This is a genomic window from Pontibacterium sinense (assembly GCF_015209595.1).
Lineage (GTDB): Bacteria > Pseudomonadota > Gammaproteobacteria > Pseudomonadales > Balneatricaceae > Pontibacterium > Pontibacterium sinense.
Genome location: NZ_JADEYS010000008.1, coordinates 115,344 through 173,014, shown reverse-complemented (window position 1 = coordinate 173,014; position 57,671 = coordinate 115,344). Strand labels below are relative to the sequence as shown.

The following is a 57,671-nucleotide window of genomic DNA, read 5'->3' as shown; positions in this document are numbered from 1 at the left end:
CCGATCTATTTTCGGGTTCTGAACCTCTGTATGGCGCTCTTGCTGATGTATGTGGCGGCAGATATCGCGTATCACCACGTCTACTTGAAGATCATTTAGCCACAAGAACAACAACCGCTTTCAGCCTTAGCCCTTCCCACCCCTACAACTAAAGTGGAATAATGCGTTGTATAACTAACAACCAATAAAACAAGCAAGGCCGATTGCTATGACAGAAACGACTAGAGGTCGACTGACGACCCGCACGATCGCGATGCCCGCGGATACCAACCCGGCAGGGGATATTTTTGGTGGCTGGGTGTTGTCACAAATGGATATGGCCGCCGGTATCTGTGCCGGTCAGCGCGCCCAGTGCCGTGTTGTTACCGTATCGCTGGATACTATGAGCTTCATTCGCCCGGTTAAAGTGGGTGATATTCTGGGGGTGTATACCGATATAGAGTCAGTGGGTCGCACCTCAATCAACGTACATGTAGAAGCCTGGGTACGCCGCGGCCGTATCGGTCACCGCGAGAAAGTGACAGAAGCGACCTTTAAGTTTGTCGCCATCGACGACAACGGCAAGTCTACACCGGTGCCAGCTGAAACAGATCTGCCCGCCTACGCATTGGAAGGTTATTCCATCGACGATCTGCGCTGATCATCCGTAGTAGTCCTCTGTGATATGAGCGCTGGCAGACATGCTGACCAGCGCTTTCATTGTTTCATCACTCTGATTCACTTCCGCCTATCGCCTCAGGGGGTTCACACCCTTTGGCACAGCAACGTCCCGGTTGCTTAGACACCTTCTGACCGTTATCCAAAACACCACGATCCAGCAAACGTTCCACCAGCTCGGTTTTTTCCATCACCGGATAGTTACGCCAGATCTCCCGTTTCATCGCTTCCGGTGAACCACCACCATGCAAAGAGATCATCGAGTACCATCCCCCCTGATGAGACGCGGTAAGGTCTTCGATAAAGCGTGAGACTTCCACCCGCTCTGCTGCCGGAACATTGGGATTCGCCCCTAACACATCCAACAGATCAACCTGCGTTTCCGGATTATGATCTTCATCCGGCCCCGGTAGCGCGACCACTAAACCACCCGAGACATAATGCGCCACACGGTGCATATCGTAGATTTTGGTCGCCAGCAGTAATTTTCCGATGTTGGCATAGACCGGGTTAGGCATCATAACGCCTGAGGGGTCATGCGTGGGGTAGACCGATGCAGCGATTCCACAGGCATAGAAACTTTCGGTAATAGTGATCAGCTCGACCATCGCATCACGGATATGACCATGTTTATCAGGATCAAGGCCATTGGCCTCGGTCATTAGCGCCCCTGCACCAATCAGCAGGTCGCCAAATCCAGCCCGCGCTCCGATGCAGGAGTGCCGATGGTGGTTGGCATAGGATGTGGTGAGAAAACCGCCCTCTTCGGTCTCTCCGGCCAGAAACACATGCTTATGCGGTACAAACACATCATCAAAGATCACCACCCCCGTGGACTGACCGTATTTGGCTGAGAACTTAGCCGCGGCTTCGCCCGGTCGACCCGCAGGTTTAGCAACGATGGTCACACCCTCAGCATCCACCGGCACCGCACAGGCCACCGCAAAATCCGCATCCTCTGGGGTATGGGTACGACACGGCATCACCAGAAACTCATGCATATAAGGCGCGCCGGTGACGATCGCTTTGGTACCACGAATCACAATGCCATCCGGGCGGCGCTCTTTGATGTGTACATAGACATCAAGGTTGCTTTGCAGGCCGGGGCGTTTGGAGCGATCCCCTTTCGCATCGGTCATCGCCACACCCAAGGTCAGATCCTCATCCTGTACCCGATGCAGATACTCAAGGAAACGGCTGTGATAATCCGTACCGTGATTCGCATCGGTCTGCTGTGTCGCCTGATACAACCCATTCAACGCATCATGACTCAGGTAACGTTGCGCACAGCCTGATTCAGCACAGACCGCACGCACGGCTTCCAACTTTTTCAGCAGATCGTCGCTGCTTTCGTTGATATGTAGCATCCGGTTTACCAACTGCCCTGAGGTGCTTTGTGTCGCGGTCAGCCAGTCACGGTATTTATCCTGATGGGCAAAATCGTAGGTCACCCCCACACCGTTGATACCCGGTGAAAGCAGCGGTTCGTCCACCACACTGGTCACCTGTAAACCGTTCACAAACACCCGAGGATTGTAGCGGCGAAGCGATTCCCGGTAGTCATCTGCTGTCATCAACATCGTCATGTCACCCTGATAAATTAGTGCTCTTTCAACAAAAATTTAACAGTGTTAAAATTTTTAATCAATACAACAAACTGATAGAGCCCGACCATGACCGACAGTACAAAAACCTCCCGCAATAGCGCCCGAAAGCAGGCGGTGAAAGATATGAAGCGGGAGATGATACTGGCGGCTGCACGCAAGATATTTGCTCAGGAAGGTCTTGAAGGTGCCAGCTTGCGGGCTATTGCGCAGGAAGCTGGCTACACACCGGCAGCATTGTATTTTCACTTTGCATCAAAAGAAGCGGTGTACGCTACGTTGCTGGAAGAATCTCTTGTCCGGCTGCAAACACATATGGATCGGGCACAGCATAAAGCCAGCTCGCCGTCAGACCGCTTCAGCGCTGCCGCCATGGGATTTTTTGAGTTTTATCATCTGAATCCAAAAGACCTGGATCTGGGCTTTTATCTGTTCCGTGGCGGAATGACGCCCAAAGGTGTGGGTAAAGATCGTAACCAGCCATTAAACGATCAACTAACAGCGGCCTTATCAGCGATTACCGATACCGCTGTTGCACTGGGCATTGATCAGGCCAAAGCCACACGGATCACCGCAGAGATTTTCGCCCATGCCACAGGCTTGCTTATGCTGGCCCATACGGGTCGTATGCGGATGTTTAATCTCAGCCCGGTAGCAATGATGGAGAGCTATGTGGCAGAGCGGCTGGAATGGATACTCTCGTCAGTCACACCTTAAGACGACACACCCGTTTCCTGCTGTTTTCGATACTGGACCGGGCTGATACCGGTCCGTTCGCGGAACATATAGATAAACGGAGAGGGGGAGCTATACCCCAGATCCAGTGCAATACTGGTAATGCTCTGCCCCGTATTCAACAGCTCAATCGCTTTCAACATCTTTAACTGCAAGCGCCAATGCTTAAGTGACATCCCGGTTTCCTTGCGGAACTTACGGTCCAGCGTGCGCTGAGACATAGACACCGATTGAGCAAGCACTGCGGTAGACGAGGTGTCATCGGGCTGCTCATAAAGCCGGTTACACAACTGAAACAGATCCTTTTCGGTCGGCCAGGGCAGATAACCCTCTTCACGACGCAAGCGGGACAAGGTTTGCAGCAATAACTGAATCAAATCGTTTTCGTACCCTTCCAAGGAATACTCCACGGCAAAACCGGCCGCCTCTTTGATCAGTTCCCGCATCAGCGGCGTGATATGTAATACAGTGCTTTTCTGGGAACGTTCAACACTGTCTGGCGTATCCAGCCCCCGATAGTTGCGGTCAACGTAGAGACTCTTCAGGTCAGCCCCAAATTCCGTATAGACACTGTGCTGGCACCCCGCAGGTAACCAGATCGCTTGTTCCGGTGGAATAAAGTAGCGCTCACCCTCCAGTGTCACCACTAAAACACCGGAGATGGCATATAGCAGTTGGTGCCACTCGTGCGTATGGGCCGGAAAAAAGTGCCGGGCAGGCATCTCTTCCTGCCGCACAAACACTTCGCGTGGCAACTGCTGCATGGTCAAAAGATTGAGTTCGTTATCAGGTGCATTCATAACTTGGCTGACTATATATACAAATTGTCTTTTCATATAAAGATAGCCACAAGCGTATCCGCTACTGTGTCAGAAGAACAGTCACGGAGTTAAATTGATGCCTACCCTTAGCAAAGCCAGGATGCTGATCACCAGCGTCCTTGGCATGATTATTACCATCGGCATCGCCCGTTTTGCCTATACGCCGATGATTCCTGAAATGATGGAAGAGATCGATCTAAGTGAGTCCGTTGCAGGCTATCTGGCTGCAGCCAACTATGCGGGTTATCTCAGCGGCGCCCTGCTGATCTCGTTTATCAGCAGTCTCAAGCTGAAACAGATTCTGTTTCGCAGTGGTCTGTGTGGCGCGGTTATCACTACCCTGCTGATGGCGTTTACGCAGAACGAAATCATCTGGTATCTGCTGCGCTTTATCTCTGGCCTTAGCAGCTCGGCGGGTGTTTTGCTGGGTGCCGGGTTGCTGATGCACTGGTTGATGAAACACAAACATCAGGCTGAGCTGGGGATCTTTTTCTCCGGTTTAGGCCTTGGCATTGTGATCACCGCTTTGCTGGCTGAACTGATCAAAGACCATTTCAGCTGGGACCAACAATGGCTGATCTACGGATCGGTGGGTTTGGTACTTACCCTCCCCGTCTGGCGCTGGTTTCCGGATCAGGCAGAAGATTCAATCCGACCGGCGACCAACACGTCCGCACACTCCGTCTCCGGCCTGTTTATGCCCGTGCTGCAAACCGCCTACTTCTGTGCTGGCGTCGGGTACGTGATCACCGCAACATTTCTGGTCGCCATCGCTGAATCCTCGGACACGTTACGCGGTCAGGGCTGGTTGATCTGGCTGGTGGTGGGGCTGGCCTGCGCTCCGGCCTGTGGCTTATGGGACCGTTTTGCCCGTGTCTACGGTCAATGGCTGGCACTGTTTCTTGCCTATGTGCTCAACAGCCTGAGCATTTTGCTGCTGATGATCAGTCAGGAGCTGTCTGTCACTCTACTCAGCGCCGTGATTTATGGCGGCAGCTTTATCGGTATCGTCAGCATGACGCTCTCTATGGTGGGACGGCTCTATCCTCACAACCCATCCCGCCCGATGAGCCGCCTGACCTTTAGTTACGGCCTGGCCCAAATGATCGCACCCGCGATTGTGGGTTATCTGGCGGAGATGAATGGTAACTATTACAGCGGCCTGCTCATGACACTGCTGGTGATGACGGCAGGCATTATTGCTCTGCTCTGGGCGATGCAGCTGTCTAAAACAACAAACAACCACTGCACTCAATCGACAACTCTGAAAGGAACCACCTAAATGAGCAACATCACTAAAGGTATCTATCAGCTGGTTGAAGAAGCCAATCAAATTGTGGACGAGATCACCGTCTGCGAAGCACTGGATCTCTATAAACAGGAGGGTGTTCAGTTTGTGGATATCCGCGATATTCGGGAACTGGATCGTGAAGGCCGGATTCCCGGTGCGTATCACTGCCCTCGTGGCATGCTGGAGTTTTGGATAGACCCTGAAAGCCCCTATGCGAAGGGGATTTTCCAGAAAGACCTGACATTTGTGCTGTTCTGCGCCGGTGGACTGCGCTCAGCACTGGCAGGACGCGCCATCGTTGAGATGGGGTTGAGCAAGGTGAAACATATCCACGGCGGTTTTGGTGCCTGGCGCGAAGCTGACGGCGCTATTCAAATGAAAGACTAACACCACGCTTAATGATCGGCGCTTACGCCGCTTGCTTATAGCGGCGCTCCGGGCGTCCTACACTGCCGTAACTCACCTCTGCCGCCAACTCATTGGTACTGACCATGTACTCGAGATACCGCCTTGCAGTGGTGCGGCTGGCCCCGATCAGCTCTCCCATCTCCTCAGCATTCAAGGCCTGTGCCTGAGCGCTGAACACCTGACGGATCTTCTCCAATGTGAGCGCATCAATCCCTTTTGGCAGGCGCTGCTCTTGTGGGGGCAACGTACCCACAGCCGCTGAACCGCCACGCGGCAGGATGGTATCGACATCGCTCTGAGCTATCGACTGCATCGCCTGTAACTTGGCCCGGTGGCTACCAAAGTTTTGCAGGGTTTCCTGTAACCGCTCAAACACCAACGGCTTCAGAATGTAATCGAACACCCCGCCACGTAATGCTGCCTGCAGGGTTTCTACCTCTTTAGCTGCGGTAATCAGGATCACATCGGTTTCACTGTTACGCGAGCGCATAGTCCGTAACAGCTCCAGTCCGGTGCCGGTCGGAAACTGTATATCTAACAACAGTAGTTCCGGCTGTAATACATCGACCAGATCTTCCGCCTCTTCTAAACCGTGGGCCACGCCCACCAGCTCAAACCCATCGATGCGGTCCAGAAACCGCCGCTGGATCTCTGCGATCTGATGATCATCTTCTGCAATAACTACTCGAATAGGATTCATTATTTTTATCGCTCCGTCTTCAGGTTTTATTCCGCCTGAACAGAGCGTTGCTCCCTTTGCTTCGGTATATATACGATAAATCGACTGCCAAGCTGAGAGGCGGGTTCCACAGTGACCGTGCCTCCCAAGTTATCCAGTAAGTTTTTGACCAGATGCAGGCCGATTCCACGCCCTTCTTTGGCTTTGCTGCTGACCCCTTTTTCAAAGATTCTCAGTTGCTCGGCTTCGTCGATGCCCGGTCCCTGATCCTCAATCTCAAAGATCAGATCATTGCCGAAATCACTCATGGATAACGTCACCTCCCCCGCCGCCTTGTCACTGTGCAGTGTGGCTTCCAGAGCATTATCGATCAGGTTGCCAAGGATACTGACCAACTGTTCCCGTGGCAGGTGATCCGGCAGCTCGGTCATGCGGCTTTCAGGATCGATTTTCAGACGCAGCCCCAGTTCACGGGCGCGGTTGTACTTGCCCAACAAACAGCCAGCTAAAATCGGATCAGGCACCGCATCCAGTAACAAGCGGATCAGTTTCTGATGGCTGCGGCTCTCCTGTCCGATCAGCGCCAGCGCTTCATCGTTCGCCCCGATCTGAATCAGTCCGGCAATAGTATGTAGTTTGTTGGAATATTCATGCGCCTGACTGCGCAATGTGTCGGCATACTGCTGAATACGAGTAAGCTTTTTACTGACCTGATCCAGCTCATCTTTGCGCCGGAAGCTGGACACCACACCGGTGATTTTATCGCCCTGCTTCATCGGCAACCGGTTGGCGACAAAGGTATGGTCATTCAGCCACAGCTCGCGGTCATACTGCGGTATCCCGCTTTTTAATACCTCCAGCAACGAACTGTCAGGGATCACATCCTTGATATTTTTACCGCTAAGCTGGGTACCTTCTGGTAAGCCCAGCGTTTCAACGGCCGCTGGATTAAAGGTGGTAACCTTACCCTCCGCATTGATCGCAATAATGCCTTCACGCACCGAACCCAGAGTGGCCTTTTGTTCTTCAAATAAGCGCGCGATCTGCTCCGGTTCCAGACCAAAAATCGCCTGTTTAAAGTGATTGGCAAACCACACCGCAATCAAGGCACTCAGTACAAACGACCCGATAATCACTAAGATCAGCGTCAGACGATAACGCTGGATAATCTCCGCGACCCGATTGAGGTCATACCCCACCGAAATGACCCCGACCACTTTATGACCGTCCTCACTGTAGATCGGCGCTTTACCGCGCATCGACCAACCGAGACTGCCTAGGGCCTTGGAGATATATCCCTTACCGTGCACCAACGCTTCGGCACTGTCGTCCCCCTCATCATCCGCCATCGACTGACCGATTTTGTACGGATTAGGGTGGGCTAAACGGATCCCATTGATATTGCCGATCACCACAAAACGTGCCTGCGTCTTTTCTGCCAGCAGCAAACTGATCGGCTGCAGATAGCGGATATCACCACCCTCTACTGCTTCAACGACAGACGGCATGGCGGCGATGGTTTTCGCCACATGTAATGCCCGCTGACCGATCTGCTCATCAAGGGACTGCTGCAGGTAATGCAGTGCAAAGAGGCCAATAAGGCCCGTCTGTACCAGTGCCATCAGTCCCAGAATCAGAATCATCCGGCTTTTGAGTTTTAAGCGATTGAGTATTGTCATGCTTGTTAGTTTGCCGCGTTATATATGTCTGAGCTTAGCCAATTCGCTTTTCAAACACCCGTAAACAATATGAACAAAATGGCTTTTAGGTTTTAAAAAGCCATTAAGACCACAAGCTGTTTTAAAAAATCACGCAGATCTAACTTAGGGGCATACACAAAAACAACAACGAGGTCTGTGTCCCATGTTTAACAAACCCCAGTTCCGTAAACGTTCAACTTTGATCGCTGCCGTACTGACCACCTGCCTGACCGCAGGCGCTTCGTTCAGCGCATCAGCGATGGACAGTGTTCACTTTCTGATCCCCGGCGGCGCAGGGGGTGGCTGGGACGGCACAGCCCGTGGTACCGGCGAAGCCCTGTCCAAATCCGGTCTGGTCGACACCGTCTCTTACGAAAACATGTCCGGTGGTGGTGGCGGCAAAGCGATTGCCCATCTGATCGAAACGGCGGCGCAGAAAAAAGACACGCTCATGGTGAACTCTACCCCGATCGTGATCCGCTCTCTGTCTAAGGTATTCCCACAGTCGTTCCGTGATCTGACACCGATTGCAGCAACCATTGGTGATTTTGGCGCGTTTGTTGTTAAGAAAGACTCGCCCTACACCAGCTTTGAGCAAGTGGTTGCGGATTACCGTGAGAACCCACGCAAAGTCAAAATCTCCGGCGGTTCCGCCCGTGGCAGCATGGATCACCTGGTCGCCGCCATGGCCTTCAAAGCCGCAGGCGGCAATCCGCGTCAGGTGCGCTACGTGGCTTACGATGCAGGCGGCGAAGCGATGGCGGGCCTGCTTTCAGGTGAAACCGAGCTGCTTTCCACCGGCTTCAGCGAAGCGCTGGCACTGGCAGAGGCAGGCGAAGTGCGCATTTTGGTTATGACCGGTAACAACCGTTCCGATGCGGCTCCTGAAGTACCTACGCTGAAAGAGCTTGGCTACGACGCAACCTTCGTCAACTGGCGTGGTTTCTTTGCCGCTCCGGGTGTTTCTGATGCCGACAAGGCCGAATACGTCGAGGTTTTGAAGAAGATGTACGCAACCGATGAGTGGGAGTCCGTACGCTCACGTAACGGCTGGACTGAGATCTTCAAACCGGATGCAGAGTTTGTCAGCTTCCTCGAACAGCAGGAAACCGAAGTCGGCGCACTGATGCGTGAGCTGGGCTTCCTGAAGTAAACACATCGACGCTATTGCGTTTTCTCTTCCCTCCGGTACCCGCTCTGTCTTCTGTCGCGGGCTCGCCGGAGCTTTTTAAGCCAAGGCTGATGTATAGAGCCTCGGGAGTGTTCCATGAATATCTGTAAAGACCATATCGGCGGCCTCATTTTCCTGCTGCTATCTGTCGCTTACGGTGTCTACGCCGGTCAGATTCCCCTGTTACCCGGCGATGAATTTGAGCCGTTCCACGCGCAGACGGTCCCCAATGCACTGGCCCTGCTGTGTGGCGGGTTATCCATCGCCCTGTTGCTGACAGCCGAACGGGGTGAAGGCAGCACGCTGAAACTACACGGTTATGACTTTGCGCTGGTTGCCAAACTGCTGGCGCAGGTGGTGCTGTTTGCGTTTGCCCTGCAGTGGGTCGGTTTTCTGCTGGCAACCCTGTTCTTCCTGATCGGTGGATTCTGGCTGCTAGGTGAGCGCCGTATCAAAACCTTGCTGCTGGCTTCCGTTCCATTTTCTGCGGGTATCTGGCTGATTCTGACGCAGTTGCTGGATATCTATCTGGCGCCGGGTGCGCTGTTTAATCAACTGTTTGGAGGCTGAGGCGATGTTAGACGGTATCTTCACCGGGCTATCTACCGCGGTTATGCCCTTTAATCTGATGATGGTGGTCGTCGGTTGTTTTGCTGGCACCTTCATCGGCATGTTGCCGGGGCTGGGTCCAATCTCCGCCGTGGCGTTAATGATCCCGATCACCTACGGACTGGATCCCTCTTCCGGCATTATTTTGATGGCCGGCGTCTATTACGGCGCAGTATTTGGCGGCTCCACCTCCTCAATCCTGATCAACGCACCAGGCTGTGCAAGCACCGTGGTGACGTCATTTGACGGGTATCCACTGGCCCAGCAGAAGCAAGCCGGTAAAGCACTGGCACTGGCCGCTTACTCCTCCTTCACCGGCGGCACCATCGGCGCAATTATTCTGCTGTTCGCCGCCCCTGCACTGGCATCGGTCTCACTGAGTTTCCAGTCCAGCGACTACTTTGCTCTGATGATTCTCGGCCTGACCGCTGTAGCAGCATTCTCAGGAAAAGGTCAGGTGATCAAAGCGCTGATCATGACCGTATTCGGCCTTATGATTGCCACCGTGGGTACCGATACAACGTCCGGCACGCCGCGCTTTACCTTTGGCAACATCGACTTGATTGACGGCATTAGCTTCCTGTTACTGGCGATGGCAACCTTCGCCCTCACCGAAGTGGTCATGACGGTATTAAAAGGCCAACACAAGGAAAAAGACGAACAGATGGATATGGCCTCTTTGGGCAGCATGAAGCTGAGCCGGGAAGAGGTAAAACATATCGCGCCGACTGTAGGACGCTCTTCAGTATTTGGTTTCCTGGTGGGTGTACTGCCGGGTGCCGGCGCAACTATCGCCTCATTTCTGGCCTATGGTCTGGAACGCAACCTCGCCTCAGCTAAAGAGAAGCTGAAGTTTGGTAAAGGCGCGCTACGGGGGCTGGCCGCGCCGGAATCCGCCAATAACGCAGCGTCCACCGGTTCTTTTGTACCGCTGCTGACGTTGGGTATTCCAGGTTCCGGTACCACCGCCATCATGCTGGGTGCACTGATCGCTTACGGTATTCAGCCCGGTCCGCGCCTGTTTGTCGATAACCCCGATGTGTTCTGGTCGGTGATCATCTCCATGTATTTCGGCAACCTGGTGTTGCTGATCCTTAACTTGCCGCTGATCCCATACATCTCGCGCTTGTTGGTGATCCCACGCCCGATTCTGATTCCGCTGATTCTGTTTTTCTCCATCACCGGCGTGTATCTGGTCAGCTTCAACAGCTTTGATATTCACATGATGGCAATCATTACCGTCATTGCGATTGCACTGAAGCTGCTGGAGTTCCCGATGGCTCCAATGCTACTGGGCTTCATCTTAGGCGGCATCATGGAAAACAACCTGGCCCGTGCGCTGGTGATCTCGGACGGTAGCTTCGACTTCCTGTGGGACCGCCCGCTGACCCTCGGCATTGTGGTCGTTGCCATTGTTGTGCTCTGCATCCCACCGCTGCTGGAGCTTGTGAACAAGCGTCGCGCAAACAAGGGTCAGGCAACTGATCGCGGCGCTGAAGCGGCCATCAGTGAAGGTGAAGGCTAAGCCCAACATCTAAAAACCTGGGCCGGAATCCGCTCGATCCGAGCCTGAACACTACAAAAGACGTTCAGTTAACTCCAACTTGAGAGGGGCCTGCCACCAGAGAATCACGACGGTCAGACACATCAATCCCAGCGTTGAACTCCCCGACTTCTCATCAGATTGGGTGCTGCCTTTTCAGCACTGAGGGGAGCTTTTGTCTTTAAAAATTGAAAGCAGGTCTCCCGACTGAGTTTTCAAATAAAAATAACAGGTAGTAAATAATGAAAAAAATGATCGCAAAGAAAATTGTAGTTGCTGCTCTTGGACTGACAACAGTAAGCATGGCACAAGCAGCCACCATCTATGAAGGCAACGGTCTGAGCTACAAACTGAAGGGTGACTGGCAGATCCAACTGCGTCAGAAAGCCGGTGCAGATAAAGAACTGGATGTTGAGTTTGACGATCTGGAGCTGAAAAACTCCATTGTGTATACCCTGAATGATGACCTGAAAGCCTTCGGCCAGCTGGATTACAGCTTCGATGGTGAAGGTAACGATTCCAGCAAGGAAAGCGCCAAGCTGGAAGAAGCGTATGTCGGACTGGATTTCGGCACGGCTGCGGTCGCCATTGGTCGCCAGAACCTGGCCGGTGACGAGTTTGGTGTTGAAGCGGCTCTGGAAACCCACACCGCACAGGACCGTTTTGAACAGGTTGCCGACAAAGGCGATGATGTGATTCGTCTGGATGCCAGCTTCGATAACGTAACCGTTATCGCTTCTGCTCTGATTGGTGCAGAATCCTCCGCCAATGGATCCGGGGAAGCCTTCGACCTGTTCGTAGCAACCCAGTTAGCCGGTGTAGAACTGGCCGCAGCCTATCAAACCTACAATGCTAATACAGCAGGGGCCGAAGACCAGAACACGTGGGGCATCAGCGCAGCCTACAACTTTGGTTTTGCCGCTCTGGCAGCGGATTACAGCACCACGGATACCGGCGCAGGTGACAAAGATGTCTCTAACCTGGCTGCAAAATTCAAACTGTCACCCACCACTAAAATGGCGATTGGCGTAGTGAAATCAGATGAAGGCAGCACGGACACTACCGAGTGGTATACCAATGTGGAATATAAGTTCCCAACACAGAAAAATGTCAGCCTGTTTGCCGAAATCGCCGATACCGATGAGCCAAATTCAGACCTCGGTTATCTGGCGGGTATGCGCATCAAGTTCTGAGTCGCTTGGTCGCATAACCCTGAGTATCTCCCTCCCCCTTCAGGGCAGATACTTAGGGTTTCCTGAAATTGTCGGATTGGAGTTCCGGCGCGTCTCAGTGCTTTCTTAGTTTTGGCCGGGTTTTATCACCCGGTCTTTTTTGTTCAATCAGATATCAAGTTCTATAGTGTCGACACCATACCGCCGCGCTACACAAACCCAAAAACAAACCATAACTTATTGTTTTTTATCAGTTAAATATAGTTTTATTTAAAATATCTATAAATGAAATTTATATTTAAAATTTGTTTATAGATAGTTCTCTACGCAATCATGTCATCACTCGAAATCAAGATTAAACGCGCTCAACAGGCGCCGCTAATATCAATGGGAGTGTTTACATGAAAACTCGAAAAACTAAGTCCTCACTGCGCAAGCTGTCCACTGCCGTGGCGCTCACCGCTGCCTTAGCCAATGTCGAAGTGACACAGGCTGACGATGCCCCGGCATTTATGCCAAACCCTTCGACCACTGCAGTGCTGATCACTGATCCACAAAATGATTTTATGAGTGAAAAAGGCGCAGCTTGGGGTCTGGTGAAAGACAACGTTACCCGCCTGAATACCAATGAGAATATCGCCAGCCTGATGAAAGCAGCAAAGTCCGCTGACATGCAGCTGTTTGTCAGCCCTCACAGTTACTACGAACATGATAAGCACTGGCATGACCGTGGTCCGGTTCAGGGATTGATGAACAAGATCGATATGTTCCGCGTTGATGGCCCAACCACGTATGCCAACTTCAAGGACAGTGGTGCCGATTTCTACCCGCCTCTGAAGCAATATATTGAAGATGGTAAAACAGTCATCACGTCACCGCACAAGGTCTACGGTCCTGATTCCAATGATCTGGTGCTACAGCTGCGTAAGCGCGGTATTCAGACCGTTCTTCTGGGAGGTTTTGCGGCAAACCTGTGTACAGACTCCCACATGCGGGAACTGACCGAACAAGGCTTTAATGTAGTGGTTGTGAAAGATGCCGTAGGCGCACCGGGCGAAGAGGCCTATCAGGCTGCCCTCACCAACTACAACATGATCGCCAACGCCGTCTGGGATACTCAGCAGGCCGTTGCCTTTATCGACTGATCCATGTCTCCATCGCCTTCTTTCACACGAAGGCGTTCAGCTTCGGCTGTCACCCGCAGTGCCGTTGACGAAGTAGCAAGGTTCCCTTGTTTCAGCGGCGTCTGCGCCCTCATCTGATCGACCAATGAAAGGCGTATAAGTACCTACTTTGTCATCGTGATCAACGCACTGGCGATGCACAGTATGTGATTCGGCACAGTGATTACGGGTGGTCATGGTATGCCGACCTCTTTTCAGCATCAGTTTTACCCCGGACAGAAGCGACTTAAATCTGATTGATTGCGGTCTTCACTGCATTAACGGACGTGCGACTTTATTGAACACGTCATCAGAATACCCGTCTGGGTGATAGCGCTCATCAGGGCGAAAAGCGAGGAAGGTAAAACAAAGGGTTCTTTGAGGATCGATCCTTCAGCATGCCCCAAAGAACCTGCTTTGTGTGCACCACTCTGGTAGAACGAGGCGCGTAAGCAATGCTTACTTCAAAAGATGCTCATAGCGCTGATCGGTCAGCGTTTTCATAAAGGCCACCAACGCATCCACCCGCTTCTCTTTCAGCGCAGGCCCACTTTCCAGTTCCTTCAGTGAGATATTTTCCGCTACCTCAGGTGATCCCCACTGCTCCCCGGTTTCAGGGTTAACCTGGCGCTTGGCGCTGCGGCTGTTGTACTTGTCGTAGAACAGCACCACGGTACGCAGATCCTGGAATACTCCGTTATGCATATAAGGGCCGGTTACTGCGATATTACGCAACGTAGGCACTTTAAACTTACCAGCCTGTGTCACATCGTTTACCTGAGGATTATCCAGCAATCCACGGTCAACATGGTTTTCGGCCACTCCATTTTTTTCGCGTGCCTCAGCATTCACCGGAACCCCAATATTGTGGTATTCGTAATTGGTAAAGGTCTCTTTAGGGTGGCGCTGCGAGCTTTGCAGTTGATGGCACTGGTTACAGTTGGTGAACTGCTGGGAGAAGAATAACGTGCGTCCCAGATCTTCCTGTTTACTCAGCTGGTAATCACCACGCAGGAAACGATCGTATTTAGAGTCGAAAGGCGCAAACAATTCGGTGCGCTCAAAGGCGGCAATGCTATCCGCCATCGCCGCGTAGGCCTTGTTGGCATCGGCGAACACTTCAGCACCGTATATCGCCTTAAAACTGGCGACGTAATGTTTGTTTTCCTGTAATCGATCTGCGGTCGCCGCCTTAGATGGCATCCCCATTTCAACAGGGTTCGTTGGTGGCCCACCGGCCTGACCGGCCAGGCTATTTTCACGACCATCATGGAACTGACCACCCATGTACTTCCCGTCTACTGTCAGCTGGAACTTTGGACTGAACATCGCATAGGCTGCCGTTGGCGCGTTACGATCTCCGAGCGAATGGCCATCATCACCAAGCGACACAGCACCTTGCACACCGTTATCACGTGGATCAACAAAGCCGCTCTCTGGCGCGTGGCACGTTGCACAGGACTGAGTTCGGTTTTGCGACAGATTGGTATCAAAATATAGCTGCTGGCCCAAGGTTGCTTTTAACGCTTCCTGATTGACCGCCGATTCATTGGCACCGTTATTACTTACACATCCGCTTAAAAGCAGTGCCAAACTGACACCCGAGATACGCCGAATTGATTTAGACACCCACAGCCCCTTAACAAAAACCCAACTGATAATTACTTTTATTCGCAATTATACATAAAGGCATACTTAAAATATTGATTTCGGTCAGGGGGACTTGTGAGTCAAGGAGAACAGGTCAATTCCGTCAGTCGTCCGACGGCTTGGGTTTAGTCGTCCAGCTCTCTTCCCCATTTGCCATACGGCTGGATTTTTTATGACTCAGGGATGATTCAGGCCAATCCCCAAAGGGAAAGGGTCGCACTTCGCTGTTGAATGTGAGGTATCGCAGCACCTGATACACATAGGTACTCAGGCTTTTACCAAACTTCAATAAACGCCCGTTGGGGGTACCGGTGAACAGCGTAATCAAAAATTGAAAAGTCACTACCGCCACAAGCACCACTTCCGCCAGACTGTAGAAAACTGTGAACAGCAACATATAGAGTAAACGCATCCAAATACTGCTTCTGGACAGGTTTTGCTTTAAGTCTTCACTCATTGCAAACTCCTGAGAATCAGAGAATGACCGAAATCTATCTACAGTATATGCAGGATTGTTCAATATTCTTGGCGGCGCAGGCATAAAAAAAGCCGACCTAAGGCCGGCTTCAAACCTGCTAGTATCGACTGGATCAGATGTTACCCAGACCCAGGGTTGTCAGAGTGTTCTGACGTACGGATTTCAGTAGCTCTCCGTCTTCAATGAGAGACTCCTTATAAGAAGGAACCATCTCCTTGATCTTCTGCTGCCATTCAGCAGAGTTCATCTTCTCGCTAAAGCAGTTCTCAACCACTTCAATCATCGTTGGCACCGCAGTAGACGCACCCGGTGATGCCCCCAACAGAGCGGCCAGAGAACCGTCTGCAGAAGAGATCACTTCAGTACCAAATTCCAGCTTGCCACCCTTCTCAGGGTCATTTTTGATGATCTGTACGCGCTGTCCGGCATAGGACAACTCCCAGTCTTCATTCTTCGCTTCAGGGAAGAAGAAACGCAACGCATCACAACGAGAGTCATGCGTCTGCATCACTTCGCTAATCAGGTAGCGGGTCAGATCCATACTTTTCGCACCGACAGTTAACATCGGCTTCAGGTTACCCGGTTTGATACTCTTGAACATATCAAACACAGATCCCTGCTTCAGGAACTTAGTCGTAAATCCGGCAAATGGGCCAAACAGCAGGGCTTTTTTGCCATCAATAACGCGAGTATCCAGATGCGGAACTGACATCGGAGGCGCGCCAATCGGGGCCAAGCCATAAACCTTCGCGTTATGCTGTTCAACAACGTCCTGATTCTTGCAAACCAGCCACATACCGCTGACTGGGAAGCCGCCGTATCCTTTGCCTTCTTCGATACCTGATTTCTGCAACAGCGGCAGTGCACCACCACCTGCGCCCAGGAATACAAAACCCGCATCGATTGTTTCTTTCGCACCGGACTGCTCGTTCTTCAGTTCGACAGTCCAACGCTTGTCATTACCTTGAGTCAGCTCTTCAACCGAACGGCTCAACAACAGTTCGAAGTCACCCTGATGATCCAGATATTCAACCATGTGTCGTGCCAGAGACCCGAAGTTCACATCAGCACCGTGACGAACACGCGTACCTGCAACCTTCTCATCCGCTGAGCGATTCTTCATCACCAGAGGCATCCACTCACGCAATACATCATGGTCTTCAGAATATTCCATCTGAGCAAACTGCTGGGTGCTGCTCAGCGTTTCATAACGGCTGCGCAAAAACTGTACGTTCTCTTCACCCCAGACAAAACTCTGGTGTGGGACATTACTGATAAACTTGGATGGGTTCGGCAATGCTTTAGCATTTACGAGGTAAGACCAAAACTGCAGACTCACCTCAAAGGCTTCATTGATTGCAAACGCTTTGGAAGGATCTACACCGCCACCGGCTTTTTTGGGCGTGTAATTAAGCTCACAATAGGCTGCGTGCCCGGTACCGGCATTGTTCATCGCATCGGTACTTTCGTGTGCAACATGATCAAGACGTTCAACCATGCAAATCTTCATAGATGGGTCTAACTGCTTGAGCAACATCCCCAGGGTTGTGCTCATCGCGCCCGCCCCAACGAGCAACACATCAACTGCTTTTGTGGTCATAACAACTTCGCCATTCAATAGTAAATAATGGTAGGTGAGATGACACCGGAAACAGAGCTTGTGGCTGCATTCGCTGGCTAGGCCTGATGGTCGATCAGAGTTAACCCGCTGATATTTCCGGAGATCCCTCGCGAAGCACTCGCTAACTGCGCTGGAATAACCACAGCTTTATTACAGTTATAATCCGCGGTGCTTTTCTTTTGCCGCCGATTATACCCAATCCAAGAGCGATGTCTTGTGCAATGCGATAAAACCCCATTATCCATTTGGAGTATTGCTATCCTAAAGTCTTATAAGCTTAAGAATGATGCATTTTCAGGCCATATTCAAAGATCTGACGAACACAAAACAAAAGATAAGCTTATAACTAGTAAGAATATTTCAGATATGACGCCGTCTCAGCTCAAGATCTATCGCGAACAAGAAAAAGGATATACGAGTCAGACCACACCCTTCTATGAACCTATACCCGTTTATAGAATACCGCTGAAATAGGGCCTCAAATATTGCGGTACAGCATACCAATGACGCTAACGCCTAAAACCAAAGTACCAGAATTGATAAGAATACGAGGAGGGAAAGAACTAACAATGCTTAGACTGGCATTTAATGAAGGTCATTAAGTGGAAGGGAAGACTGTGCCTCCTGTTCGATTCAACATACCGGACGACTACCAGGCCGCCACCTGCATCCGATAGCCAGTGGTGACCTACTTCCTGTAGATGCCACCGCGTTGCTGCCCCTTCCAGCACAGCAACAAGGCCAGTCTTATTCTGTGAAAACTTATCCAAACTCCAGATAAGTTTCCAAATTAGTCAGACGAGGAAAAAGTACAGCGCTAAAGATTCAGCAATTACAAACAACGTTATAAAGTGTTTTACAAAGTACTCAGTTAGCATCGTAGCTCCTCCATTTAACGGTGACGCCGGACATCGTCGCAGTCAGATGTTCCTGTCATGTAATGGACTGTACTAAAGCAAGCCAAAGACCAACTTAAAAAAAACCTTTTATATCAAAACCTTAAAAACACACCAATACTCAAAAACTCTCCTTCTGTGAGTGTACATCTGAAATAAGCACACAAACCGTCTCCAATCGGAGACACAAAAAACTAATAAACCCTACTTTACATATAAATCAACAGGTTAGGTTGTCACTGATCCGCGACACAGCACTTCAAGCTCGAAAAAACAGCTGTATAAATATCCTTCAGATATCCTCCAATTTATTGATCTGGATGAAGTCTTTACGACAGCAGACACACTAGACTGAAGATGAAGGCCATCTCAAAGCTGTAATCCTTAATCACTCAATTACAGGGGATGTTCACTATGTTGACCTACAAAGAATGTCTGGACCTATGCGGTCTGGAACCGGGCGAAGTAGAAGCAATTGCCGAACACGAACATGTAGAACCGATTGTTGCAGCTGCGCTGGGGAATTACCTGATCACCCACGATGGCGAACAGAAAATTCGTAAGATCATCATGGATGACATCGAAAAAGCAGAAGCCAGCGGCGACAAAGCTCACTGTGCAGTCCTGAAACAAGTGCTGGAACACTTTGTCGCCTCTCACAAAGTCTGAACACGTGACCTGTCGCGGATAGTCATTTAAGTGGCCGTTCAATACTAGACAGTAGTATGACGGCCACTTGTTGTTTCTGCAGGCTTCGATTAACTTAGAGAGTCACTACGGGATATTTCCCGCTACAAAGAGTTATAGCGCTGTTATGGCAACAACCGAATTTAACGGAGCGCTCTCCAAGGATCAGGAAAGCAAGTCAGACCCATCATTGATGTTACAAGTCTTCGATAGGATCGCATTACCCACGTTTGTGATAGATAACAACCACGTTATTCTACATTGGAACAGTGCAATTGAAGCACTGTCGGGGTTAAGCAGAGAAGAGATGGTTGGCACCTCTGATCAATGGAAACCTTTCTATCAATCCCCCCGCCCATGCCTCGCAGACCTTATTCTGGATGGAGGCCATGATGCTGATGTTCAGCACTATTACCAGGACAAGTACCGCACCTCTGAGCTGATACCTGATGCGTATGAAGCCGAAGATTTTTTTCCCGAATGCGGTGCCAACGGCGAGTGGTTGCATTTCACCGCAGCCAGTCTGAAGGACAATAATGGCAACGTTATCGGCGCGATCGAAACCTTAAGCAACATCAGTGCCCGTAAGAAAGCTGAATTTGAACTGATAGAACGCGAACGGACTTACCGTGAGCTAAGTATCACGGATGCACTCACAGGCCTGAGCAATTCACGCTGTTTCTATCAACAACTCGATCTGGCGATCGAAAGCTCACGCCGATACAACCATGCCCTTTCACTCTGCTTTTTGGATCTGGATGACTTCAAACGGGTGAATGACACATACGGGCATATGGTGGGGGACCTTGTGTTGGAAACATTTGGCACGCTAATCAAAGCAGGGTTGCGTACAAATGATTCAGCCTACCGATACGGCGGTGAAGAGTTCGCCATCCTGTTACCATCCACTGACTGTGACGGAGCAATCATTCTCGCGAATCGTATTCGTGATAATCTGCGCAATCACAATGTGCCAGCTGATGAGCACACGATCGTGAATGTTACAGCCTGCGTGGGAATCACCGAATACAAAACCGGCGATGATCCACGTACATTACTGGCTCGGGCAGATAACGCCCTGTACGAAGCCAAACGCAGCGGTAAGGACTGTACACGCGTTGAGCAATAACAGCTGAGCAGCATTGCCGCTGCTCAGGTCGTCCTCCCTTCCCTGACGTTTCGATGCCGGGATAACATCAGGGCAAAGCCGGAGTTTTACTAAGCGATCGATTGCGCTTTAGCTTTTGCCACCAGCATTTCAACTGTTTCGTAACATGCACCACACCCCGTATTCGCACCGGTCACGTCCCGTGCCTCATCGACTGTGAACGCTTTGTGTTCAGTGATTTTCGCCATGAACTCGTTGGTACGTACTTTTTTGCAAATACATACGGCTTTATCGATGGGGGCTTTGTTCACGGCTGTTTCGGGGGATGAGGTTGTCATGATGCTCTCTGAAATCGATTCGTCTGGGCAGGCAAGAGTAACCAAGGCAGGAAAAACAGGAAAGGAAAGACAGCCTTTCCTCTATGGCACAAATGGAAAAGGGCCTGAGACCCATAACCCGATCTCAAGCCCTCTGCGGTTCTACAGCAAGTTAAGCGGTCTGAGCTTCAGGAACCACCTGCTTGCGACTGTAGATAAAGATACCAACAAACGCAGCAGCAGCGACCAGATTGAGTAGCAATACACCGTGCGGCCAAAGCAGCACCACACCCAGTACACCACAGATCAGACGTAGCAACAGATTTAGTCGACTCTCAAGAAACCCTTCCATAAAGCCCACCAGCGCATAAATGCCTACGCACGCAAAGGCAAAAATGCTTAACACTTCCTCCCAGCTGCCACCAATAAAGGCGGTATAGGCAAACAACAGCGGCACAATATAGAGCCCTTTTGCCACTTTCCACGCCATAAAACCCGTGGCCATCGGCGGCGTTTTAGCGATCGCGGCCGCAGCAAATGCGGTCAGGCAAACAGGCGGAGTGACGTTACTGTCCTGCGATAACCAGAAGATGATCATATGAGCAGACAACAGCGCCATCGCCAGCGCAGATGGATCAAGCGCCTGTTCCAACAGTTGGTTTCTAAAGTCTCCCGGCACCAGCGACAACAACTGCTGTGCATCCACCTCACTCATCGGTGAAGCCAGCAACGCGGCTTTTTCCATATCCACCAACAGGAAGATAGTGCGCGCAGCTTCAGGCAAAGTGCCAGACACCATCATATCCAGTAGCTGACTTTCAGCGATCAGGCTGTATAACGCAGGTGCCGACAAAGTTGCTAAAACAATGTAAGACGCGGTGACCGGTAATCCCATGCCCAGAATCAACGACGCCAACGCCACCAATACAATGGTAATCAGCAAACTGCCACCGGCCCAATCGGTCACCATCAACGAGAAGGTATTACCAATACCCGTCATGGCCACGACATTGACCACCAGTCCAACCGAGATCAGCAACATCGCCGTTGTCGCCATATTTTTGGAGCCCTGAGCCAGCGCATCCAAAATGTCTTTAAAACCCATTGGGTGCTTCGATAACCAAGAGGCCGCTACCACCGAAATGATTGAGAAACCTGCGGCATAGGTCGGTGTAAAACCGTAGATCAGCAACGCCACCAGTACCACCAGCGGTAGCAGATAATGCCAGCCATCCTTAAACACCTCACCCACCGGACGGGTATCACTTTCAACCGCATGGGCATGGCTACGCATCGCCTCAACACGCACAAAGAAACCGACGGACAGGAAATATAGTAATGCGGGTAAGGCGGCAATGGCGATGATATCGACGTAAGGAATCTGGGTGTAAGACGCCATAATGAAGGCCCCGGCCCCCATCACAGGCGGCATCAGCTGACCGCCAGTTGAAGCCGCAGCCTCAACACCTGCCGCAAACTTTGCCGGGAAACCCGCACGTCGCATCAGGGGAATAGTGATAACACCGGTTGATACGGTATTCGCGACAGAAGAACCGGATACCGATCCCATCAGGCCGGAACCGAGGACCGCAACAAACCCAGGCCCACCCACAAAGCGACCCGCCGCACAGCGGGACAGTTCGATAATGAAATCTCCGGCACCCGATTTCACCAGAAAGGCACCAAAAAGAATAAACATAAACACATACGTCCAGGAGATACGGGCAATCTGGCCGAACATCCCCTCAGACGAGAAATAACTGCGGTACAGCAGGGTTTCCAGACTCAAGCCGGGGAAACCAAACACACCGTCCACGTACTGCCCCCACCAGAATACATAGGTGAGCGCCACAATAATCATGCTTGGAATAAACCAGCCCGTTGTCCGGCGCGCCATCTCCAGAGTGATGAAGATTGCACACACTGAGAACACCCAGTCTGCTTCAGCAAATTTTACCCCGCGCTCGTACAGCGCATCCTCAAACCCCATCAGGTAGAGCGTACAGAATATCGCTGCGACCCCGATCAGCAGATCAAGCAGTAAGGTCAGGCGACGTCCGGATTCAGTTTTACACCGAACCATCGGCACCATCAGGCCGCAGATCAGCGCAAACCCGGCAAAGTGGATAGCGGATACCCACAGCTCAGACAGCGTGCCTAATGTATTGAAATAGATATGAGCCAGTGCGAAGGCCACACCTGCCCAGTAGATAAAGCGACCGGCAAAAGAATCATCAGGGCGCTGCGTTAGCTCCATGCTTTTCAGCTTCTCAGCTGTGTCCTGATCGGTAACAGGGGTATCGGAACTCATGATATTGTCCAGAAATTGCGCGTAGCGAGGGATAGAGCGGGAAGCCTGATAGCCTCCCGCACCGATGACAACCTTAGTTGGCGGTCAGGTGAGCAGGAATATCCAATCCCATCTCTTTGTAGAAACGCGCAGCACCCGGATGCAGCGGCACAGGCAGACCCGCGATCGCTTTTTCCAGCGCCATGGCTTTAGTCGCCTTATGGATACCATTCAGGAAAGGCAGGTTTTCATAGATCGTTTTAGTGATCATGTAGACATCGTCATCAGAAATATCATCACGAACTGCCAGGAAGTTCGGCTGTGCCATAGTGTTGATATCTTTAGTCTGTCCCGGATACGTGTTTGCCGGAATCACGAAACGGGTCCACAGATTGTATTTACCGTTCGCTTCTTTGATCTGCTCATCAGTGAAGTCCAATACCGTCATATCGCTACCCAATGCAGCGTAAGCACGTGTAATAGCACTGGTAGGCACACCCGCTGGGATATTCATACCATTGATGGTGCCGTTCTGCAGGGCATCCGCGCTGGCACCATAACCCATGTAAGCCAGGTCAAAACTGTTTGCATCAATCCCTACACCACTCAGAATCTGGCGACCGGAACCTTCTGTGCCGGAGTTTTTCTTACCGATGGAGAACTTGGTATCACCAAACGCTTTCAGATCTTCGATGGTACCGGATTTAGCGTATTTTGATTTAACGACAAACTGTTCAACGTTCTGCCACAACATCGACACTGAACGCAGTTGTTTCTGCGGACCGGATGATTTCACCGGGCCTTCACCGCTCCACGCCCATGCGCCATACAAACCTTGCATGATGGCAAACTGCGCTTCATTTTCACGCAACAACTTAACGTTTTCACCGGAACCGGCGGAGTTGATCGCAGACAGAGACAACTTGTGTTTTGGCTCCAGCTTAACTTTTGTCAGCGTGGCCAGTGCAACACCGACCGGATAATAAGTACCGCCCGTAGATGCCGTTGCCAGAATGTAGGCGCGCTTTTCAGCAGCCTGCGCCAGTCCGGCTGTGCCCATTGCGGCGCTGATCGCCAGTGTAATCCCCAGACCTTTCAGAAAAGTGCGTTTGCTGGTTTTCATCTCAATACCCTTAAATTGGTGGTTATTGTTATTTCGAACAAGAGTGATTTAGATATTGCAAGGAGGGGGCCAACTTCAACAAAAACCATATCCCATTGATTTTTATGAATTTTATTTATCACACCACATCCCTGTCATAGTGCGATAAGCAAAATATTGCTTATCGCGTACTTAACCATAAGCAATATTTTGCTTATCCGTAACCCGGAAGTGTGAATTCATGGTGAAGACGGTATGGGATTGCCGACGAAACATGTCGTAGAGACACATCCACAGCTAAAATCCGCTCAACAGGTGGGTATTAAACAACCAGATCAGAGTTATCCGGTCAGATAGGCAAATTTTTGCTCATTCACTTTCCGGTAAAAAATCACTGCGGTTCAATCCGTATTTCGCCATCTTTTGATTAAGCGTACGGCGCGGCAGATCCAGCTCATCCAGAACCGCTTTGATATTGCCCTGATGGCGGGACAGGGAACGGCCCAGCACTTTACTCTCAAAGTTCGCCACCTGAGCGGCCAGCGATAACGTACTCTCCTCCGGTTCAACCGACATCATCGGTTCTTGTGGATAGAGCACATCCGCTACCGCCAATGAGCCATCCAGCGCATACCGCACAGCGATATTCTTCAATTCACGCACATTGCCCGGCCAGTTGTATTGCTGCAGGTTCTGAATATCTTGTGCAGTGGTGCGACGTAGCTCCCGCTGATGCTGTCCCGCAGCCTGTCGGGCATAATGGGCAAACAACAGAGGGACATCTTCAATACGTTCACGCAGCGGCGGTATATGCAGTTGAGTGACGTTCAGCCGATAGTAAAGATCCTGACGGAACTGATCATCACTGCGCAGATCCGCCTTAGACGCCGCAACGATACGCAGATCCACCGACATCGGCTGATTGGACCCCAGGCGTTCAATCACACCTTCCTGCAATGCGCGCAATAATTTGATCTGCAGGTTAGCGGGCATGCTCTCGATCTCATCAAGAAATAACGTACCGCCATCGGCATACTCAAACTTACCCACCCGCTGCTTATCTGCACTGGTGAACGCTCCCGCTTCATGCCCGAAGAGCTCACTTTCAATCAGGGCTTCAGGAATAGCACCACAATTAAGCGGAACGAAGTTGTGCGCCGCACGTCCGCTGAACTCATGCAGACACTGCGCCACCAGCTCTTTACCCGTGCCAGTTTCGCCATAGATGATCACGTTGGTGTCCAGTTCGGCACACTTCAGCAACTCCCGTTTAAGACGCTGGATCGAGGGTGAGATACCAATCAGCTTTGCATCCAAACCCGACTGGGAAGACAGGTTCTGCTGTAAACGCAGGTTTTCCACCATCAGCTGGCGTTTTTCACAGGCGCGGTGGATCGTCTCCACCAAGCGCTCAGGCACAAAGGGTTTTTCGATAAAGTCATACGCCCCTTCGCGCATCGCTTTGATCGCCATATCCACATCACCGTGACCGGTAATCAGGATCACCGGCAGTTCGGGAATACGCCGCTGCGCCTCAGCCATCAATGCCAACCCGTCCATGCCGGGCATTTTAACATCGGAGACGATAATGCCGGGGAACTGATCATCCAGCGCAGCCAACCCGGCTTCTGCATGTTCAAAACTCTGCACCTCAAACCCGGCAATCTTCAGCCACTGCTCAGTGGACTGGCGGATCATCGCTTCATCGTCGATTAGCATTACAGTGCCGCGCATCAGGAGTTCTCCGGGTGATCTGGATTTAGAGTGTCATCATTGCTGCTCTCGACGCTTTGAGCGCAGACATAGCGCGGCAGTATAACGGTAAAGCAGGCCCCACCTTCAACCCGGTTTTCAGCACTGATCTGACCATTAAGGTCCTGCACAATGGAGCTGACAATGGATAAGCCTAATCCTAAGCCATCACCGATCGACTTGGTGGTGAAGAATGGATCAAACAGGTGCTTAAGGTTTACAGGGTCGATCCCCCCGCCGCTGTCCGATACCGATATACGGACCTGAGCCTCTGGATATTGGGGATCAGCTGCAATCCTGATGGCTAGTGCTTTATCCGTATCCAAACCTTTCATCGCATCGCAGGCGTTCTTAATCAGGTTAACAAACACCTGCTCCAATCGCGCATTGTCGCCCAGGATCTCCAGTGTTGGATCACGGCTTTCAACCACCAGTTGGATACCATCCTGGCTGATCCTGTCGCGGAAAAGTACCAGCGACTGATCCAGTGCATTGACCGGTTTCACCGGCACCAGTGCATCCGGTTTTTTGAAGGCAAAGGTTTTCAGCTGCTGGGTGATCAGCGCCATACGCTGAGTCAGATCATCAATCAGGGTCAGATTTTCAGCCAACATCGAGTTGTCATCGTTCAACAGGTGACGGCAGATTGCCAGATAGGTCCGCATCGCGGTGAGTGGCTGATTGAGCTCATGTACAACCGCGGAAGACATACGCCCTAATGCCGCCATCTTCTCCGCTTGCACCAGCTCAGTCTGTGCTTCCTGCAACGCCTGTGTACGCTCCAGCACCTTATGTTCCAGCTGATCATTCGCCCGCTGTAACGCCGCCTCCAGCCGCTTACGTTTGGTAATATCGATCACGGTCACCAAGTACAGCATATCTGCTTGCGCCACCATCTGTTTCACCGAGATCAACATCGGGAACTGGCTGCCATCTGAGCGTTTTCCCACCGCTTCGTGAGCCGTTAATGGCGCAAAACCACTGCTGCCCAATCGCGATAACGTTCGCTGCAAGGGACCAAAACTCTCGTCATCACCTGCAATAAGCTCCTGCACGGCATACCCGAGTATCCTTTCGCTCCCCACCCCAAACTGCTGGCTCGCCATGGGATTAATAAACCGGATGCTACCCTGCGTATTCAGAGCGATCATGCCCACATGGGCATTGTTGATAATATCCCTCTGCTGCCGCTCGCTGCTTTCCAGCGCATCACGGGTTTCTTGCCGGGAGATATTCTTCAGATGGCGTTCCCGGATATACAGCAAGAGCAGCCCCAGTGCTAAACACCCGCCCAAACTGATAAAAGCAGCCGTATTACGAGTACTCAACACCGGATAGATATTACTGGTGACCGCGACCTGCCATCCCAGATCAGGCAACGCGACCGCCTGAAATAGCACCCGCTCACCGCTACTGAGGTTTTTCAATGCAAGCTCACTGCCATCTGATAGCAACCGCTGGTCACTGCTGCGTATCAATTCAGGCAACCTCTGGCCCCGCCAGTCTACCTCACTGGCCAATAGCACACGGCCGTTGTCAGTGAACAACAGGAACTCTTCCAGCTGGTTTAACTTATCCTGCAGCTGACTGAGATCGATACGTACGACGGCAACCCCCATAAAACGGTTGGCATCGTAGATCGGTGCCGAGAGGTAGATTGATGTCGCTTTCCCGTCTACGGTGCTGTCGACATAAACTCCCTGCTCACCGTTTCTGGCTTGCGTGAAATACGGGGTATTCGCGTGGGATTTCAGAAAAAAGGATTGTTCTTCGCGCCAGCGACTGTAGGACAACGCCCGGCCATCCAGATCCAGCACCAGCAGTGCTGTAGCACCGGATACCAGATTCATCTGTTCCAGAAAACGACTGACCTCCGCCCCCTTATCCAACACCGGATAGAGCAGCAGTTCCTGCACATCTTTGTTCTGGGAGATCAGAAACGGCAGATATTTGTAACTATCGATTGCAGTACGTAAGCCAATAATCGTATTGAGCAGGCGATCCTCCCCCTGCTCCTTCAGACGCGTCATCGACCAGTCATAGGCTTGGTGCTGAACCCACCAGGTCAGTAGCAGTGACAAGCAGAGGATCAGGGTAAATAGCAGGCTACGAAATGATTTCAACACACCCTCGTCAACGCAGTGTCAGGTAAATGTACAGGCATAAAAAAACGGATTCTGATTGTGCTTCAACCGCTTACAGTTAAGCACATCCAGAATCCGTTACGCTAGCAGGCTATTTTAAGTCGATCACTCAAGCCTGAAAATCAGAATGACTCCCACATATCCTCGGCTTCAGGTGCAGCCTGTCGCAGTGGCGCACGGCGGCGGGAGTCAGAGTGATCCGTGCGCTGACGCTGCGATGTACCCGAATGACGTGATGCAGGGGCCCGAAATGCAGACTCGTCCCCACTCACGTTAAAGAATCCAACTTGTTGCAACAGGGTTTGTGCCTGCTGCTCCATTGCGGTACTGGACGCAGATGCCTGCTCAACTAACGCGGCATTCTGCTGTGTCCCTTCTTCCATCTGAGTCACCGCACGGCACACTTCACTGATGCCAACCGACTGCTCTTTGCTTGCGGTATCGATCTCCGCAATCATCGTCACCACATCCTGAACGGATGCAACTAACTCTCCGAAGGTTGTACCGGTGGCACTCACCAAGTTAGTTCCGGTGCTGACCGCTTCCAGACTCTCGCTAATCAGCCCTTTAATCTCTTTCGCCGCACTGGCACTGCGTTGCGCCAGATTACGAACCTCCGCCGCAACCACCGCAAAACCACGTCCCTGTTCACCGGCACGCGCAGCTTCTACTGCGGCATTCAGCGCCAGGATATTGGTCTGGAAAGAGATCTCATCAATCACGCCAATAATGTCTGCGATCTTCTTGCTCGATTTATTGATCGCATCCATGGCCGTCACCGCACTATCAACCACTTCACCGCCGTTACTGGCTTTCTCCATCGCTTCTGCTGCGCGGGACGCCACATCGCTGGCATTGTCTGCGTTCTGCTTCACCGTGGCCGTCAGCTCTTCCATCGCCGATGCAGTTTCTTCCAGACTCGCGGCCTGATCTTCTGTGCGATGGCTTAGATCATTGTTGCCCTGCGCAATCTCCTGGGATGCGGAGAACACGCTGTTCGATGCCTGACGAATTTCCATAACCAGCGTGTTCAGCTTGTCGATCAGCGAGTTCATCGCTTCACCCAACACGTTAAACTCACCGTCCAACTCGCCGTCAATAGCCGATGTCAGGTCGCCCTCAGACATCGCCAATAGAATCTCTTTGATCTGCGCAACCGCTTGCTTACGGCCCGTAACATCCGTGGCATATTTCACCACTTTGAAAGGCTTGCCATTCAGATCCAGGATCGGATTGTAAGACGCCTGAATCCAGATCTCCTTACCCCCTTTCCCCAGACGCTTGTACTCACCCGCATCGTATTCGCCACGATTGAGTTTCTCCCAAAATTGACGGTACTCCGGGCTGGATCTGTACTGGTGTTCCACAAAGATGTTGTGATGGCGACCTTTTACCTCATCCAGTGTATAACCCACAGCCGCAAGGAAGTTTTCATTGGCATTAAGAATAGTCCCGTCCAAACTGAATTCGATAACAGCCTGAGATTTTGCTATTGCTTTAATTTGCCCCGAGAAATCTGCATTTCTCAGCTTTGATTCAGTTACATCGCTGGCGTATTTCACCACCTTGAATGGCTTACCGTTCATATCCAGAATCGGATTATAGGACGCCTGAATCCAGACCTCTTTACCACCACGTCCCTGCCGCTTGTACACCCCGGAATCATATTCTCCCCGGCCTAATTTTTCCCAGAAGACGCGGTACTCAGGAGAGTGTTTATCAGTAGGGCATACAAACATGCTGTGATGCTGACCTTTCACCTCACTCAGGTTGTAACCCATGGTGGTCAGAAAGTTCTCATTCGCGTTGAGAATATAACCATCGAGATCAAATTCGATCACCGCCTGAGACTTGCTGATGGCATCGATCTGTCCTGTAAAGTCAGCAGTTTGTTGCTTAGCTGCTGTCACATCGCTGGCGTACTTCACGACCTTAAAAGGCTGCCCATTCATATCCAGAATGGGGTTGTAGGAGGCCTGAATCCAAATTTCTTTTCCACTTTTACCGATGCGTTTATATTCTCCCGCATCATATTCTCCACGCGCCAGACGCTCCCAGAACAGACGATATTCGGAACTGTGACGATACTCAGGCTCAACAAACAGGCTGTGATGCTGGCCTTGTATTTCACTCAGGGTGTAGCCGACCGTATTAAGGAAATTGTCGTTCGCCGTGATGATGGTTCCATCGAGATTAAACTCGATCACCGCCTGAGACTTGCTGATCGCATCCAGCTGACCAGAAAAATTAGCGTACTGCAGTTTTTCTGCCGTCACATCAGAGGCAAACTTAACTACTTTTATTAGTTTGCCGGATTCATCCACAATCGGATTGTAAGTCGCCTGAATCCAGACCTCCTTACCTCCTTTGCCAAAGCGCTTATACTCACCGGAATCAAACTCGCCGCGTCCCAGCTTATCCCAGAAGTCTCGATATTCAGCGCTTGCTTGATAGGCAGGATCAACAAACATCTTGTGATGCTGTCCGATCACTTCCTCTGCGGAGTACCCCATAGCATTGAGGAAATTGTCATTGGCCGAGATGACGGTGCCATCCAACTCAAATTCGATTATTGCCTGCGATCTACTCATGGCATCGAACATGTACTTATAAACTTCGAGATTAGCGTGCATCTGGTCCTGTCCCATCTGTTTATCCCCATCGTTGGATGGTACTTACTCCGGATTCGTCGTCTTTTGATGCTGGCTATTAAAGTCCAGGCATCAGAAGCGCCACTTCAGAATGGTGGCTGATAGAACCTTGTATCGACGTAAGAGCAATAATCTAAAGGACTAACTTACAGAATATTTCAAATAACTAGCGGCCTAAGCCTACAAAAATCATTTAAAAACAAGGAAATAGAAAAACCAAGCAAACAGGTAAGTTTATCCGTACCTGTTTGCTGCTTATCTGAAGGAAGGTGGTGCTACTTTTTGGGCTTAATCGAGCGGCGGCTGGGTTCAGCATTTGCCGGATCATCCGGCCAGCGATGCTTTGGATAGCGGCCTTTCATCTCTTTCTGAACCTCCGGATAGCTATTTTTCCAGAAACCGGCCAGATCCTGCGTCACCTGCAACGGGCGCATCGCAGGTGAAAGCAGATGCAGTTTTAAGGGTGTAGCGTTTCCGATACGGGGGGTATCCAAACAACCAAACATCTCCTGCATCCGCACCGCCAGCACCGGTGGCGTTTCGCTGTAATCAATCTTGATGTTCGAGCCCGTGGGCACGGTAAAGCGCTCAGGTGCCAACTCGTCGAGCTGTTGCGGTAAGGGCCAGGGCAACAGTGCCAGCAGAATATTACGCAGATCGAGGTTGGCGAAGTGGTTAATGTGACTGATCCCGGACAGATACGGTGCCAGCCATTGGTCAACGGAGTCCAACAGGTGTTTATCAGATAGATCCGGCCAGTGATTCTCTGTCGACGCGCCTCCATTCACCTCAGCAAAGCTACTGTGCAGAAATTGCACCCGTGTTTGCCAGCTGCGCAGCGCCGGTGTCCACGGCAGAATATTTAACCCGCGTTTACGAACCACACCCAACAACGCAGCTGACTTGGCTTCGTCGGAAATATCTTTTAGCGGCGCACGACTCAATACTAACTTGCCCACCCGGCGCTGAAGCTCCGCCGTCAAACGGTCCTGCTGTTTGCTCCAGGTCACCTCTTCGAACGACGACACCATATCTGCCAACGGTCCATCAAACAGATCGGGTTCCAGCACCGCTGAAAGGAAGATGCGATCCGTATGATCACCGCTTCGCCCGCCCACCTGAGCCAACGCCAACCATTCAGCATTGTGATGATCCCCTTCCGGCAAGCGCGCCGCACGCCCGTTACTCATCCGGTAATCCGCCCCGCCTTTACTTCGCTGACACGCGATACGATCCGGATAGGCCCCGGCGATCAGAAACCCGGTCCAGCGACTGTTTGCTGGATCAGAGACAGCATTGTCCACCTCGCTTTCTAACAGGCCGCATTGACGCTTAAACTGTTTACTTACCTGACGCATGCGGTGCAACGCACCCTGAGTGTGGCGCTCAGCCTTAAGATCGCCGCGCAACCAGGCGAGTCGTTCAGCGATATCCGTATCACGCCGTTTTAACGGATCACGATCCGAGAGCAAGGCCGCCAGATGACAGGCCTGGTCTGTCAGACCGTAACGAATTCCCAGCAGCAGCATATGGGCCAAACGGGGATGCGTGGGTAACTGTGCCATCAGTTCGCCATGAGCCGTCAGTCGGTAACTATCACTACTCACCTCCACTGCATCAAGACGTAACAACAGATCCAGAGCCTGTTGATAAAGCGCTGGCGGCGGCAGATCTAACCAGCTCAACTCAGCCGGATCATCCACTCCCCAGCGGATCAATTGCAAGACGAGCGGCGTGAGATCAGCTTGGGTAATTTCAGGGGCCGTAAACGGCGCCAGCTGTGCTTGTTGTGTTTCCGACCAGAGGCGATAACAGACACCCGGCTCCATACGCCCGGCGCGTCCCGCACGCTGCACGCTGGCAGCACGCGATAAACGTCGGGTTTGTAATCTAGACATGCCGGTTGCGGGATCAAAGATCGCCTCGCGACTCAAGCCTGCGTCGACGACGACCCTTACACCTTCAATGGTCAAACTGGTTTCCGCGATCGCTGTCGCCAATACCACTTTACGCTGGCCTGCGGGTGAGGGTTCAATCGCCTTGCGCTGCTCCTGTAACGTCAGATCGCCGTACAACGGTGTGACGATAACGTGAGACAAATCAGTCCGGGAGGTGAGTTTTTCGGTCAGGAGTTTATAGGTTCGGTTGATCTCACGCTGTCCTGGCAGAAACACTAAAACACTGCCCTCATCACTGATCAGCGCATCCATCACGGTGGCAGCCGCCACCGGTTCGATCGCCCGATCTAAGCCCGCCGCATCCCCATAGTGTACCGTGACCGGATAGGCACGCCCTTCACTGCGTAAAATCGGCGCATCATCCAGCAGTTCTGCTACCGCTCCCCCATCCAGTGTCGCGGACATCACCAGCAATTTCAGCGGTTCATCATCTCGAAACAGCATCCGCCCCTGTATCGTCAACGCTAATGCCAGATCAGCGTCCAGACTGCGTTCGTGGAACTCATCAAAGATCACCAACCCGATACCCTCAAGGCTGGGATCACTCTGCAACATGCGTGTCAGAATCCCTTCGGTGACCACTTCAATACGGGTTTTACGGCTCACCTTGGTGTCTAAGCGCACCCGGTAACCGACCGTTTCGCCCGCCTTTTCACCTAGCAGCGAAGCCATCCGTTCAGCTGCCGCCCGTGCTGCCAGGCGACGTGGTTCCAACATAATAATCTTCTGTCCGGACAACCAGACTTCATCCAACAGGGCCAAAGGCACGCCGGTTGTTTTACCCGCACCCGGCGGCGCTTCCAGCACCAGTTGATGATGCTCACAGAGCAAAGATTTCAGTTCCGGCAGGACGGTATTGATTGGCAGGTCAGACATGTCAGTGACGAGGTTCCGGCGATTAACGTACAGAAACTCTATTGTGCCATCTCCCCTGCCAAGCTTTAACCATGGTATCCCCCGGCAAAGCATTTTTTGTCTTTTTGCTATAAGACAAGAAGCCTATAAAAGAGGCTCAATTCAGCCTCAACCTACTCACTGAATAATGGTACGATCTGACAACATTTTTTTTGGACATGGAAGACAGATCGTGAGCAAGTTGAAGCTTCTGGTAGCACCTGCCGATACGGCCAACAACTCTGAACGCTGGTACGAATTTGTTGTTTACCTCAGCCGGACTCTGGATCAGCCGGTCGGGTTGGATACAGCGTTTGATATGGCAGATTTCCGTAGCCGGATGCATCAGGCAGATATCGCTTTTGCACCTCCGACAGAAGCAGTGCTGCTCAACAAAAAAGCGGCTTACATCCCGATCTGTCGCCCCGAAAACCAACCCGAAGAGGTTGTGTTTGCTGCCCACGCAGACAATAGCTCGGCATCTCTAAAAGGTTATCAGGGCGCAGAAGTCATCACATGCGCTAATACTGTCGCCACACGGCTAGGCATGAGTCTGCTGGCAAAGAAAGGGGTGAAGCCTGACACCCTCACGGGCAAGAACGGCTGGATGCACGTTTTAAAAGCTTTACAGGGTAATCCCGACGCCTATGCGTTCTTTAGCAAGAGCTTTTACGACGAGCTAAATCCACTCTCAAAGGGTAATCTGGCATTGCTTGGCAGCAGTAAGGTCAACCGTGTATTCGCCCAAATGATGGTGAAACCTCAACACCGAGAGCTCGCCGACCGCTTGTCGATGACACTGCTGTCGATGACAGAAAGCGATAAGGGCCTTCAGGTGCTGGAAAAGCTGGGTATCAGCGCCTGGACTGAAAGCACATCGGATGATGTACAGACGATGGGACAGTTGTTGCGGGTGAGCTAACTCTTCTGGCTACAATCACAATATTGCTGCTGTGAATCTAGTGAGTTAATTAGACCTGTAGGATGCATACAAAGAGACTCGATGTTGGGAATCGTTTCACTCGTCCCAACCTACAGTTTTTCAGATACTAAAAAGCCCCAACACACGTTCGGGGCTTTTTAGTTTCACGCTAAGTACGCTGTGTTACTCGATCACGTAATCCACAAAATCTTCTTCGCTGATTTCGTTATCTTTCACTTCATAGAAGCTCAGCACCGACGCATTTTCTTCGATCACAGATTCCTGTCGACCGCTGACCAGAGGGTGCCAGTCTGGCAGGTCTTTACCTTCATGCACCAATCGATATGCACAGGTGGGTGGCAACCAATGGAAGGCATCCACATCCTGCGGACGTAATTTCACGCAATCAGGGACTAAGGTGCAACGATCTTCGTAGCGGGTACAACGGCAGTTATCAAAGTCGAGCAGATGACACACCACGGTGGTGTAAAACACCTCGCGGGTGTCTTCATCTTCAACCTTATGCAGGCAACACAATGCGCAACCATCACAGAGCGATTCCCACTCTTGTGGATTCATCGCTTCCAGCGATTTGCTGCGCCAGAAAACCTCGTGTGCCACTTAGCGGACTCCGGTTTCAGGACGATCCTGATGCAGGTCCAGCATATAGTCTTCTTTTGGTGGTGGCATCTGCAGGTAAAAGCCTTTTTCATCAATCTCAGACAGCACCTTGGCAGTATCAACACGTGCCAGCTCACGTTTTTCTGTCAGAGGCATGTCCATGACGTGCAGAGCGGCACCAAACATCTCCAGCAGAGGTTCAGGTACACGTTTCAGCTGATCACGCTTATCCACATAAAGGTACATTTCGTCTTTACGTGAACTTTTAAATACAGAACAAATTTTCATCAATCTCGTTTCCCAATTTCTTTCAGCGCGGCGAGCAATTTTTCACCCACTGCATCGCAACGCCAAGGGCTGATGCTCTCAGGCATACTGAAATTCGCATCATCCAGACCAGAGCGAATCAATGCATCCAGTTCTTTTTTACGCAGCATAATTTCTGGCGCCACATCCAGCTCGGCGGCACATTCGCGCACAATCGCTTTCAGCTTTTTCAGTGGTTTATTCCAGAAAAACGGTAACGGACGCAGAATTGGTTCAGGTGGACTCTGCTCCGCACTGTGCTGTGCATTTTGCAGGAAGCTGAGTATCTGCTTACCATCATTACGAATGATGGCACGCTTAATATCATCAACACGGGAGAGGTCATAAACCGATCGCGGCCACTGGTTCACAATTTCCAGCAGCGCCTGATTACGCAGAATACGGTTGCGGGGTACATCGCGGTCACGGCAGGTTTGCTCGCGCCAAGCGGTCAGATCCCGTAAAGCGGCGATCTTATGCGCGGGTAGCGTCCACATCTGCGTGAAGCGTTTATAGTACTCAGCTCCCTCTGGATCTTCATCAATCGCCTGCCGCAGCATGGCCTCGCTTTCCTGCTGCAGCCATTCTAACATGCCACGCGCTTCGAGTGCGTCTTTCTGCTTTTGACAGATAGCGGGCAGGTAAGCCACATCCAATGCAGCATACCGTTCCTGACTTTCACTCAGGGGGCGACGTAACCAGTTTGAGGTGGTTTCATGCTTCTGAACTTCGACCCCCAAGATCTCCTGCAACATACGCTGCAGGCCCATGGAGAATCCCCAGTTCAGAAATGCAGCCGCAACCTGGGTATCAAAGACTGGCTCCGGTAACACGCCCAGGCTGTTCTGAAACAGTTCCAGATCCTCCGAGGCAGCATGCAGCACTTTCAGCACATCCTTATTCTGGAACAGTGCTTTCAGCGGCTCAAAATCAGTCACGCTGAGCGGATCAATCAGGTAACACTGTTGATCATCGGCCAGCTGAATCAGACCCGGTATCGGGTAGAAGGTCTCGACACGCTGAAACTCGGTATCCAGTGCGACCATTGGCAAGGTTTGCCAATGCTGACACCACTTGGCAAGTGTCGCGTTATCGGTGATCACTACAGGCTGATCAGCAGCAGCTTCCAGCTTATGCCAATCATAGGCAGTAGAGGTCTGACTCATACAACTTCCTTAGATTAATGAACGACGGCCCGCCAGCGCATGCGCCAACGTACCTCCATCCACGTATTCCAGCTCGCCACCTACAGGTACACCGTGGGCGATACGTGACACTTTAATATCAAGGTCCCGTACCTGTTCAGCGATATAGTGTGCAGTGGCCTCTCCTTCCACTGTCGGGTTAGTCGCTAGAATCAACTCGCGCACTTCTCCGGCACGTAAGCGCTCTAGCAACTGATCGATGCCCAGATCTTCCGGTCCGATGCCATCGATTGGCGACAGGTGACCACCCAGTACGAAGTAATAACCGCCAAAACCGCCCGTTTGCTCCACAGCAAACAGGTCCACCGGCGATTCAAGTACGCACAACATACCTTTATCCCGACTGGTGGAGGCACAGATCTCACAAGTTTCAACTTCAGACAAGGTGCGACAGCTACCACAGCGACCGATTTTGTCGATCGCCTGTTCCAATGCACCGGCTAATGTCAGTGCACCTTGCTGATCACGCTCCAGCAAATGAAATGCCATTCGCTGGGCCGACTTAGGACCGACACCCGGCAAACATCGCAGAGCGGTAATCAGTTGTTGCAGTAAAGGACTGAACGACATCGATCAGAATGGCATGTTGAAGCCAGGAGGCATCTGCATACCACCGGTGACTTTTGCCATTTTTTCCTGAGTATTGCTTTCAACTTTACGTACAGCATCGTTCACTGCCGCTGCAATCAGATCTTCCAGGATCTCTTTGTCTTCTTCCATGAGGCTTTCGTCCAGATCAACAACACGCACGTCGTGACGGCCATTCATAGTGATTTTCACCAGACCTGCACCGGATTCGCCAGTCACTTCTGCTTTAGCGATCTCTTCCTGTGCTTTCTGCATGTTTTCTTGCATCTTCTGGGCCTGTTTCATCAGGTTGCCCATTCCACCTTTCATCATGGTGATATCCTCAAAAATTCAATCAATCGGTTCTACTGATGCGAGATCTATCTCAGCATCGAAGTGTTCTTGCAGGCGATGTACCGTTTCGTCGTTCTGAATTGATTCAACCGCCAGCGCCAGTCGCTCTTTACGTTTACGAATCTGGTAAAGGCTTGGAGTTTCGCGACTTTGCGTGTCCTGCTTAAATTCTACCTCAACAAGGACTGCAAAATAATTATTCAGCGCATCTGTAATACGATTACGCTGGACATCATTCAGCAATGTCTTCTGTTCAGGCGTGTAATGGAAAACCAGCGTCGCGTCACTGACCTGTTCCAACGATAAGTTATTCGCCAGACTGGCGGTCATCCCCGCGAGACCAATACTGGTTGCTAGTCGCGCCCAGTGGTCTTCTTTAAGATCCACCAGTTGCGTGGGCAGGTCGCCCAGATCCTGAGCAATTTTCAGGTTTTGAGCAGGTACCTCCGCCGCAGACTGCACAACATTCGGTGCCGCTTCAGCAGCAATCGCAGGAACAGGTGCGGAAGCAGCTTCACGCGGAGCCGCTATCAGTTCAGGTTCAGACTTTTTTCCCGGTGGGGTCTCCGGCGCACCTGATGGCAAATCCTGATGACCACCCGCATAATCATCCGCAGGAATATCAGCGTCTTCCCACGGTGGAATATCGTCCATGCTGTGCACTGGCGGGGCAGGTGCCATGTCTGGTGCCGTATTTGGCATGACAGGAGCCGGGGCTTGAGGCGCCGGCGCTTGCTGCACAGGCTGAGGTTGCGGCTGGGCATTTGGCTCCGGCCGCTGTATGGGTTCAGGTTCAGGCTTTGCTTCAACTGCTGGAGCTGGCGCAGGAGCCGCAATTGGTGAAGGCGGCTGAGCAGCTGTCACGGGAGCAACAGGCTGAACCGATTCTGCAGGCAACGTCGCCGACGTAGCAGAATCAAGCTTAGCTGGCGGTCCGGAAGGAGCTGCGCCTGCCGGTCGGAAAGCCAGCATGCGCAACAGCACCATTTCAAGCCCCTCACGGGCATCCGGCACAAACGGCAGGTCTTTACGCCCCATCAATGCAATCTGATAAAAAAGCTGCAGATCTTCAGCGCGTAAACGCCCCGCCAGTTCCTGCACCAGTTCCTTGTCACCCATGCTGTTATCAACAGCACTTGGCAAGGCCTGACCCACCGCAATCCGGTGTAACAGGCTGATCAAATCGCCCAGTACGGTGTTGTAATCCGGTGAAAACTGCGCAAGATCCCTCACCGCGTCCAACAAGCCTTGTGCGTCCTGTTCAACCAGGCATTCCAGCATGCGGTAGACCAAACGCTGGTCGATGGTGCCGAGCATCGCACGGGCATCGGCTTCATTGATTTCACCGGCACCAAATGCGATAGCCTGATCCGTCAGACTCATCGCATCGCGCATGGAACCATCTGCAGAACGGGCCAGCAACCAAAGCGCCGGCTCTTCGTACGGTACCGCCTCTTCACCCAAGACAAACTTCAGGTGATCCACAATCCGCTCAGGAATCATGTTTTTGAGGTTAAATTGCAGACAGCGGGACAGAATTGTCACCGGTAACTTCTGCGGATCCGTGGTGGCTAGCAGGAACTTAACATGTGGAGGCGGCTCCTCCAGCGTTTTCAACAACGCATTGAAGGAGTGCGTGGAGAGCATGTGCACCTCATCGATGAGGTACACTTTATAACGGCCATGCGTCGGTGCGTACTGAACGTTTTCCAGTAACTCACGGGTATCTTCAACCTTGGTGCGAGACGCCGCATCAACTTCGATCAGATCGACAAAACGACCTTCGGCAATCTCCCGACACGCGGAACACTCACCACATGGGGATGAAGACACACCAGTTTCGCAGTTCAGCGATTTCGCAAACAGACGGGCAATGGAAGTTTTACCCACCCCCCGGGTACCGGTAAACAGGTACGCATGGTGCAGCCGATCATCATCCAGCGCATTCACCAGCGCCTTGAGGACATGTTCCTGTCCAACCATCTCCTGAAAGCGTTTTGGACGCCATTTACGGGCTAGTACCTGATAACTCATCGGCTCACATCACGGGGGATTAAATAATCGAAAATCAGCGGCTTATGCTACCGTTTAGACCCGGCTTACGCCAGCGTTGTCCATCTAAACCAGCGTTAAACCAGGCTCCTGCAATGCGGCAAACTGTTCACGCAACTCCAGGATATGTTCGCTCCAGTAGCGCACGGTGTTAAACCACGTAAAACTATGCGGAAACGCAGGATCTTCCCAACGCCGGGCCAACCACGCGGAATAGTGCAACATTCGCAGTGTACGCATCACTTCGACCAGCTGAAGTTCTTTCAGCTGAAAGTCGTTAAATTCGTTATAACCTTCAATAATCTCTGATATCTGGGCCAACTGTTCCGAGCGACCACCCGACAACAGCATCCAGATATCCTGAATAGCAGGCGCCATACGTGAATCATCAAAGTCTACAAAATGCGGCGCATCATCACGCCAAAGCATATTGCCACCGTGACAATCACCATGTACGCGAATCTGACGCACATCCCCCACTCGCGCCACGATCTCTTCGATCAGTTGCAGAATATCGCGAGTCAGGCTGTCATAGGACAGTTTCAGCTCTGCTGGGATAAAGTGCTCACTGATAAACGCCACACTCTCGTGACCGTAACTTTGCACATCAACCTGGGGACGGTGTTCAAACGGTTTAACCGCACCCACTAAATGCATACGCCCCAACAAACGACCAAGGACAAACAGATTGTCGGGGTTATCCAACTCTGGGGCATGTCCGCCTTTACGCGGATAAAGCGCAAAGCGGAAATCACCGGAATGAAACAAACTGACACCGTCTTTGATCATTGGGGCCACAACCGGCAGTTCCTGCTCGACCAGATCAAAACAGAGTTCGTGTTCTTCCAGTATCTGCTCTTCGGTCCAACGCCCCGGCCGGTAGAACTTGGCAATCAGAGGCTCTGATCCCTCAATTCCCACCTGATACACACGGTTTTCATAACTGTTCAGCGGGAAACTGCGGCCATCACTCCAGTACCCATGACTTTCCACCGCATCCAGGATAAAGCTGGGGGTCAGGGTCTCAAACGGATGGGGGTTCAATGACATAATTCCTCAATGCGACTTTGTACGCTTAGCTGATACTGCTATTGGAGTTTGGATTACTTCGCAACGTGCTGTGTAACCGGTCGATACTTGCTCTGCAAAGCGCCAAACGGTCTCACCCAAGGCTTATCGCCTTGTACTTTCGCGGGTAACTGGCGAACGAAAGCACGTGCTTCTGACGAGGTCGGAAACTCGCGTGTTAACAGCACAACCATATAAGGCCCGGCGTCACGCTGCGTTTCATAATAAGCGGTGTCTTTTTCTAAGCCATGGCGTTTCAGATAACGTTGAATGTCACCCAAACGATTACTTGGCATCGCCATCAATTGGACAGCAATACCTTTCTTCGGTTTTTCCAACAACCATGCTGCAGATTTAAGGCCATAAGACCGCTCAGCCTGAACAGCGATCTCTTTAGTCTGGGACTTAGCAACAACCTGCTCATCCTTCCGGCTTTCCGATGCAATCGATTCGGGTTCCGACGATTGAGCCGATGGACTGTCAGCCTTTGCTTGTTTCAGATTCTCGTAACTGCGCACCCAAGGTTTAAACTTCTGCACACTTTCAGGCAATCGACCAATGGCTGCTTTGGCTGCTGTGATATCACGATAGTCACCGTAAGTGACGATATAACTTGTTTGATCTGACAGGGATTCGCGATAGATACCGACAGGGCCGCTTACCTGATGCTTTTTTAGATAAGCGTACGCAGCTTTTTCTGTCGGCTGGCGGGAGATCTGAATCAGGTAATCTTCGTTCGGTTTACCGTCCAACCAAGCATGATCACGTACGACGACATATTGATGTGCGGCGGGCTGTTTATCACCCATCTGCTGCAATATTTGCTGTTGCAGCCCTTTGCTCTCGGATACGCCAGCCGCAATACTCTTTTCAGCCCAGTTTAAGGCGGTGGAGTAGTTTTGCTTCACCCCCCGACCATGCAAATAAAACAAAGACAGGTTGTGCATCGCATAACCATTACCTTGCTCCGCGGCCTTCCGGTACCAGCGTGCACTGGATCCAGGCTGACTGTCAGATAATAGTAAGCCCAAGGTGTACTGTGCGATACCATCTCCCGCCTTTGCGGCTTTTTCTAACCACCGACCCGCTTCTTCACTATCTTTCTCTACACCTTCACCCCGTAGGAGCATCAGGCCGGTTTTTAACTGACTGACGACAACCCCTTGCTCCGCCGACGCTTTATAGAGCAGGAACGCCTGCATAGAGTCCTTCTCTACGCCAAAACCTCTGGCGTAGAGAGTTGCCAGATCACGTTGCGCTTTTGCATTTCCCGCACCCGCAGAACGCTTAAACCAAGTCACGGCTTGTGACATGTCTGCCGCTATCCCATCACCTTGGGTATAGGCCATTGCGAGATTATATGCCGCCTCATCATGCCCCGCTTCCGCGGCCACTGTGAGCCAGCGCACAGATTCACCATGATCAACCGGAATACCGAGTCCCTTTGCATTAAGCACTGCCAGTGTAAATGCAGACTCCGCACTGCCACTTTCAGCTTCCATTCGACAGGCGATGGCAGCCGCACTGTAGCTCTGCTTGGCATAAGCACTCAAACAATTGTCGGTTACTGCATTTTCGGCCTGAACCGAAAAAACACTACACACCAACGCAAGCAAACCGGATTGGGTAAGTGATCTGAACATCATTCCCTTTTGTTCCTCTAACGGACTGAAGACTGACTGGCGAATAAGACTTACTTTACCACTCCTATACCCGCTCTCCTATGCTGAGAAAGATGCACCTGGAAAGATAAAGCTATACTTCTTAAGTGTTTGGAATAAAGCGGAGTCTCTATGACGCGGTATTTTAACGCACTGGCAACCTTGGCAATTTTTGCGATTTTTCTCAAACTGGGCAGTTTAACCAGTGTGATAAACAAACTACAGATTGGCCAACAGGAGCTAGCGGTAGGAATGGGGCTAGCCACTCTCGGCAGCCTGCTTGGGTTGCAGTTGTTTTCTCTCGAATCAACCAAACACAAACATACCCCTCCCATCAAACTTGGAGTGAATCTGGGTGGTTCTGTGGTTCCACTGCTTTTCCTGCTGTTCTTTTTTAATCAGCAGTCACCACAAATACAGCATGTCTTCATTCTCACGGCGTTAGTTACCGCTGTGGTATACCCGATGACACGAATGGACCGCCAGCGCGGCATGGTGATCTATCTATTTGGTGCAGTGATATCTGCAGCGTTAGGTGCACTGATTCTTGATCCGAACAACTATCTCGTTTTAGCTTACTCCGCTGCGGTACTGGGAACCCTTATTGGGGGCGACTTACTGCATCTACTGCAACTAAAAAAGCTCAAAGAAATGAGTAACCGAACGGTTTTTATCGGCGGCGGCGGGATATTAGATGCCATTTTCCTGAGTGGACTGATGGCGATGATGACAGCTGAAACCTTCCAGCAGATGCAGTTTCTTTGAGCGACCCCAGAATAGAGATAACGGCCTCCTCAGATTACCTTGGCTTTATGCTATAGTTCGGCCAAATCAGAACAACTGGAAGAGTTAATTACCGATGGCGGGATCAATGCAGGATCAGCTGCTAAAAGCCGGACTGATCGACCAGAAAAAGGCTAAACAAGCCAAAACGGACAAACGCAAAAACGCCAAAAAGGCAAAAGCGGCGCGTAAGTCCGGAGTTGAGATTGAGAAAGACAACACTCAGGAACAGCTGGAGCAAGCGCGGAAAGAGAAACAAATGCGCGATCTTGAGCTAAATAAAGCACGTGATGCTGAGCGAAAACTCAAAGCAACCGCCGCTGAAGTGCGCAATATTATTCAGCAACACGCCATCGATATACCAAAGAATGCGGACGTTCCGTATAACTTTGTCGAAGAGAAAAAGATCAAAAAGATCTACATCACTGAAGAACAACAGGCCCAACTTATTCGTGGTCAGTTAGCTATTGCCATTATGGAAGACAGCCACCGTCTGATTCCTGATGTCATGGCCGAGAAGATCGAACTGCGTATGCCAGAACTGGTGATTCGCATCCAGCCAGAAGAAGCACCGGACGAAGACGATCCGTACGCGGACTTCCAGATCCCTGACGATCTGATGTGGTAAACCTGTCCGAGGGAAGAGTATCAGCTCTTCCCTTTGCTCACCTTCACGCCCCTCTTCCCCCCTGCACAATGCCGTTGCCATAGTGTTAAGCTGCACACTGCTCCTCAACTTTAGATTATAAAACTAGGGCAGACCAAACCTCATGGAAGTCAGCAAACAGCAACGGGCATTTTTTCGTAAACTCTATTTAAGCCACCTGATCAGTCAGGAGCCTCTTAACGTCACTGCACTCCAAAAAATGACCGGTATGCCTCGCCGTACGCTCCAGGATACGTTGAAAGATCTTGGCGATATCGGTATCGAATGCAGCTTTATTCAGCAAGAAGGTGGACGCAACAATGCGGGTTATTATCAAATCGATTGCTGGGGTCCGATTGATCCATCTTGGATAAACAAGAACTTAGCGCGACTGGAAGCCGTGTTGGAAATTTCTGTTTAAAAAAACCTCAACCTTTACCCCATACAGCCGATAGCTAAAACCTAAGATAACTGGGGTAAAGAAGATGCTTGAATCAATTCTTAATGGGAACCTTTTTGGCAACGCCGGGCTCGGTGCGCCAACAGGGAGTGCTTCCGGTTCAGCCGGTGCAGTGGACTCCCGTGATGAAGCGAAATCAGCAAACTCTGTGCACCTGCCGCCACCTCCTCCGGGCGGTATGTCGCTGTCGGCCGCTGAACGCTATAGCAAAGCTGAAAGCTTCTCGCTGGATCTGACCACGAAAGAGGGTGACCGCGTCACCATCAATTTCAGTCACGCCAGTGCAATGCAAGCAAGCCTAGGCGCCACCAGCGATGGCCAGGGCGGATCAGCAACAGCATTCAATGTCAGTCGAGCCGAACGCAACGAATTCCAATTCTCCATCGAAGGTGACCTGAATGATGATGAGCTGGAAGCCATTCAGAACCTGATTCAGGATGTCAGCCTCATTGCCGATGACTTCTTTGCCGGTGATGTTCAGGCAGCATTTGAGCAAGCCTCCGAGTTCGAGATGGACCGTTCTCAACTCAGCTCTATGTCTCTGAATATGAGCCGTAGCGAGCAATACACCGCAGTCGCCGCCTATCAGGAAGTTCAGAACCACGGCAATAATTCCGGTGGGCAGCGTTTGGGGCAGATGGCTAATATGCTGAACCAGCAACGTCATGACGGCGCACTTAGTTTTGTCGACCAGTTGGGTTCATTGCAAGAACAGATCCTCGATAGTTTGGTTGAGCAGGACATCCGCTATCAGGAAGCCAACGAAGAGAAACAAAATACGCTGGATCAGAATCGTAATACGCTTTATAGCTTGCTTGATGACTAATCGGACTTAATCGACTCACAATCACAGTCCTCATAACGCAGTACATGTCACCTCGAAATTTAGGCAGCCCATATGGCTGCCTTTTTATTTTCCCTTCCGACCGGTAAAATCCTTCCTTTATCCTTGCTGTATCCGATATAGGAATATCTCCCATCATGACTCAGGTGCTGATCATCGGTTACGTGTGGCCAGAGCCACGCTCTTCTGCCGCCGGCTCCCATATGATGGAGCTGATACACTGCTTTCAGGCGCAAGATTGGCAGATCACCTTTGCCAGCCCCGCGGCGCTCAGCACGCATATGGAAGACCTCAGCCAGCTAAATGTAAGCAGTGTCAGCATTGAACTGAACTGCGATTCCTTTGATCGTTTCGTCGCCAACTTGCAACCAGACATTGTATTGTTTGACCGCTTTATGATGGAGGAGCAGTTTGGCTGGCGAGTTGAGAAGCAATGCCCGGATGCAGTGCGTATTTTAGATACAGAAGATCTGCACTTTTTACGTAACGCCCGCCATCAGGCGCTGAAGCAGAAACGGCCACTTGTTCCTGAAGATCTGTTCAGCGAGATGGCACAACGCGAGGTTGCTTCAATATACCGTTCAGACCTGACGTTGATGATCTCTGACTATGAGATGCAACTGCTCAACAACCAATTTGGTGTCAGTCAGGATCTATTGCATCACTTGCCCTTTATGCTTGATACGCAGATATTGGAGCAACCACGCCCCACTTTCGAAGAACGTTCACACTTTGTCAGTATCGGCAATTTCCGCCACGCTCCAAACTGGGATGCCATACTCTGGCTGAAACAGCAGATCTGGCCCAAGATTCGCAAGAAACTCCCTCATGCTGAGATGCATGTATACGGTGCCTATCCACCTCCCAAAGCCACCGCGCTAGATAACCCCAAAGAAGGATTTATGGTCAAAGGATGGGCGGAGGATGCTAACGAAGTCGTACGCAATGCCCGTGTTTTGCTTGCCCCTGTGCGCTTTGGTGCTGGTATCAAGGGCAAACTGGTTGAGGCCATGTGTAACGGCACACCGAATGTCACCACCCCTATCGGGGCAGAAGCGATGAGCGGTGGCTACCCATGGGGTGGACTGATAGAAGACAATGCCCATGACTTTGCGCAAGCCGCAGTTGAGCTTTATGAGAAAAAGGACTTGTGGCACAGCTGTCAGCGGATGGGCGATAAAATCATCTCTCAGGTTTATGATCGCCAACCCCTGTCTGAAAAGCTGATTCAGCATATCCAACTGCTGCGAGACACAATCAACAGCCACCGCATGCAAAACTTTACCGGTGCCATGCTACGTCACCACCATCACCGCAGTACACAATTCATGTCCCAGTGGATAGAGACAAAAACCCGTCTGGCTGACTTGCAGAAAACCAGTGCTGCAGACTCTAACGAGACCGAATGACCGATGGCGTTTCAACTACGTGATTACCAGCGTGATGCAGTTGATGCCACCGTACGCCACTTTCGCAAAAGCGACGATGCCGCCGTAATCGTCCTACCCACCGGGGCAGGTAAGAGTCTGGTGATCGCGGAACTGGGGCGCATAGCACGACGAAAAATTCTGGTGCTTACCCACGTTAAGGAACTCGTCGAGCAAAACCACGCAAAATATGAAGCGTATGGCCTGAAAGCCAGTATTTACTCCGCAGGGCTCAAACAAAAAAGCACCCAACATCAGGTCACCTTTGCCAGCGTACAATCCGTTTCGCGTAATCTGGATGACTTCGCAGAACAGTATTCCCTGTTGATTATCGATGAATGTCACCGCATCTCAGGCGACGAGGAGAGCCAGTATGGCCAGATTATTCAACAACTTAAAAAGCACAATGCCGGGCTGAAAGTACTGGGGTTAACCGCGACGCCTTACCGTCTGGGGATGGGGTGGATCTACCGCTATCACTATCACGGCTATGTGCGCAGCGGCGATAACCCACCGTTCGAACACTGTATCTACGAACTGCCCCTGCGCTATATGATCAACAAAGGATATCTCACGCCTCCTGAGCTAACCGATGCGCCCATCGCTCAATACGACTTTTCCACATTGAACGCATCACGCTGGGGAGGATACAACGAACGTGAAGTAAATGAACTGCTGGTACGTCATCCACGCGTCACGCAATCTATCTGCGAACAAATTGAAGCACTGGCGCAAGACCGTCAGGGCGCCATGATCTTCGCCGCCACCGTCGACCATGCCAAAGAGATCACGGGATACCTACCACAGAACCAGACAGCTCTGATTACCGGTGCGACACCCACGACTGAGCGTGATCAGCTTATCCGGGCGTTTAAGAATCGAGAGCTGAAGTTTTTGGTCAATGTTGCGGTACTAACGACCGGTTTTGACGCCCCTCATGTTGACCTGATCGCTATCCTCCGCCCCACCCAATCAGTCAGCCTGTATCAACAGATCGTCGGACGTGGCTTGCGACTGGATGAAGGTAAAACTGAGTGCAAAGTGGTTGATTACACCGGCAACGGTTTTGACTTGTTTCATCCGGAAGTTGGATCGAGCAAACCCCACAGTGATAGCCAACCCGTCCAGGTCTTTTGCCCTGTCTGTGAGTTTGCCAATATTTTCTGGGGTAAGACCGATGACGAGGGCAATATTCTTGAACACTACGGTCGTCGCTGTCAGGGATATGAAGAGGATGATAAAGGACGGAAGCAGCAGTGTGACTACCGCTTTCGCTTTAAAGAATGTCCACACTGCAATGCCGAAAACGACATCGCAGCCCGGCGCTGCCACAGCTGCGAAAAAGCGATTATCGATCCGGACGATATGCTTAAAAACGCGCTTAAGCTTAAAGATGCCCTCGTCATCCGGTGCGCGGGCGTCTCTTTATGCGACCATAACGGAAAATTGCGGATTACTTATCACGATGAAGAGGGGGCCGAGGTCCACGAAAGTTTTGATCTGAACCATTCAGGACAGCGCAAAGTGTTTAACCTGCTGTTTGGCCGTCGCTTTGGCGATGCCACCCAACCCCGGCAGTTTAAACAACTGGACGACGTCCTCTCGGTCAGAGATCAGTTTCGCGCCCCCGACTTTGTCATCGCACGTAAAGCGGGTCATCACTGGCGCGTGAAGGAAAAGTTATTCGATTACGAAGGGCGCTACCGCAAAGCCAATGAGCTGAGTTAACGCCTTCATGCTCTGACGCATCAAAGGGCAATTACTTCTGGGGTATACTCTGCGCCAGCTCAGACGCAAGTTCACCCGAGAACCCCTCCAGCAAGCCATTCAATGCTTGAACATATGCCTGATAGCTGCCGTCACTGTGAAGCACCGAACGATAGCGCTGGGTCGTCACCACGCGTTGTCCATAGTCGGCCAGCAGCGTCCAGCTCAAGCTCAGGCTCACCGGCCCTTTAAGCTCACCGGAAAAACGATCGACAAAAATACGCACCTGATACTCAGGGCGAAAGCGGTTATCCCAAGGTGATGGCCAGACCGCATCATGTTTCAGCTGCAGAGACACATTTTCTGCGAGAACACGGGTAAAAACAGGCTCCAATTCTCCAGCCCAGATATGAAAGTTGGCCACATTCACCTGGGTCCCACCTTTACGGACAACAATATTCGGGCGGTCCAGCATCTGCGGCAAGCTGACCGGCCCAATACCCAAAGTTACAGACTCAGTTAATCGCGCATCGGATGCCTCACTCTGGGCCATTAAATCATAGTAATGGGTCTCAGGCTGAGCCGCACATCCAACCAAAAAAGCGGCCAGCGAGGCACACAGTGCAGTCCGTAGGGTCATCATCATTCTTCCTTATCTTCATCACGACCACGCAACAGCGCATCCGGATAACGTTGCAACTGATCAGTAAGCTGCTTCATGGACTTCGCCGCATCAGAAATATCATCCAACGCACTGGTCAGGGTATGGCTCAGATCAGAATCCGGCGCGACCGTTTGGTCCAGAGACTTCAGCGTACGCTCTAACTGATCAGCAGTCCCGTCAAGACCATCAGTGGCATCTTGCAGATTTTCCAACACCCCGCCCGCACTTTCGCCAAGCTTGGCATCTTCCAAATCACCCATAACCGAGCGCAGGCTTTTCAGACCACTTTTCAGATCCACACCTATCTCTTCAATAGGCAAACCCTGAATCTTCTCCATAATGGAGGTCAACTGCCGGGTAATCTGGCTAAATTCGTTTTCCGCCGTAGGCAGCAACGGATATTCACCATGCTCTTTGATCCGCCCCGGCTCACCCGCATTGGGCACCAGATCAACAAACAACGAGCCACCGATCAAACTACCTGAACTCAAACGCGCCTGCATACCTTGCGCGACCAACTGGTCCATTGCTTCACGGATCTGTTCTTTGCTCGGCACGACCCCCTGCCCCATGCGTTCTGGCTGGATCGCGATCAGGACATTCACGCGGTTGGCATCTCGGCTCTCATAATCGAGTGCGATATGTTCCACCCTCCCCACCTGAATACCAAGATATTCCACGGGAGCCCCCACTTTTAAGCCACGAACCGAACCTTCGAAATGTAATAAGAAGGGATACGAAACCGAGATCGCCCCTTCACTGACGGCATCTTTGCTAGGAAACAGGTAAAAAGTCCGCCCAGGATCAGCCAGACTAGATTCACTGCTGAGATTAATCGGCGTATCGAACTCAACACCACCGGCGATCAGTGAGCTGAGCGATCCCACATCCAGTTCAACACCATCCAATCCGATGGTCGCGCCAAATCCACTAACATTCCAGAATTGGCTGTGTTCTTTGATCAGCTCATCAAACGGTGCTTTTACAAACATCCGGATCTGCACCTTGCTCTGATCGGTCAGCAGCTTATAGCCGGTCACTTCACCCACTGGTACTTCGCGGTGATACACCGGCGAAGCAATATCCAACGATCCCAGTGTATCCGCCACCAGCAAATAACTGCTGCCTTTGTCATAGGAACGGACGGATGGTGGCTCTTCCAGCCCAACAAACTTGGTTTGCGATTCACCCACGCCTTCACCACCGGAATCCATCTCGATATACACGCCCGATAACAGCGTCTCAATACCGCTGATACCGCTTCGGGAAACCCGAGGTGACACCACCCAGAAATTACTCTGATCATTAATCAGCGGTGACACATAAGCATCCATTTCCGCCGTGATCCGTACCTTATTAAAGTCATCGCTCAGCTGGATACTTTTCACCACACCCACTTCAACATCGCGATAACGGATGCGGGTTTTACCCACTTCAATGCCCGACGCCGCACTGAATTCAATCTGGATAACCGGACCGGCCTCCTGCCAGGCCCTTACCGCCAGCCACACTGCAATCAACACGGCTAAAAGAGGAATAAACCAGACCGGTGACAGCCTTCTGGAGGTTGATACTTTAGGTTCGTTACTCACTATGGGCATCCCATAACAATCTTGGATCAAACGTTTCAGCCGCCAGCATCGTTAACACCACCACACCGGCGAAACACACAATCGCACCACCCGGCTCGATGTTCGCCAGTACACCAAACTGTACTAACGCCACCAACAAGGTAACTACAAATACATCAATCATCGACCAGCGGCCGACAAATTCGGTTATTCGATAAAGAATCGCCTGATGACGAGGGTTGCCCTGTGGTCCTTTGCGCACAGCCCACAACAGATAAGAGATCGCAAAAATTTTCGCAATAGGCACGAGAACACTGGCAACAAAAACGACCAACGCGATACCGGCATTCCCCGACTGGAAAAGGTGGACCACACCAGACATGATGGTATCACTGCTGGCAACGCCAAACTGAACCGTCGTCATAATTGGTAACAGGTTTGCCGGTAAATACAGCACAGTGGCAGCGATCAGTAGCGCCAGTGTACGCTGGTAACTGTCCGGTATTCGCCGCCGCACCGTACTATGACAACGAGGACACCGATCGTTCACATCTAACAGGGATTCACCCACCTGCGCACCACAGCCATGACAGACCACCAACGGCTCATCATCACGACCGCAAAAGCGATTTTCGTGACGTAACCAATGCCAGAGCGCTTCACGATCCAGATGGGTATGACTGTAGATCAATACCAAGATTAGCCCCGCAAACGCATACAGACCGATACCGGGTAGCAGCGAGGCAATATCCCCAAGTTTAATGGTTGTGATCAGCACCCCGATAAAGAAAATCTCCATCATATTCCAGGGGCGGATCACAAACAGCAAATGGAGTACCTTGGCCAGCCCCGGCGGCTTAACGTCCAGCAAGCGTGCACCGATGACATATCCCAGCCCTACCAGTTCTACCAGCGGCATCAGGAAGATGGTGATAAATACCAGCGAGGCCAGCAGAAATCGATCCCGATCCAGCAACGCCCAAACACCACTCAAAAGGCGTGACGACTGCTCCTGGCCTGCCGCTTCAAGTCCAATAAACGGGAACGCCAATGTCAGCAAAAACAGGATTAAGCCCGTCACCGTGAAGGCCGCCGCCTGCATCAACCAGTTGGCATGTTTAACCTTCATCACTTCGCCACAATACGTGCAGCTCAACTGCTGTCCAGCCGAGAAAGGAACGTTATCAAATACATGGTCGCAGCCGTGGCAAACAATCACATCGGCATAACTGGCACGAACGGAAGGGGAATTAACACTCATAGGCGGAGAATAGCCGAGAACCTCCGGTTACGCACGAATAACCACACCACACACTGATCGTAATACTGTAATATAAACACGCATTGTAAAAACCGTTACAGAGCTGATAACCTATGTTTGACCCGTTATCACTCACATCCGAACAGTCACACAGACTTAGGCCCTGTCAGATAAAAGGAACGCTGTACGTGAAATGGAGTTGTAATCGCATACCCCGCTTCAACACGATAAGACAATCCATGAACCGTCTGTTGCAGGACCTGTACAGATGAAACTGAAGATTTTGGGCTGTAGTGGCGGTATCGGTAAAGGCCTAAAAACCACCACATTTAAGGTCGATGACTCAATGATCATTGATCCGGGGACAGGCATGGAAAAGCTGACCCTGGAGGAGATGCTGTCTGTCCGCACCATCCTCATCACCCACGCTCACTTAGACCACATCATTGGTCTGCCTCTGATGCTGGCAACAATCTTCGACCAAGCCCGCCATCAGATCCAAATTTATGCCCTGCCTGATGTTATCAGTGCCCTTAATACGCATATTTTTAACTGGACCGTGTGGCCAGACTACACCCAGCTTCCAGAAGACAAACCGATCATCCGAATGCACTCGCTTCAAGCGGGCGATGAGTTAACGCTCGCCGGTAAACATATTCAGGTGTTGCCCGCAGCGCACCCTACGCCGACCGTAGGATATTTACTCAGCGATCAGAACAGCAGCTTTGCATTTACCGGGGACACGGGCGTGAATCCGCAACTGTGGCCGCTCTTGAACGAAAAGAAGCCGCAGCTCGTCATTATTGACGTATCGTTTACCGATGATCAGGGTGAACTTGCCCAACTGAGTGGCCACCTGACCCCCTCTCAACTGGCTCAGGAACTCACTCATTTTGAACATCATGCTGAAATACGTATTACCCATCTGAAACCGGGGAATGAAGATATGATCGTTGCACGCTGTCACGAACTCTTGCCCGAGTGGACATTAGATCGCCTGCATCACGATGAGATCATCGAGTTGTAACAGCGTACTTATCTAACCCTGCATCGTTAGCGCCCTATTCAGAAACGTTCCTGAACACACATTTTTCTCACGCCCAAAGTGCGCAGTATTTCAGTTGCTCGATCCAGTGAATGGTAAATTTTGATCCGTCCCGTCGCATCGGTCAGAGGAAACTGATGCCCCTGAAAGTCTTCCAGCGAAACCTGCCAACCGTCCGCACTGGTTTTCAGCAGGCCTTCGCGAATTTGATCCATTGCGACCAGATCTCTTAGTTCCGATACTCGCATGGTTTAACTCCACGTTTTGACCTGCTTACAGTGTAGTTGAGAGGCAGCACAGTTAATTATTCATACCCCGTCAGTTCAACGTACCCCTGCCCCGCATGACTTCCTTCCACGCTGACCGCACCTTCCCAATATCGCACCGACAGGTTATTTTCTTGTGTCTTCTGACGTGGCAGGATGCGCAGATCCAGATCATACTCAGGAATTTTCATATTCCAGCCACTGGGCCAGATGACGCCTGACTCAGACTGCCAGTGCTCTAATACGTCCAGCGCAATATTCCCGGCATCCAAAGGTAAGCGCTCACCGGATTGACTAAATAACGAAACTTGCCGGAAATCCGCCTGACCTGATTCATCCTTAGACCGCAACACCATGAACATCAACTCCCGTCCATCCTCAAGCTGCAACGAAAACCAATCCCAGCCCGACTGATAGGATGCCAGACTGTTGCTCGCCCACTCGTGGTCATACCAAGCCGCACCGGTAACCGGGATCGTCTGATCATCAAACCGGATCTCTCCCTCGACACGCAATCGGGTATAGGAATAATAATAAGATGCAAAACCCGGTTCCGGGCGTTTTGGACTATAGCCCTGATCTCCTTGATAAACGCGTGGTTTTTCAGGTATCAGGCGTAGCCGATAACTGAAAGACCCGCCTGCGTCATTGTGCTGCACACCAACGTTAAGCTGCGCAGGAAAGAGATCCTGATCGTTTTCAGATCTCAACTGCCAGTTTTCCAGCCACACGCTCAACGGTTGGGAAGATGTTCCTGCCAAACCCGGCCCCTGACGGGAAAAGCGCTCGGCGACAAGATGTCTATTCTGAGTAAATACTCCCAGGCCCGCATGTCCCATATAAAACTGCGGCGCTAACCAGCCTGACGTTGCCTGCTGCTGAGTACGCTTTTGCGTCCGCAACGCCTGACGAAATACCGTGAACTGGAAACCAAATCGCTGTTGGGCATCATCCCGATGTTGCAGGTTGCCGTTGATATACCACCATTCGCTGCGAAACTCAGGATGGGCTATATGGTCCTGCGGAAAGCGCAATACATAACCCGGCTCCGCTTTTTTAAACAGCCCGTCATCGATATCAATATTCTCTGAACTAAGAAAATCCGTCAGTGAAAATTCAGCAGCAGATTGCGGCTCATTAAAGAGCCATCGATGTCCCGCCACCCCAATCACGGTGAACACCAGCACCACCACAACAATCGGGTAGAAACCTCTGATCATTTTGAACATCACTCCCAGCGCCGAATACCTGTATGACGCGCAAAACGCCAGGCCGGATACAACGATGCCAATCCCGCCGCCGCCATCGACAGCAACAACGCAATCAGCCAGTTATACAGATCAGGTTGATACGGAATGCTCCAACCGAACGCCCTGAGCTGCACCACGCCAGTCAACGTCCACGCCAGCAACTCGCCCACGGGAATTGCCACCAAACCCGCACCTAAACCCAATAATAGCGACTGCCCCAATAAGAGGAATGTCAGCTCTGCCCGATTGAGCCCCAGTGCTTTCAACAGCGATACCTCATGTTGTCGTTCCAACTGAATCGCCAGCAAACTGCTCAAAATACCCACAAAGGCAACGACCAGAGCCAATAACCGCAAAACGTCAGTAATCACAAACGTACGATTAAAGACCTCCACTGATCGGGCCAGTAACACCGATGCATGCTGAATAGACAGATCCCACTGCCCTCCCCAACGTTGGCGTATTATGTGCGCGATCTCTGTCGGTGAATGGGAATCAGACAAAAACAAAGACACACCATATGGCTGTTCGACCCAATGCTGACTGAACGTATCCGCCCGCGTCATAATACGGCCGCTGTCACTGCCATAATCATAATACACACCTGCGACAATGAACGGTTGATCCCCTGCCACGGTCGACAAAACAAGCGAGTCCCCTATACCCAGTCCTGTGCGATTCGCTAACGGTTCACTGATCAGAACATGATCGGGTTGCTGTAACTGCTGCCAGATCACATCTCGATTGCCCGATACAAACCGATAAGCACTGCGCATCTTTACGGGCAGCTCTGAGGCATAGAGATGTACCTGACGCCCTGCCACGCTGAGGCGGGTGCGACGCAGCGTAGCAACCGCTTCAACGCCCTCCAAGGTCTCAAGTTCAGCGATAAACAACTCAGGCAAAGGCTGACGCACCCCCGGCAATATACGCGTTTGCGAAATGTACAGATCCGCATTTAAGCGCTCCCCTAACCAGAGCTGAACCGCATCACGAAAACTACCAACCATACCGCCAATGCCAACTGTAGCGCTGATCGCAATCATCAGGGCCATCGCCGCGATTCCCGTACGACTTAGATTTCGACGATTATCACGCACCAACATCAGCCACAACGGCTGCTTCAGAGACACACCAGACACAATTAACAAACGCTCTAACACACGACTCAGCCCCTGCAGTGCCGCAGGCATTAACAACGCACCGCTCATCAACAACGCAGCTACGGCCATAAACGCCCCCCACAGCCCGCTGTCCAGCCACAGCAATACCAGTGCTAAACCCGACAGAACCGGCACCCAATACGCACTTAAATGCCGACTCTGCTTTATCGCCTGCGTTTCCTGTACAAAGCGCTGTTGTAATGACACCGGCGTTATTCGGGCCAACTCACGGCACGGTTTCCACGCGGCCAACAAACAGCCTCCCACACCCAATAACAACAACTTGCTTAACGTCACCGGCTCCAGCAATAACAACTCCAACGGCGAAGTCGCATACAGATCCGCCAACGTATTCAGCATAAGTTCTAACAGCACTTGGGCCAAAGCCACGCCCAACACCACACCTGATACCGTGCCTATCAGAGCGATGATAACCAGTTCAACTATAAGATAACGGTATAACTCACCCACCGTCAGACCGATGGCGCGTAACTGGGCAAAAATTGGGCGACGCTGACTGAGGGAAAAGCTGACACTGCTAAACACCAGAAACAATCCCACAACCAGCGCCAACAACCCCAGCGCCTGAAGGTTGAAATACAGTGCATTCGCCAACTGCGCTTTTTCGGATAAGACCGTGCTTGTGGCTTCCAATCGCACATGATCAGGTAACCACTGAGCCACCGCCTGAGCCTCCTTTTCACTCAGTATTAAATCGATATGCGAGATCTGTCCCTGAAGCCCCAATATCTGCTGCGCCTGACCAATATCCATTAACACTAACTGTTGCAGACGCGGATCACCCTGATCATCTAATACACCCATCAGCGTGACACGCTGTACACCGTTTGCGGTATCCAGAACCAACGGCTGGTTAAGCGTCGCCCCTAACTGTTTCGCTGTGGTGCGTGCCATCACCACCATCGGATTCGCCTGTAGGCCTGAGAATCCGATACCGCTTCCGGACAGTCGGTTAAGCTGATCCCGGAATCCTCGTTCTCGCAACGGATCAACACCTATCAACTGGAGCAACAGATTCTTCCCACTCCGATCTTTTACCACCGAGCTGATTACCGGGGCGCTACGCCACCCGGCCGGATGCTTACGCAGATCCACATAAAGTGATTCTGACAGGGGCGTCTGTCCCACGATGCGATGGGTTGTGCGACCGTAGAGCTGAATCTGGGCTTCACGAAAACTATGACGGGCACTGTCGGTGGTGATCTCAATCGCAGAGACAACCGCAACACCAAGCGTAATCCCGAGAAGTAACAACAGCAGCTGCCACGGATGGTGGCGAAAATGGCGTAAACTCGCACGGGCTAACATCAGGCAACCTGCTCCAGCACACCCCGGTGCAGACGCAATACCCGGTCAGCATGTTCGATCAGGGCATCGCTGTGTGTCACCATGATCAGAGTCATCTGTTCCTGACGTATTTTCTCCAGCATCAATGCTAATACTTGATCGGCTGTATCGTTATCCAGACTGCCCGTCGGCTCATCCGCCAACAGCAGTGCTGGTTTGTGCACCAGCGCACGACAGATCGCCACACGCTGCTGTTCGCCACCTGACAGCTGCTCAGGAAAACGGTCCTGTTTATCGGCCAACCCCATCAGCGCCAACTGTTGTTCCGCCTGCATCCGCTCTGCTAATCGACCATTCAGCGATAACGGCAGAAGAATATTTTCCATTACGGTCAGCGTGGGGATGAGATTGAAAAACTGGTAGACCACTCCGATATGCTCGCGGCGAAAGCGGGTACGCCCAGCTTCATTCAACGCGGTGATGTTCTGGTTGAGGATACTAATCTGACCTGAATCGGGCTGATCAACACCCGCCAGCAAGTTCAACAAGCTGGATTTTCCAGAGCCACTCGGACCCAACAGCATCAGAATTTCACCCTGCTCTATCTCGAGATTAAGATTTTGTAGTACGGGCTGAGGGTTCCCAGCAACCGTAAAACTCTTGCTGAGTCCGGTCACCTTCAGAATTGGCATAATGTCCTTCTCCTGCAACTGAGTTCGGGTGGTAAGGGAACCTACGAATAAGTCCGAAACGACTTAGCATGCCCTCTGGGTACTGGCTTTCAGAGCAATTCGAGATCAAGGCAGCGATTACAGCCATGCTGGTTGCCTCAGGATCGCCTGCCGGACGCAAATTGCTAACGTAGAGATCGGGTTGCTCTGAAAGCCCCGAAGGGCGGGTGCTAAAACAGCTTTCTGCTTTGTCAGGCAGCTTGGAAAGGACCAGTCATTCCACTGCGCTGCCTTTCGCACATAAAGCTGTTTTATCGCCCGCAGAGAAAGTCTCGGACTTGTTCGCAGGTTCCCAATATCTATTATGCATCAGACGGGGGGGAGATGGCTGGTCACACCGGAGAAAGCCGAAGCTCCGGTGTGACCAAAGGTACAGAAAAGACTATCACTGGTTTGGAGACTGCGTTGATTCCGATAATTTACCGGAATCCCAAAGTGGATAGTCTGGCTCAACAAAGGCCAGCGCGATCCCCTTTTCTTCAATACGAATCACTTTCATGCGTAAAGCGGGTAAACCTTTGTCCCAGCCTTCGCCCAAAATGGCCGCATCAATCTCCAACCCCAGTGTGAACTCTGACGGACGTAGCTCAGCTACAAAAATACCGCCTTCCGACATGTTCGCTACAGAACCCACCCAATAGCCGTACTGCCGATGGGTTAAACGAACCTGATAGCCCGTTCTTACACG

General features: G+C 51.5%; 51 protein-coding genes (2 of these 51 cut by a window edge). 20 read left to right on the top strand and 31 right to left on the bottom strand.

What is annotated here, in order from left to right:
• On the top strand, positions 1 to 99 hold the 3' portion of the coding sequence (locus tag IOQ59_RS10015; protein ID WP_193953144.1) for a LysE family translocator. It extends 507 nt beyond the left edge of the window; only the last 99 of its 606 coding nucleotides appear in the window; the start codon falls outside the window, past its left edge; the stop codon is at positions 97 to 99.
• Positions 100 to 208: 109 nt separating this feature from the next.
• The gene (locus IOQ59_RS10010) at positions 209 to 640 is read left to right on the top strand and encodes an acyl-CoA thioesterase (RefSeq protein WP_193953143.1); all 432 of its coding nucleotides are present in this window, start codon (positions 209 to 211) and stop codon (positions 638 to 640) included.
• Positions 641 to 707: 67 nt separating this feature from the next.
• Here IOQ59_RS10010 and IOQ59_RS10005 read toward each other — a convergent pair whose 3' ends face one another.
• Entirely contained in the window at positions 708 to 2,237 is a 1,530-nt protein-coding gene (locus tag IOQ59_RS10005) for a 4-hydroxyphenylacetate 3-hydroxylase family protein (protein ID WP_193953142.1), read from the bottom strand.
• A 93-nt stretch (positions 2,238 to 2,330) separates the two neighbouring features.
• Between IOQ59_RS10005 and IOQ59_RS10000 the strand changes: the two genes are divergently transcribed.
• Complete coding sequence (locus tag IOQ59_RS10000) at positions 2,331 to 2,978, top strand: TetR/AcrR family transcriptional regulator (protein WP_193953141.1); 648 nt, start codon at positions 2,331 to 2,333, stop codon at positions 2,976 to 2,978.
• Here IOQ59_RS10000 and IOQ59_RS09995 read toward each other — a convergent pair.
• Positions 2,975 to 3,796, bottom strand: a complete 822-nt coding sequence (locus IOQ59_RS09995) for an AraC family transcriptional regulator (protein ID WP_193953140.1) — start codon at positions 3,794 to 3,796, stop codon at positions 2,975 to 2,977. The two genes, IOQ59_RS10000 and IOQ59_RS09995, sit on opposite strands and share 4 nt — an antisense overlap.
• Positions 3,797 to 3,893: 97 nt before the next feature.
• Between IOQ59_RS09995 and IOQ59_RS09990 the strand changes: the two genes are divergently transcribed.
• A complete protein-coding gene (locus IOQ59_RS09990) occupies positions 3,894 to 5,099 on the top strand; it encodes a YbfB/YjiJ family MFS transporter (RefSeq protein ID WP_193953139.1) in 1,206 nt (401 codons plus the stop codon).
• Positions 5,100 to 5,495, top strand: coding sequence for a rhodanese-like domain-containing protein (locus IOQ59_RS09985; protein WP_193953138.1), 396 nt, complete (start codon positions 5,100 to 5,102; stop codon positions 5,493 to 5,495). It abuts the gene before it with no gap.
• Positions 5,496 to 5,517: 22 nt separating this feature from the next.
• Here the strand turns inward: IOQ59_RS09985 and IOQ59_RS09980 are convergent, their stop codons facing one another.
• Positions 5,518 to 6,216 (bottom strand): response regulator, encoded by a 699-nt coding sequence (locus tag IOQ59_RS09980; protein ID WP_193953137.1) that lies wholly within the window; start codon positions 6,214 to 6,216, stop codon positions 5,518 to 5,520.
• Positions 6,217 to 6,242: 26 nt separating this feature from the next.
• Positions 6,243 to 7,874, bottom strand: coding sequence for an ATP-binding protein (locus IOQ59_RS09975; RefSeq protein WP_193953136.1), 1,632 nt, complete (start codon positions 7,872 to 7,874; stop codon positions 6,243 to 6,245).
• A gap of 184 nt (positions 7,875 to 8,058) precedes the next feature.
• Between IOQ59_RS09975 and IOQ59_RS09970 the strand changes: the two genes are divergently transcribed.
• The 5 genes from IOQ59_RS09970 (at position 8,059) to IOQ59_RS09950 (ending at position 13,535) form a co-directional block, all read left to right on the top strand.
• Positions 8,059 to 9,048 (top strand): tripartite tricarboxylate transporter substrate binding protein, encoded by a 990-nt coding sequence (locus IOQ59_RS09970; RefSeq protein WP_193953135.1) that lies wholly within the window; start codon positions 8,059 to 8,061, stop codon positions 9,046 to 9,048.
• A gap of 114 nt (positions 9,049 to 9,162) precedes the next feature.
• Complete coding sequence (locus tag IOQ59_RS09965; protein WP_193953134.1) at positions 9,163 to 9,636, top strand: tripartite tricarboxylate transporter TctB family protein; 474 nt, start codon at positions 9,163 to 9,165, stop codon at positions 9,634 to 9,636.
• 4 nt (positions 9,637 to 9,640) lie between these two features.
• Entirely contained in the window at positions 9,641 to 11,200 is a 1,560-nt protein-coding gene (locus IOQ59_RS09960) for a tripartite tricarboxylate transporter permease (RefSeq protein ID WP_193953133.1), read from the top strand.
• 260 nt (positions 11,201 to 11,460) lie between these two features.
• Positions 11,461 to 12,411 (top strand): porin, encoded by a 951-nt coding sequence (locus IOQ59_RS09955; RefSeq protein WP_228050816.1) that lies wholly within the window; start codon positions 11,461 to 11,463, stop codon positions 12,409 to 12,411.
• Between the two features lie 380 nt (positions 12,412 to 12,791).
• Positions 12,792 to 13,535 carry a cysteine hydrolase family protein gene (locus IOQ59_RS09950; protein ID WP_228050815.1) on the top strand — a complete coding sequence of 248 codons (744 nt, stop codon included), beginning with the start codon at positions 12,792 to 12,794 and terminating at the stop codon, positions 13,533 to 13,535.
• 36 nt (positions 13,536 to 13,571) lie between these two features.
• On the opposite strand, the gene IOQ59_RS09945 is transcribed toward IOQ59_RS09950, so the two are convergent.
• The 4 genes from IOQ59_RS09945 to mqo form a co-directional block, all read right to left on the bottom strand.
• On the bottom strand, positions 13,572 to 13,751 hold the full coding sequence (locus IOQ59_RS09945; protein WP_193953132.1) for a hypothetical protein: 180 nt from the start codon (positions 13,749 to 13,751) through the stop codon (positions 13,572 to 13,574).
• A gap of 261 nt (positions 13,752 to 14,012) precedes the next feature.
• On the bottom strand, positions 14,013 to 15,182 hold the full coding sequence (locus IOQ59_RS09940) for a cytochrome-c peroxidase (RefSeq protein ID WP_193953131.1): 1,170 nt from the start codon (positions 15,180 to 15,182) through the stop codon (positions 14,013 to 14,015).
• Between the two features lie 124 nt (positions 15,183 to 15,306).
• Positions 15,307 to 15,660, bottom strand: coding sequence for a DUF4389 domain-containing protein (locus IOQ59_RS09935; RefSeq protein ID WP_193953130.1), 354 nt, complete (start codon positions 15,658 to 15,660; stop codon positions 15,307 to 15,309).
• A 133-nt stretch (positions 15,661 to 15,793) separates the two neighbouring features.
• Positions 15,794 to 17,281 (bottom strand): malate dehydrogenase (quinone), encoded by a 1,488-nt coding sequence (mqo, locus tag IOQ59_RS09930; RefSeq protein ID WP_193953129.1) that lies wholly within the window; start codon positions 17,279 to 17,281, stop codon positions 15,794 to 15,796.
• A gap of 1,331 nt (positions 17,282 to 18,612) precedes the next feature.
• On the opposite strand from mqo, the gene IOQ59_RS09925 reads away from it, so the two are divergent.
• Both IOQ59_RS09925 and IOQ59_RS09920 read left to right on the top strand, forming a co-directional pair.
• On the top strand, positions 18,613 to 18,867 hold the full coding sequence (locus IOQ59_RS09925; protein ID WP_193953128.1) for a hypothetical protein: 255 nt from the start codon (positions 18,613 to 18,615) through the stop codon (positions 18,865 to 18,867).
• A 145-nt stretch (positions 18,868 to 19,012) separates the two neighbouring features.
• Positions 19,013 to 20,014: a sensor domain-containing diguanylate cyclase gene (locus IOQ59_RS09920; RefSeq protein ID WP_193953127.1), complete on the top strand. Its 1,002-nt coding sequence runs from the start codon at positions 19,013 to 19,015 to the stop codon at positions 20,012 to 20,014.
• A gap of 89 nt (positions 20,015 to 20,103) precedes the next feature.
• Here IOQ59_RS09920 and IOQ59_RS09915 read toward each other — a convergent pair whose 3' ends face one another.
• From IOQ59_RS09915 to hrpB, 7 genes are all read right to left on the bottom strand, one after another.
• A complete protein-coding gene (locus IOQ59_RS09915) occupies positions 20,104 to 20,331 on the bottom strand; it encodes a (2Fe-2S)-binding protein (RefSeq protein ID WP_193953126.1) in 228 nt (75 codons plus the stop codon).
• A gap of 151 nt (positions 20,332 to 20,482) precedes the next feature.
• Positions 20,483 to 22,621, bottom strand: a complete 2,139-nt coding sequence (locus tag IOQ59_RS09910) for a TRAP transporter permease (protein ID WP_193953125.1) — start codon at positions 22,619 to 22,621, stop codon at positions 20,483 to 20,485.
• Between the two features lie 73 nt (positions 22,622 to 22,694).
• Entirely contained in the window at positions 22,695 to 23,723 is a 1,029-nt protein-coding gene (locus tag IOQ59_RS09905; protein ID WP_193953124.1) for a TAXI family TRAP transporter solute-binding subunit, read from the bottom strand.
• A 348-nt stretch (positions 23,724 to 24,071) separates the two neighbouring features.
• Positions 24,072 to 25,436: a sigma-54-dependent transcriptional regulator gene (locus tag IOQ59_RS09900; RefSeq protein ID WP_193953123.1), complete on the bottom strand. Its 1,365-nt coding sequence runs from the start codon at positions 25,434 to 25,436 to the stop codon at positions 24,072 to 24,074.
• Positions 25,436 to 27,577 carry a sensor histidine kinase gene (locus IOQ59_RS09895; protein ID WP_193953122.1) on the bottom strand — a complete coding sequence of 714 codons (2,142 nt, stop codon included), beginning with the start codon at positions 27,575 to 27,577 and terminating at the stop codon, positions 25,436 to 25,438. Before IOQ59_RS09895 ends, IOQ59_RS09900 begins: the two co-directional genes overlap by 1 nt.
• A 143-nt stretch (positions 27,578 to 27,720) precedes the next feature.
• Positions 27,721 to 30,246, bottom strand: a complete 2,526-nt coding sequence (locus IOQ59_RS09890) for a methyl-accepting chemotaxis protein (protein WP_193953121.1) — start codon at positions 30,244 to 30,246, stop codon at positions 27,721 to 27,723.
• A gap of 278 nt (positions 30,247 to 30,524) precedes the next feature.
• Positions 30,525 to 33,083 (bottom strand): ATP-dependent helicase HrpB, encoded by a 2,559-nt coding sequence (hrpB, locus tag IOQ59_RS09885; protein WP_193953120.1) that lies wholly within the window; start codon positions 33,081 to 33,083, stop codon positions 30,525 to 30,527.
• A gap of 211 nt (positions 33,084 to 33,294) precedes the next feature.
• Here hrpB and IOQ59_RS09880 point away from each other — a divergent pair, with 211 nt between their 5' ends.
• A complete protein-coding gene (locus IOQ59_RS09880; RefSeq protein WP_193953119.1) occupies positions 33,295 to 34,023 on the top strand; it encodes a PhnD/SsuA/transferrin family substrate-binding protein in 729 nt (242 codons plus the stop codon).
• A 183-nt stretch (positions 34,024 to 34,206) separates the two neighbouring features.
• Here the strand turns inward: IOQ59_RS09880 and IOQ59_RS09875 are convergent, their stop codons facing one another.
• From IOQ59_RS09875 to IOQ59_RS09840, 8 genes are all read right to left on the bottom strand, one after another.
• Complete coding sequence (locus IOQ59_RS09875; RefSeq protein WP_193953118.1) at positions 34,207 to 34,644, bottom strand: YcgN family cysteine cluster protein; 438 nt, start codon at positions 34,642 to 34,644, stop codon at positions 34,207 to 34,209.
• Complete coding sequence (locus IOQ59_RS09870) at positions 34,645 to 34,932, bottom strand: YcgL domain-containing protein (protein WP_193953117.1); 288 nt, start codon at positions 34,930 to 34,932, stop codon at positions 34,645 to 34,647.
• Entirely contained in the window at positions 34,932 to 36,116 is a 1,185-nt protein-coding gene (gene rnd / locus IOQ59_RS09865) for a ribonuclease D (RefSeq protein WP_193953116.1), read from the bottom strand. The genes IOQ59_RS09870 and rnd overlap by 1 nt, the downstream gene beginning before the upstream one ends.
• Positions 36,117 to 36,125: 9 nt before the next feature.
• Positions 36,126 to 36,725, bottom strand: coding sequence for a recombination mediator RecR (recR, locus tag IOQ59_RS09860; RefSeq protein ID WP_193953115.1), 600 nt, complete (start codon positions 36,723 to 36,725; stop codon positions 36,126 to 36,128).
• A 3-nt stretch (positions 36,726 to 36,728) separates the two neighbouring features.
• Positions 36,729 to 37,055, bottom strand: coding sequence for a YbaB/EbfC family nucleoid-associated protein (locus IOQ59_RS09855; protein ID WP_193953114.1), 327 nt, complete (start codon positions 37,053 to 37,055; stop codon positions 36,729 to 36,731).
• A gap of 18 nt (positions 37,056 to 37,073) precedes the next feature.
• Positions 37,074 to 39,110, bottom strand: a complete 2,037-nt coding sequence (gene dnaX, locus IOQ59_RS09850; RefSeq protein ID WP_193953113.1) for a DNA polymerase III subunit gamma/tau — start codon at positions 39,108 to 39,110, stop codon at positions 37,074 to 37,076.
• 84 nt (positions 39,111 to 39,194) lie between these two features.
• Positions 39,195 to 40,178: a serine/threonine protein kinase gene (locus tag IOQ59_RS09845; RefSeq protein WP_193953112.1), complete on the bottom strand. Its 984-nt coding sequence runs from the start codon at positions 40,176 to 40,178 to the stop codon at positions 39,195 to 39,197.
• A gap of 53 nt (positions 40,179 to 40,231) precedes the next feature.
• On the bottom strand, positions 40,232 to 41,842 hold the full coding sequence (locus tag IOQ59_RS09840; protein ID WP_193953111.1) for an SPOR domain-containing protein: 1,611 nt from the start codon (positions 41,840 to 41,842) through the stop codon (positions 40,232 to 40,234).
• A 147-nt stretch (positions 41,843 to 41,989) separates the two neighbouring features.
• Here IOQ59_RS09840 and IOQ59_RS09835 point away from each other — a divergent pair, with 147 nt between their 5' ends.
• From IOQ59_RS09835 to radD, 6 genes are all read left to right on the top strand, one after another.
• Positions 41,990 to 42,622: a DUF1614 domain-containing protein gene (locus IOQ59_RS09835; protein ID WP_193953110.1), complete on the top strand. Its 633-nt coding sequence runs from the start codon at positions 41,990 to 41,992 to the stop codon at positions 42,620 to 42,622.
• 94 nt (positions 42,623 to 42,716) lie between these two features.
• The gene (locus IOQ59_RS09830; protein ID WP_193953109.1) at positions 42,717 to 43,268 is read left to right on the top strand and encodes a DUF2058 domain-containing protein; all 552 of its coding nucleotides are present in this window, start codon (positions 42,717 to 42,719) and stop codon (positions 43,266 to 43,268) included.
• Between the two features lie 142 nt (positions 43,269 to 43,410).
• Positions 43,411 to 43,707, top strand: a complete 297-nt coding sequence (locus IOQ59_RS09825) for a helix-turn-helix domain-containing protein (RefSeq protein WP_193953108.1) — start codon at positions 43,411 to 43,413, stop codon at positions 43,705 to 43,707.
• Between the two features lie 64 nt (positions 43,708 to 43,771).
• Positions 43,772 to 44,572 (top strand): hypothetical protein, encoded by an 801-nt coding sequence (locus tag IOQ59_RS09820; protein WP_193953107.1) that lies wholly within the window; start codon positions 43,772 to 43,774, stop codon positions 44,570 to 44,572.
• Between the two features lie 155 nt (positions 44,573 to 44,727).
• On the top strand, positions 44,728 to 45,999 hold the full coding sequence (locus IOQ59_RS09815; RefSeq protein WP_193953106.1) for a glycosyltransferase: 1,272 nt from the start codon (positions 44,728 to 44,730) through the stop codon (positions 45,997 to 45,999).
• Between the two features lie 3 nt (positions 46,000 to 46,002).
• A complete protein-coding gene (gene radD, locus IOQ59_RS09810) occupies positions 46,003 to 47,745 on the top strand; it encodes a DNA repair helicase RadD (protein WP_193953105.1) in 1,743 nt (580 codons plus the stop codon).
• Positions 47,746 to 47,776: 31 nt separating this feature from the next.
• Here radD and IOQ59_RS09805 read toward each other — a convergent pair whose 3' ends face one another.
• The 3 genes from IOQ59_RS09805 to IOQ59_RS09795 are packed head-to-tail and all read right to left on the bottom strand — an operon-like array spanning position 47,777 to position 51,220.
• Positions 47,777 to 48,370, bottom strand: a complete 594-nt coding sequence (locus IOQ59_RS09805) for a PqiC family protein (RefSeq protein ID WP_228050814.1) — start codon at positions 48,368 to 48,370, stop codon at positions 47,777 to 47,779.
• Positions 48,367 to 49,980 (bottom strand): PqiB family protein, encoded by a 1,614-nt coding sequence (locus IOQ59_RS09800; protein ID WP_193953103.1) that lies wholly within the window; start codon positions 49,978 to 49,980, stop codon positions 48,367 to 48,369. Before IOQ59_RS09800 ends, IOQ59_RS09805 begins: the two co-directional genes overlap by 4 nt.
• Positions 49,973 to 51,220, bottom strand: coding sequence for a paraquat-inducible protein A (locus IOQ59_RS09795; RefSeq protein WP_193953102.1), 1,248 nt, complete (start codon positions 51,218 to 51,220; stop codon positions 49,973 to 49,975). The genes IOQ59_RS09800 and IOQ59_RS09795 overlap by 8 nt, the downstream gene beginning before the upstream one ends.
• 268 nt (positions 51,221 to 51,488) lie before the next feature.
• On the opposite strand from IOQ59_RS09795, the gene IOQ59_RS09790 reads away from it, so the two are divergent.
• Complete coding sequence (locus IOQ59_RS09790; protein WP_193953101.1) at positions 51,489 to 52,247, top strand: 3',5'-cyclic-nucleotide phosphodiesterase; 759 nt, start codon at positions 51,489 to 51,491, stop codon at positions 52,245 to 52,247.
• A gap of 38 nt (positions 52,248 to 52,285) precedes the next feature.
• Here the strand turns inward: IOQ59_RS09790 and IOQ59_RS09785 are convergent, their stop codons facing one another.
• From IOQ59_RS09785 to IOQ59_RS09765, 5 genes are all read right to left on the bottom strand, one after another.
• Positions 52,286 to 52,513, bottom strand: a complete 228-nt coding sequence (locus IOQ59_RS09785) for a hypothetical protein (protein ID WP_193953100.1) — start codon at positions 52,511 to 52,513, stop codon at positions 52,286 to 52,288.
• A gap of 56 nt (positions 52,514 to 52,569) precedes the next feature.
• Positions 52,570 to 53,751 carry a lipocalin-like domain-containing protein gene (locus IOQ59_RS09780; protein WP_193953099.1) on the bottom strand — a complete coding sequence of 394 codons (1,182 nt, stop codon included), beginning with the start codon at positions 53,749 to 53,751 and terminating at the stop codon, positions 52,570 to 52,572.
• A gap of 8 nt (positions 53,752 to 53,759) precedes the next feature.
• Complete coding sequence (locus IOQ59_RS09775; RefSeq protein ID WP_193953098.1) at positions 53,760 to 56,273, bottom strand: ABC transporter permease; 2,514 nt, start codon at positions 56,271 to 56,273, stop codon at positions 53,760 to 53,762.
• Positions 56,273 to 56,944, bottom strand: coding sequence for an ABC transporter ATP-binding protein (locus IOQ59_RS09770; RefSeq protein ID WP_193953097.1), 672 nt, complete (start codon positions 56,942 to 56,944; stop codon positions 56,273 to 56,275). The genes IOQ59_RS09775 and IOQ59_RS09770 overlap by 1 nt, the downstream gene beginning before the upstream one ends.
• Positions 56,945 to 57,368: 424 nt before the next feature.
• Positions 57,369 to 57,671: the 3' portion of a PilZ domain-containing protein gene (locus IOQ59_RS09765; protein ID WP_193953096.1), read on the bottom strand. 24 nt of this gene lie beyond the right edge of the window; 303 of the gene's 327 nt are visible here — the last part of the coding sequence; the start codon falls outside the window, past its right edge — the gene reads right to left on this strand; it ends in the stop codon at positions 57,369 to 57,371.

Excerpts from the sequence above, each read along its gene's own strand:
- IOQ59_RS10010 (WP_193953143.1), top strand. The coding sequence starts at position 209 with ATGACAGAAACGACTAGAGGTCGACTGACGACCCGCACGATCGCGATG.
- IOQ59_RS10005 (WP_193953142.1), bottom strand. The coding sequence starts at position 2,237 with ATGTTGATGACAGCAGATGACTACCGGGAATCGCTTCGCCGCTACAAT.
- IOQ59_RS10000 (WP_193953141.1), top strand. The coding sequence starts at position 2,331 with ATGACCGACAGTACAAAAACCTCCCGCAATAGCGCCCGAAAGCAGGCG.
- IOQ59_RS09995 (WP_193953140.1), bottom strand. The coding sequence starts at position 3,796 with ATGAATGCACCTGATAACGAACTCAATCTTTTGACCATGCAGCAGTTG.
- IOQ59_RS09990 (WP_193953139.1), top strand. The coding sequence starts at position 3,894 with ATGCCTACCCTTAGCAAAGCCAGGATGCTGATCACCAGCGTCCTTGGC.
- IOQ59_RS09985 (WP_193953138.1), top strand. The coding sequence starts at position 5,100 with ATGAGCAACATCACTAAAGGTATCTATCAGCTGGTTGAAGAAGCCAAT.
- IOQ59_RS09980 (WP_193953137.1), bottom strand. The coding sequence starts at position 6,216 with ATGAATCCTATTCGAGTAGTTATTGCAGAAGATGATCATCAGATCGCA.
- IOQ59_RS09975 (WP_193953136.1), bottom strand. The coding sequence starts at position 7,874 with ATGACAATACTCAATCGCTTAAAACTCAAAAGCCGGATGATTCTGATT.
- IOQ59_RS09970 (WP_193953135.1), top strand. The coding sequence starts at position 8,059 with ATGTTTAACAAACCCCAGTTCCGTAAACGTTCAACTTTGATCGCTGCC.
- IOQ59_RS09965 (WP_193953134.1), top strand. The coding sequence starts at position 9,163 with ATGAATATCTGTAAAGACCATATCGGCGGCCTCATTTTCCTGCTGCTA.
- IOQ59_RS09960 (WP_193953133.1), top strand. The coding sequence starts at position 9,641 with ATGTTAGACGGTATCTTCACCGGGCTATCTACCGCGGTTATGCCCTTT.
- IOQ59_RS09955 (WP_228050816.1), top strand. The coding sequence starts at position 11,461 with ATGAAAAAAATGATCGCAAAGAAAATTGTAGTTGCTGCTCTTGGACTG.
- IOQ59_RS09950 (WP_228050815.1), top strand. The coding sequence starts at position 12,792 with ATGAAAACTCGAAAAACTAAGTCCTCACTGCGCAAGCTGTCCACTGCC.
- IOQ59_RS09945 (WP_193953132.1), bottom strand. The coding sequence starts at position 13,751 with ATGACCACCCGTAATCACTGTGCCGAATCACATACTGTGCATCGCCAG.
- IOQ59_RS09935 (WP_193953130.1), bottom strand. The coding sequence starts at position 15,660 with ATGAGTGAAGACTTAAAGCAAAACCTGTCCAGAAGCAGTATTTGGATG.
- mqo (WP_193953129.1), bottom strand. The coding sequence starts at position 17,281 with ATGACCACAAAAGCAGTTGATGTGTTGCTCGTTGGGGCGGGCGCGATG.
- IOQ59_RS09925 (WP_193953128.1), top strand. The coding sequence starts at position 18,613 with ATGTTGACCTACAAAGAATGTCTGGACCTATGCGGTCTGGAACCGGGC.
- IOQ59_RS09920 (WP_193953127.1), top strand. The coding sequence starts at position 19,013 with ATGGCAACAACCGAATTTAACGGAGCGCTCTCCAAGGATCAGGAAAGC.
- IOQ59_RS09915 (WP_193953126.1), bottom strand. The coding sequence starts at position 20,331 with ATGACAACCTCATCCCCCGAAACAGCCGTGAACAAAGCCCCCATCGAT.
- IOQ59_RS09910 (WP_193953125.1), bottom strand. The coding sequence starts at position 22,621 with ATGAGTTCCGATACCCCTGTTACCGATCAGGACACAGCTGAGAAGCTG.
- IOQ59_RS09905 (WP_193953124.1), bottom strand. The coding sequence starts at position 23,723 with ATGAAAACCAGCAAACGCACTTTTCTGAAAGGTCTGGGGATTACACTG.
- IOQ59_RS09900 (WP_193953123.1), bottom strand. The coding sequence starts at position 25,436 with ATGCGCGGCACTGTAATGCTAATCGACGATGAAGCGATGATCCGCCAG.
- IOQ59_RS09890 (WP_193953121.1), bottom strand. The coding sequence starts at position 30,246 with ATGGGACAGGACCAGATGCACGCTAATCTCGAAGTTTATAAGTACATG.
- hrpB (WP_193953120.1), bottom strand. The coding sequence starts at position 33,083 with ATGTCTGACCTGCCAATCAATACCGTCCTGCCGGAACTGAAATCTTTG.
- IOQ59_RS09870 (WP_193953117.1), bottom strand. The coding sequence starts at position 34,932 with ATGAAAATTTGTTCTGTATTTAAAAGTTCACGTAAAGACGAAATGTAC.
- rnd (WP_193953116.1), bottom strand. The coding sequence starts at position 36,116 with ATGAGTCAGACCTCTACTGCCTATGATTGGCATAAGCTGGAAGCTGCT.
- recR (WP_193953115.1), bottom strand. The coding sequence starts at position 36,725 with ATGTCGTTCAGTCCTTTACTGCAACAACTGATTACCGCTCTGCGATGT.
- IOQ59_RS09855 (WP_193953114.1), bottom strand. The coding sequence starts at position 37,055 with ATGATGAAAGGTGGAATGGGCAACCTGATGAAACAGGCCCAGAAGATG.
- dnaX (WP_193953113.1), bottom strand. The coding sequence starts at position 39,110 with ATGAGTTATCAGGTACTAGCCCGTAAATGGCGTCCAAAACGCTTTCAG.
- IOQ59_RS09845 (WP_193953112.1), bottom strand. The coding sequence starts at position 40,178 with ATGTCATTGAACCCCCATCCGTTTGAGACCCTGACCCCCAGCTTTATC.
- IOQ59_RS09840 (WP_193953111.1), bottom strand. The coding sequence starts at position 41,842 with ATGATGTTCAGATCACTTACCCAATCCGGTTTGCTTGCGTTGGTGTGT.
- IOQ59_RS09835 (WP_193953110.1), top strand. The coding sequence starts at position 41,990 with ATGACGCGGTATTTTAACGCACTGGCAACCTTGGCAATTTTTGCGATT.
- IOQ59_RS09830 (WP_193953109.1), top strand. The coding sequence starts at position 42,717 with ATGGCGGGATCAATGCAGGATCAGCTGCTAAAAGCCGGACTGATCGAC.
- IOQ59_RS09825 (WP_193953108.1), top strand. The coding sequence starts at position 43,411 with ATGGAAGTCAGCAAACAGCAACGGGCATTTTTTCGTAAACTCTATTTA.
- IOQ59_RS09820 (WP_193953107.1), top strand. The coding sequence starts at position 43,772 with ATGCTTGAATCAATTCTTAATGGGAACCTTTTTGGCAACGCCGGGCTC.
- IOQ59_RS09815 (WP_193953106.1), top strand. The coding sequence starts at position 44,728 with ATGACTCAGGTGCTGATCATCGGTTACGTGTGGCCAGAGCCACGCTCT.
- radD (WP_193953105.1), top strand. The coding sequence starts at position 46,003 with ATGGCGTTTCAACTACGTGATTACCAGCGTGATGCAGTTGATGCCACC.
- IOQ59_RS09805 (WP_228050814.1), bottom strand. The coding sequence starts at position 48,370 with ATGATGATGACCCTACGGACTGCACTGTGTGCCTCGCTGGCCGCTTTT.
- IOQ59_RS09795 (WP_193953102.1), bottom strand. The coding sequence starts at position 51,220 with ATGAGTGTTAATTCCCCTTCCGTTCGTGCCAGTTATGCCGATGTGATT.
- IOQ59_RS09790 (WP_193953101.1), top strand. The coding sequence starts at position 51,489 with ATGAAACTGAAGATTTTGGGCTGTAGTGGCGGTATCGGTAAAGGCCTA.
- IOQ59_RS09785 (WP_193953100.1), bottom strand. The coding sequence starts at position 52,513 with ATGCGAGTATCGGAACTAAGAGATCTGGTCGCAATGGATCAAATTCGC.
- IOQ59_RS09780 (WP_193953099.1), bottom strand. The coding sequence starts at position 53,751 with ATGATCAGAGGTTTCTACCCGATTGTTGTGGTGGTGCTGGTGTTCACC.
- IOQ59_RS09775 (WP_193953098.1), bottom strand. The coding sequence starts at position 56,273 with ATGTTAGCCCGTGCGAGTTTACGCCATTTTCGCCACCATCCGTGGCAG.
- IOQ59_RS09770 (WP_193953097.1), bottom strand. The coding sequence starts at position 56,944 with ATGCCAATTCTGAAGGTGACCGGACTCAGCAAGAGTTTTACGGTTGCT.